Annotated in this window: 50 protein-coding genes and 1 tRNA gene; 25 read left to right on the top strand and 26 right to left on the bottom strand. The window is 66.4% G+C overall.

Annotation, left to right across the window (positions count from 1 at the left end):
• From IP69_RS08910 to IP69_RS08900, 3 genes are all read left to right on the top strand, one after another.
• The coding region (locus tag IP69_RS08910) for an SDR family oxidoreductase (RefSeq protein ID WP_156323360.1) at positions 1–324 on the top strand (324 nt) is incomplete at its 5' end.
• 60 nt (positions 325–384) lie between these two features.
• Positions 385–1,356, top strand: a complete 972-nt coding sequence (locus IP69_RS08905) for a tripartite tricarboxylate transporter substrate binding protein (protein WP_054142468.1) — start codon at positions 385–387, stop codon at positions 1,354–1,356.
• Positions 1,353–2,519, top strand: coding sequence for a CoA transferase (locus IP69_RS08900; RefSeq protein WP_054142467.1), 1,167 nt, complete (start codon positions 1,353–1,355; stop codon positions 2,517–2,519). Before IP69_RS08905 ends, IP69_RS08900 begins: the two co-directional genes overlap by 4 nt.
• Positions 2,520–2,719: 200 nt before the next feature.
• Here IP69_RS08900 and IP69_RS08895 read toward each other — a convergent pair whose 3' ends face one another.
• From IP69_RS08895 to IP69_RS08865, 7 genes are all read right to left on the bottom strand, one after another.
• Positions 2,720–3,883 (bottom strand): FAD-binding oxidoreductase, encoded by a 1,164-nt coding sequence (locus IP69_RS08895; protein ID WP_054142466.1) that lies wholly within the window; start codon positions 3,881–3,883, stop codon positions 2,720–2,722.
• Positions 3,884–3,903: 20 nt separating this feature from the next.
• Positions 3,904–5,535, bottom strand: coding sequence for an FAD-dependent oxidoreductase (locus IP69_RS08890; RefSeq protein ID WP_054142465.1), 1,632 nt, complete (start codon positions 5,533–5,535; stop codon positions 3,904–3,906).
• Between the two features lie 51 nt (positions 5,536–5,586).
• Positions 5,587–6,339, bottom strand: coding sequence for an amino acid ABC transporter ATP-binding protein (locus IP69_RS08885; RefSeq protein WP_054142464.1), 753 nt, complete (start codon positions 6,337–6,339; stop codon positions 5,587–5,589).
• A gap of 4 nt (positions 6,340–6,343) precedes the next feature.
• Positions 6,344–7,198: an amino acid ABC transporter permease gene (locus tag IP69_RS08880; protein WP_054142463.1), complete on the bottom strand. Its 855-nt coding sequence runs from the start codon at positions 7,196–7,198 to the stop codon at positions 6,344–6,346.
• Complete coding sequence (locus IP69_RS08875; protein ID WP_054142462.1) at positions 7,195–7,935, bottom strand: amino acid ABC transporter permease; 741 nt, start codon at positions 7,933–7,935, stop codon at positions 7,195–7,197. The genes IP69_RS08880 and IP69_RS08875 overlap by 4 nt, the downstream gene beginning before the upstream one ends.
• Before the next feature lie 151 nt (positions 7,936–8,086).
• Positions 8,087–8,908: a transporter substrate-binding domain-containing protein gene (locus IP69_RS08870; protein ID WP_054142461.1), complete on the bottom strand. Its 822-nt coding sequence runs from the start codon at positions 8,906–8,908 to the stop codon at positions 8,087–8,089.
• 88 nt (positions 8,909–8,996) lie between these two features.
• Entirely contained in the window at positions 8,997–9,971 is a 975-nt protein-coding gene (locus IP69_RS08865) for a GlxA family transcriptional regulator (protein ID WP_054142460.1), read from the bottom strand.
• Between the two features lie 135 nt (positions 9,972–10,106).
• On the opposite strand from IP69_RS08865, the gene IP69_RS08860 reads away from it, so the two are divergent.
• From IP69_RS08860 to IP69_RS08840, 5 genes are all read left to right on the top strand, one after another.
• A complete protein-coding gene (locus IP69_RS08860; RefSeq protein ID WP_054142459.1) occupies positions 10,107–11,357 on the top strand; it encodes a sarcosine oxidase subunit beta family protein in 1,251 nt (416 codons plus the stop codon).
• Between the two features lie 19 nt (positions 11,358–11,376).
• Positions 11,377–11,652: a sarcosine oxidase subunit delta gene (locus tag IP69_RS08855; RefSeq protein WP_054142458.1), complete on the top strand. Its 276-nt coding sequence runs from the start codon at positions 11,377–11,379 to the stop codon at positions 11,650–11,652.
• Entirely contained in the window at positions 11,649–14,636 is a 2,988-nt protein-coding gene (locus IP69_RS08850) for a sarcosine oxidase subunit alpha family protein (protein ID WP_054142457.1), read from the top strand. The genes IP69_RS08855 and IP69_RS08850 overlap by 4 nt, the downstream gene beginning before the upstream one ends.
• Positions 14,629–15,246: a sarcosine oxidase subunit gamma family protein gene (locus IP69_RS08845; protein WP_054142456.1), complete on the top strand. Its 618-nt coding sequence runs from the start codon at positions 14,629–14,631 to the stop codon at positions 15,244–15,246. Before IP69_RS08850 ends, IP69_RS08845 begins: the two co-directional genes overlap by 8 nt.
• Before the next feature lie 157 nt (positions 15,247–15,403).
• The gene (locus tag IP69_RS08840; protein WP_054142455.1) at positions 15,404–15,733 is read left to right on the top strand and encodes a hypothetical protein; all 330 of its coding nucleotides are present in this window, start codon (positions 15,404–15,406) and stop codon (positions 15,731–15,733) included.
• Between the two features lie 170 nt (positions 15,734–15,903).
• Here IP69_RS08840 and IP69_RS08835 read toward each other — a convergent pair whose 3' ends face one another.
• On the bottom strand, positions 15,904–17,256 hold the full coding sequence (locus IP69_RS08835) for an LLM class flavin-dependent oxidoreductase (protein WP_054142454.1): 1,353 nt from the start codon (positions 17,254–17,256) through the stop codon (positions 15,904–15,906).
• Positions 17,257–17,490: 234 nt separating this feature from the next.
• Between IP69_RS08835 and IP69_RS08830 the strand changes: the two genes are divergently transcribed.
• Together IP69_RS08830 and IP69_RS08825 are read left to right on the top strand one after the other, a co-directional pair.
• The gene (locus tag IP69_RS08830) at positions 17,491–18,012 is read left to right on the top strand and encodes a flavin reductase family protein (protein ID WP_054142453.1); all 522 of its coding nucleotides are present in this window, start codon (positions 17,491–17,493) and stop codon (positions 18,010–18,012) included.
• Positions 18,012–18,917 (top strand): arginase family protein, encoded by a 906-nt coding sequence (locus tag IP69_RS08825; protein WP_054142452.1) that lies wholly within the window; start codon positions 18,012–18,014, stop codon positions 18,915–18,917. Before IP69_RS08830 ends, IP69_RS08825 begins: the two co-directional genes overlap by 1 nt.
• Before the next feature lie 60 nt (positions 18,918–18,977).
• Here IP69_RS08825 and IP69_RS08820 read toward each other — a convergent pair whose 3' ends face one another.
• From IP69_RS08820 to speB, 8 genes are all read right to left on the bottom strand, one after another.
• Entirely contained in the window at positions 18,978–19,805 is an 828-nt protein-coding gene (locus IP69_RS08820) for a creatininase family protein (protein WP_054142451.1), read from the bottom strand.
• A 36-nt stretch (positions 19,806–19,841) separates the two neighbouring features.
• Positions 19,842–20,708 carry a polysaccharide deacetylase gene (locus IP69_RS08815; RefSeq protein WP_248306772.1) on the bottom strand — a complete coding sequence of 289 codons (867 nt, stop codon included), beginning with the start codon at positions 20,706–20,708 and terminating at the stop codon, positions 19,842–19,844.
• An 89-nt stretch (positions 20,709–20,797) separates the two neighbouring features.
• Entirely contained in the window at positions 20,798–21,913 is a 1,116-nt protein-coding gene (locus IP69_RS08810) for an ABC transporter substrate-binding protein (RefSeq protein ID WP_054142450.1), read from the bottom strand.
• A gap of 38 nt (positions 21,914–21,951) precedes the next feature.
• Positions 21,952–22,767: an ABC transporter permease gene (locus IP69_RS08805; RefSeq protein WP_054142449.1), complete on the bottom strand. Its 816-nt coding sequence runs from the start codon at positions 22,765–22,767 to the stop codon at positions 21,952–21,954.
• The gene (locus IP69_RS08800; protein WP_054142448.1) at positions 22,767–23,603 is read right to left on the bottom strand and encodes an ABC transporter permease; all 837 of its coding nucleotides are present in this window, start codon (positions 23,601–23,603) and stop codon (positions 22,767–22,769) included. The genes IP69_RS08805 and IP69_RS08800 overlap by 1 nt, the downstream gene beginning before the upstream one ends.
• A 1-nt stretch (position 23,604) precedes the next feature.
• Positions 23,605–24,690 (bottom strand): ABC transporter ATP-binding protein, encoded by a 1,086-nt coding sequence (locus IP69_RS08795; RefSeq protein ID WP_054142447.1) that lies wholly within the window; start codon positions 24,688–24,690, stop codon positions 23,605–23,607.
• A gap of 68 nt (positions 24,691–24,758) precedes the next feature.
• On the bottom strand, positions 24,759–25,544 hold the full coding sequence (locus IP69_RS08790; RefSeq protein WP_082359165.1) for an MBL fold metallo-hydrolase: 786 nt from the start codon (positions 25,542–25,544) through the stop codon (positions 24,759–24,761).
• A gap of 3 nt (positions 25,545–25,547) precedes the next feature.
• Positions 25,548–26,615 (bottom strand): agmatinase, encoded by a 1,068-nt coding sequence (gene speB / locus IP69_RS08785; protein WP_054142445.1) that lies wholly within the window; start codon positions 26,613–26,615, stop codon positions 25,548–25,550.
• A gap of 142 nt (positions 26,616–26,757) precedes the next feature.
• On the opposite strand from speB, the gene IP69_RS08780 reads away from it, so the two are divergent.
• Positions 26,758–27,729 carry a LysR family transcriptional regulator gene (locus IP69_RS08780; RefSeq protein WP_054142444.1) on the top strand — a complete coding sequence of 324 codons (972 nt, stop codon included), beginning with the start codon at positions 26,758–26,760 and terminating at the stop codon, positions 27,727–27,729.
• A gap of 71 nt (positions 27,730–27,800) precedes the next feature.
• On the opposite strand, the gene IP69_RS08775 is transcribed toward IP69_RS08780, so the two are convergent.
• The 3 genes from IP69_RS08775 to glpK form a co-directional block, all read right to left on the bottom strand.
• The gene (locus IP69_RS08775; protein WP_054142443.1) at positions 27,801–28,829 is read right to left on the bottom strand and encodes a Gfo/Idh/MocA family oxidoreductase; all 1,029 of its coding nucleotides are present in this window, start codon (positions 28,827–28,829) and stop codon (positions 27,801–27,803) included.
• A gap of 478 nt (positions 28,830–29,307) precedes the next feature.
• Positions 29,308–29,381, bottom strand: a tRNA-Gln gene (locus IP69_RS08770).
• Between the two features lie 275 nt (positions 29,382–29,656).
• Positions 29,657–31,225 (bottom strand): glycerol kinase GlpK, encoded by a 1,569-nt coding sequence (gene glpK, locus IP69_RS08765; protein ID WP_054142442.1) that lies wholly within the window; start codon positions 31,223–31,225, stop codon positions 29,657–29,659.
• Between the two features lie 430 nt (positions 31,226–31,655).
• Here glpK and IP69_RS08760 point away from each other — a divergent pair, with 430 nt between their 5' ends.
• Together IP69_RS08760 and IP69_RS08755 are read left to right on the top strand one after the other, a co-directional pair.
• Positions 31,656–32,678: a Ppx/GppA phosphatase family protein gene (locus IP69_RS08760; protein WP_248306773.1), complete on the top strand. Its 1,023-nt coding sequence runs from the start codon at positions 31,656–31,658 to the stop codon at positions 32,676–32,678.
• Positions 32,679–32,723: 45 nt separating this feature from the next.
• Complete coding sequence (locus IP69_RS08755) at positions 32,724–33,680, top strand: RlmE family RNA methyltransferase (protein ID WP_349236291.1); 957 nt, start codon at positions 32,724–32,726, stop codon at positions 33,678–33,680.
• On the opposite strand, the gene IP69_RS08750 is transcribed toward IP69_RS08755, so the two are convergent.
• From IP69_RS08750 to IP69_RS08740, 3 genes are all read right to left on the bottom strand, one after another.
• Entirely contained in the window at positions 33,675–34,070 is a 396-nt protein-coding gene (locus tag IP69_RS08750; protein WP_054142441.1) for a type II toxin-antitoxin system VapC family toxin, read from the bottom strand. The genes IP69_RS08755 and IP69_RS08750 overlap by 6 nt on opposite strands.
• Positions 34,067–34,318, bottom strand: a complete 252-nt coding sequence (locus IP69_RS08745; protein ID WP_054142440.1) for a transcriptional regulator — start codon at positions 34,316–34,318, stop codon at positions 34,067–34,069. Before IP69_RS08745 ends, IP69_RS08750 begins: the two co-directional genes overlap by 4 nt.
• Positions 34,319–34,397: 79 nt before the next feature.
• Positions 34,398–35,849 (bottom strand): MFS transporter, encoded by a 1,452-nt coding sequence (locus IP69_RS08740; RefSeq protein ID WP_054142439.1) that lies wholly within the window; start codon positions 35,847–35,849, stop codon positions 34,398–34,400.
• 438 nt (positions 35,850–36,287) lie between these two features.
• Between IP69_RS08740 and guaB the strand changes: the two genes are divergently transcribed.
• The 7 genes from guaB to IP69_RS08700 all read left to right on the top strand — a co-directional run bounded on the left by guaB (position 36,288) and on the right by IP69_RS08700 (position 45,766).
• Positions 36,288–37,781 carry an IMP dehydrogenase gene (gene guaB / locus IP69_RS08730; protein ID WP_054142437.1) on the top strand — a complete coding sequence of 498 codons (1,494 nt, stop codon included), beginning with the start codon at positions 36,288–36,290 and terminating at the stop codon, positions 37,779–37,781.
• Positions 37,782–37,928: 147 nt separating this feature from the next.
• Entirely contained in the window at positions 37,929–38,339 is a 411-nt protein-coding gene (locus tag IP69_RS08725; RefSeq protein WP_197279765.1) for an MAPEG family protein, read from the top strand.
• A gap of 281 nt (positions 38,340–38,620) precedes the next feature.
• On the top strand, positions 38,621–39,610 hold the full coding sequence (locus tag IP69_RS08720; protein ID WP_054142435.1) for a DUF2865 domain-containing protein: 990 nt from the start codon (positions 38,621–38,623) through the stop codon (positions 39,608–39,610).
• A 197-nt stretch (positions 39,611–39,807) separates the two neighbouring features.
• Complete coding sequence (locus IP69_RS08715; protein WP_054142434.1) at positions 39,808–40,821, top strand: extracellular solute-binding protein; 1,014 nt, start codon at positions 39,808–39,810, stop codon at positions 40,819–40,821.
• The gene (locus IP69_RS08710) at positions 40,818–42,497 is read left to right on the top strand and encodes an iron ABC transporter permease (protein ID WP_082359163.1); all 1,680 of its coding nucleotides are present in this window, start codon (positions 40,818–40,820) and stop codon (positions 42,495–42,497) included. The genes IP69_RS08715 and IP69_RS08710 overlap by 4 nt, the downstream gene beginning before the upstream one ends.
• A gap of 211 nt (positions 42,498–42,708) precedes the next feature.
• Positions 42,709–44,466 (top strand): AsmA-like C-terminal region-containing protein, encoded by a 1,758-nt coding sequence (locus tag IP69_RS08705; RefSeq protein ID WP_197279764.1) that lies wholly within the window; start codon positions 42,709–42,711, stop codon positions 44,464–44,466.
• A 103-nt stretch (positions 44,467–44,569) separates the two neighbouring features.
• On the top strand, positions 44,570–45,766 hold the full coding sequence (locus IP69_RS08700) for a homoserine O-acetyltransferase (RefSeq protein ID WP_248306771.1): 1,197 nt from the start codon (positions 44,570–44,572) through the stop codon (positions 45,764–45,766).
• A gap of 70 nt (positions 45,767–45,836) precedes the next feature.
• Here the strand turns inward: IP69_RS08700 and IP69_RS08695 are convergent, their stop codons facing one another.
• On the bottom strand, positions 45,837–46,547 hold the full coding sequence (locus tag IP69_RS08695) for a L,D-transpeptidase (protein WP_054142432.1): 711 nt from the start codon (positions 46,545–46,547) through the stop codon (positions 45,837–45,839).
• Positions 46,548–46,832: 285 nt separating this feature from the next.
• Here IP69_RS08695 and IP69_RS08690 point away from each other — a divergent pair, with 285 nt between their 5' ends.
• The 4 genes from IP69_RS08690 (at position 46,833) to IP69_RS08675 (ending at position 50,172) form a co-directional block, all read left to right on the top strand.
• On the top strand, positions 46,833–47,759 hold the full coding sequence (locus tag IP69_RS08690) for a LysR family transcriptional regulator (RefSeq protein WP_082359162.1): 927 nt from the start codon (positions 46,833–46,835) through the stop codon (positions 47,757–47,759).
• 107 nt (positions 47,760–47,866) lie between these two features.
• Complete coding sequence (locus tag IP69_RS08685; RefSeq protein WP_248306770.1) at positions 47,867–48,628, top strand: class II aldolase/adducin family protein; 762 nt, start codon at positions 47,867–47,869, stop codon at positions 48,626–48,628.
• 38 nt (positions 48,629–48,666) lie between these two features.
• Positions 48,667–49,653, top strand: coding sequence for a tripartite tricarboxylate transporter substrate binding protein (locus IP69_RS08680; RefSeq protein WP_197279762.1), 987 nt, complete (start codon positions 48,667–48,669; stop codon positions 49,651–49,653).
• Positions 49,654–49,872: 219 nt separating this feature from the next.
• Complete coding sequence (locus IP69_RS08675; protein ID WP_054142428.1) at positions 49,873–50,172, top strand: type II toxin-antitoxin system RelB/DinJ family antitoxin; 300 nt, start codon at positions 49,873–49,875, stop codon at positions 50,170–50,172.
• Positions 50,173–50,178: 6 nt separating this feature from the next.
• Here IP69_RS08675 and IP69_RS08670 read toward each other — a convergent pair whose 3' ends face one another.
• On the bottom strand, positions 50,179–50,727 hold the full coding sequence (locus tag IP69_RS08670) for a hypothetical protein (RefSeq protein ID WP_054142427.1): 549 nt from the start codon (positions 50,725–50,727) through the stop codon (positions 50,179–50,181).
• Positions 50,728–50,851: 124 nt separating this feature from the next.
• Entirely contained in the window at positions 50,852–51,484 is a 633-nt protein-coding gene (locus IP69_RS08665; protein WP_054142426.1) for a MarC family protein, read from the bottom strand.
• Between the two features lie 371 nt (positions 51,485–51,855).
• Between IP69_RS08665 and gyrA the strand changes: the two genes are divergently transcribed.
• Positions 51,856–54,642, top strand: coding sequence for a DNA gyrase subunit A (gene gyrA / locus IP69_RS08660; RefSeq protein ID WP_054142425.1), 2,787 nt, complete (start codon positions 51,856–51,858; stop codon positions 54,640–54,642).
• 155 nt (positions 54,643–54,797) lie between these two features.
• On the opposite strand, the gene IP69_RS08655 is transcribed toward gyrA, so the two are convergent.
• A complete protein-coding gene (locus IP69_RS08655) occupies positions 54,798–55,913 on the bottom strand; it encodes a M20 family metallopeptidase (protein ID WP_054142424.1) in 1,116 nt (371 codons plus the stop codon).
• Between the last annotated feature and the right edge of the window lie 204 nt (positions 55,914–56,117).

Genomic DNA, 56,117 nt, shown 5'->3' with positions numbered 1-56,117 from the left:
GGGCTTGCCCATTCGATCGCGGCGCGAGCCGGCGTCCTGGGGCTCACCCGCTCGCTCGCCCTCGAATGGGCCAAGGACGGTATCCGGCTCAATTGCATCGGGCCGGGAACGGTTGTCACGGGAGGCCTCGCCAGCGAGGCGGCGCGGCCCATGCTCGAGAAGCTGACCGCGGCGACGCCGATGGGCATCACCACCACGGTCGAGGAGGTCGCGGAACTCGTCGCCTTCCTCGCCTCCCCGGCAGGGCGGCTGATGACCGGCCAGCTCATCCAGATCGACGGCGCCGCCCATCTCGGCGAGGGGCTTCACATGATTGCGGCCTGACCGACCACAAAGCGGCGAAGACGCATCAAGCGCGCGCGCCCTTCAACGGAGGAAACACCCATGACTGCCGATCAACGCGTCCGCCGCCTGCTTCTCGCCCTCATGCTCGCGCTGCCGCTGGGACCGGCGCTGGCGAACTATCCCGAGCGCACCATCAACCTGATTGTGCCCTTTCCCGCCGGCGGCACCACCGACATCGTCGCGCGCATCGTCGCCGAGCAATTGGCCACCGAGTACGGTCGCTCGGTGGTGATCGAGAACCGCGGCGGGGCCAGCACGACGATCGGTGCCCAGGCGGTCGCCAATGCCGAGAAGGACGGCCACACGCTGCTCTTCACCGCGGCCACCACCTTCACGACCAATCCGCACCTGCTGCCGGCGATCAGGTACAAGCTCGAAGACTTCGCGCCGGTGGCGATGGTCGTGAAGGTGCCTTTCGCATTCGTGGTTCGAAAGGGATTTCCGGCTGACGACGTCAAGAGCCTGCGCGACTACGCGCGCGCTCATGCCGGGAAGATCAACAATGCCACCAACGGCGCCGGCAGCACGGTGCACCTGCTGGGCGAACTCGTCGCGCGCGAACTTGGGATCACGGTCGCCCATGTCCATTATCGCGGTGCGGCCCCCGCGATGAACGACATGCTGGCCGGCGTCATCGACACCAATGTCGAGGCGCTCGCCAACGCGACCCAGAACCATGTCGCCGGACAGTACAAGGCGCTCGCCGTGCTCTCGCCGAAGCGGCTTCCGCAATTGCCGGAGGTGCCGACCTTCTCCGAGCTTGGCTACCCGGGAATTGTCGGCGAGAGCTGGTTTGCGGTGTTCGCACCTGCGGGTACGGCGAAGCCGATCATCGAGCAGCTGAACGCCTCGATCTCGCGCATCGTCCGATCCGCGGATTTCCGCCAGCGGATGGAGGCGATCGGCAATGAACCCACTGCGATGACCCCCGACGAACTCGACAGCTATGTCCGGGCCGAGAGCCAAAGGCTCGGCAAGCTCATCAAAGACGCCGGCATCACGATCCAATGACGGACCCAGGCATCATCCATCCGCTCGACGGCATCAAGGTTCTCGACCTCTCCCGCATCCTGGCGGGCCCCTGGTGCACGCAGACCCTGGCCGACCTCGGCGCCGAGGTCTGGAAGATCGAGGAGGCCACGGCCGGCGACGATACCCGCGGCTGGATGCCACCTGAGATCGGCGGGGAGTCGACCTATTTTCAGTGCTGCAACCGCTCGAAGCTCTCGGTGGCGGTAGACCTTCGCGACGCCGCAGGCCGCGAGCAGATCGCACGGCTCGCCGAGGAAGCGGACGTGCTGGTGGAGAACTTCAGGACGGGCGGGCTCGACCGCTTCGGCCTCGGCTACGAACAGCTGAAGGAGCGGAACAGCCGGCTGATCTACTGCTCGATCTCCGGCTATGGGCGCACCGGCCCGCGTGCGGACGAAGCCGGGTACGACTTTGCTATCCAGGCCGAAAGCGGGCTCATGTCGATCACTGGTGAGCCGGAGGGCGCGCCGATGAAGCACGGTGTCGCCATCACCGATCTCGTCACCGGCATGAACGCGACGCAAGCCATCCTCGCCGCGCTGATCGCGCGCGGGAGAACCGGGCGCGGCCAGCACCTCGACATCGCCCTCTTCGATTCCGCCGTGGCTTTGCTCGCCAACGTCGCCTCCGGGCACTTGGCAACGGGCCGTTCGCCCGGCCGGTTCGGCAATGCGCATGCCACCGTCGTCCCCTATCAGCTCTTCGACACGGAAGACGGCGTGCTCGCACTGGCCTGCGGCAACGACCAGCAATTTCGGGCGCTCTGCGGCAAGGTTCTCGCCCGGCCGGAATTGGCAGAGGACGACCGCTACCGCAGCAACCGCAGCCGTGTGCTCAACCGTGGCACGCTGATTCCGACTCTGGCGGCCCTGTTCCGCGCAACGAAAACGGGCGATTGGATCGAGCGCCTGCGAGCAGCGGGCGTTCCTGCCGGTCAAGTCCGGTCGGTTCCGGAGGTTTTTGCAGCGGCGGACACACTCGGACGCGGGCTCGTTCATCAGGTGCCGGATCGGATCCACGGGAGCCTGCGTATGGTGGCTTCGCCGCTGCGCCTGTCCGATACGCCTGTGCGTCTACCCACGGCCCCACCGAGGCTTGGCGAACATACCGCTGAGGTACTCGCCCGCAAAAGCGGTGCCTAACTCGGACTCTGAGACATTTCTCACGGACCCACGCTTCAGCGCGTCGATGTCGAGCCTTGGCACGATCCAAGAGCTTGATGGGCAGATGATCGGGAGTGATATGTCCAGACTGAATCAACACAAAAAACTGCGGTGCAAATGCCGGCGGGACGCGGACATAATCTTGTTCGGGGATTGCCAGCAGGAGACATCCCCGACGTTCAGGCTGCCGCCGCCTCGGCTGCCGCCACCTGCCAGCCCTGCAACGCCCGCCAGTTCGGCTCGAGTTCGGCGAAGCGGCCTAGCCTGAACGTGGAGATGTCGGCAAAGCCGCAGGTGCCGTCGACGACCAGATCGCGAATGGCGCGGCCGCTCGCGGGCGAGAGGCCGAAACCGACGCTCGACAGCGTCGCCACGACGACATTGGGGTGCGTGTCGAGCCTATCGATCACCGGTCGTCCATCGGGCGTGTTCTCGATGACACCGGCCCAGGAGCGGATGATGCGCGCATGGGCTGCCTTGGGCAGCAGCTCGGCAAGCCGCCGGGCCATGGGGCCCATGAGCGGGCTCGTCGGCTTGGCGGGGGCGGCATGGCCCGCGATCTCCAGCCACTCATGCGGCCCGCCGCCATAGGCGAGGTTGCCGCGCAGCGTCTGGCGGCCATAGAGACCGTTTCCATCGACGCCGCCATAGGGCATCAGCGGCAGCGGCTCCGTGACGATCATCTCGCAGCGGGCGGACGCAAGCGGCACCTCCTGCCCGAGCAAGGCCGAGAGCAGGCCCGTCTGAGGCCCGGCGGCGAGCACGACATGGTCGCAGGCGATCAACCCGCGCCCCGTTTCGACGCCGGTGACGCGACCGCCCTGCGTCTTGAAGCCCGAAACCGCGCAATGCTGCATCAGGCGTCCGCCATGATCCTGCAGCGCCCAGGCATAGGCCTGGAGCGTCCGGTGCGGATTGGCGTGTCCGCCGAATCTGTAGAAATAGCCGCCGACCATGGTGTCGCCGGCCAGCGGCACCAGTTCCCTGATCTGCTCGACGTCGAGGACATCCGATGCGAAGCCCTGCCGCGCGGCATTGCGCAGCGCCCGGCCATAGAGCGCCATCTGGGCCTCGCTGGCGGCCAGTCGGATCCGGCCTGGGCTGAACTCGGTGGGATAGCCCAGCAGTTCGTCCATCTGCGGCCAGAGTCGCTGCTCCTCGAGAAAGAGCGGCGAATGATGATGCGAGCAGCCGCCGCCATTGCGGCCCGACGCTTCCCAGCCGATCATGCCCTTCTCGACGACGACGACATCGACGCCCTCGCGCGCCAGCCACCAGCCGGCCGAGAGGCCGGTGACGCCGCCGCCGACGATGACGACAGAGGCTCCCTTGGGTTGTTCCATCGCGTGTTCCACGACCTGCCTCACTCGCTCGCGACGGGACCGGCGGCGTCGTTGCCCGCCACGGTATAGAGCGCCGGAACCTCCCAGAACGGGCGCCATTGCGCGTGCATGCCGAACCAGGTGTCCCAATGCTCGGACTGCTCGGCCGCCTCGGGGATCTGGCCGGCGACCGCGAGCGGCAGAGGTCGAACCGGCGCGCGGTAACTCGCCAGCGGGATCGAGGAGAGCGGCGTGGCCGTGCCCAGCGCCAGCAGGGCCGCAACCTGCTCGCGGCAGCGGCGCCCTTGGCACGGGCCCATCCCGGCCCGCGTCAAACGCTTGACCTGATCGGGATGGGGCGGCGCATCGCCGAGCAGGGCGGAAAGCGACCGGTCGTTGCGGCGTTCGTCCTCCCAGCCGAGATAGCGCGGCGGCCGGATTTCGAGGATCTCGCGCGCCGTGACCTCCTCGCATTGGCAGACATGAAACTCCGCCCGCGCCTCGACCACGCTGGCGCGCACCCAGGCGAGCCGGTAGGCGGAGATATCGCATTCGGGCGTTCTCGGAGGCGCCACTGCAGCTACGACGCGGCCATCATCGACACCACAATCGCGGGCGATGGCCGCGGCCGCGCGACGGCCTTCGGCTTCTGCGATGGCGCGGTCGCGTGTCTTGTCGGGCCAGAGGCCGGCCGCGTCGCCGACCGCGAAGACGTTGCGCAGGCTCGTGCGCTGATCGCCGTCGACGAGCGGTGCATAGCCGCCACGCTCGGGCTGGAAGGCGATCCGGCAGCCCATCGCATCGAGAAGATCGACGACCGGCGTCGCCCCGACCGCCAGCACGATGCCGTCGCAGGCAAGGCTGCGTTCCGGGCCAAGCGCCCTGCCCTGCGCATCGATCGCGCAGACGAAGGCCGCCTCGACATGATCGCGCCCGGTGGCCTCGCGCACAACATGCCGGGTCAGGATGTCCGTGCCGCCCTCCCTCAGGGCCGCGGCGAGATCGGCTGCGCCGACGACCTCCTCGGCCTGCTCGACGATCGCCGCGATGACGTGTCCGGCCTCCCGCAATGCCAACGCCGCCGCGAGCGCCTCTGTCGAGGAGCCGAGCATGATGAGGCGGCGCGGCTCCAGCGCGCCGTAGCGTCGGGCGAGCGCCAGGGCCGCCGTCGCGCCGAGCACGCCAGGCTTCTCCCAGCCGGGGAAGCCGAGGCCCATGTCGCGGCGGCCGGCCGCGACCACGACATGCTGCGCGGCCAGCATCCAGCAGCGTTCGTCGTCGTTGAGACCCGCGACCGTCCCCGGCAGCCAGCCCAGGCTGGGGCCATTGGTGTAGAGGCCCCAGCAGGCGGTGCCGAGCCTGAGATCGACCCCGGCCTCGAAGGCAGCCTCGATCAGCGGCTCGGAAGCAATGAAGGCTTCCATCATGGCATTGCGGTTAAGCGCCTGCCCCGACATGGCCTGCCCGAAATGCAGGGGCACCTCATCGCCCATCGTCTTGAACGAGACGGGATTTTCATCGACGAGAACGACGGACAGGCCGAGTTCGGCCGCCTCGATCGCCGCAGCCAGGCCCGCCGGCCCCGCCCCGATCACCAGGAGCTGGGTGCGCTCGGCGACAGCGAGTTCCCTGCCCGAGACGGATTTCGGATCATGGGGCGGATGCGATGCCATGGCGTGTTTCGCTGCTCCAGGGTGTCGGGCTTCGTCCGCAGGGCGGTGTCTTCAGAGGACCTTGTCGAGGAACGCCCGGGTGCGCTCTTCGCGGGCCGCGCCGAACAGGTCGCCGGGCGGGCCATGCTCGACGATCACGCCGCCATCGGTGAAGTAGACATGATCGGCGACCTCACGGGCGAAGCCCATCTCATGGGTCACCAGGATGCAGGTCATGCCTTCGGCGGCGAGATCCTGGATCGTCACGAGAACCTCCTTCTTGGTCTCGGGATCGAGCGCGGCGGTGACCTCGTCGAAGAGCATGACCTTCGGGTTCATCGCCAGCGAGCGGGCAATCGCGACCCGCTGCTGCTGTCCGCCGGACAATTCGCCCGGATAGGTCGCCAGCTTGTCCGAAAGCCCGACCTTGGCGAGCAGCATGCGCGCCCGCGCCTCGACCTCGGCCTTGTCCTGCTTGAGCACGTGCAGCGGCGCCATCATGACGTTCTGCAGCGCGTTCTTGTGCGGAAAGAGATTGTATTGCTGGAAAACGATGCCGACGTCGCGCCGCAGCGCGAGCTTGTCGAGGGCGGGGTCGTTGACCTCCCGGCCGGCCACCGTGATCGAGCCGCGGCTGATCGGCACCAGCGCATTGATGCAGCGCAGCAGCGTCGACTTGCCCGAGCCCGACGGTCCGATAATGCAGACGGTCTCGCCGCGGCGCACCGTCAAGGCGACGTCCTTCAGCACCCTCAGCGCGCCAAAGGCCTTCTCGACACCCGCGACGACGACGACGGGCTCGCCCAGTTGATGCCGGCTTGCCATGGTCTCAGGCCTTCACGTTGAAGCGGCGCTCGAGGGACAGCGTCGCCCTCGCGATGGGATAGCAATAGGCGAAGAACATCAGCAGCAGCAGGAGGTACATCGGGATCATCAGCTCCGGCCGGCTTTCGGCGACGAGCGCGGCGCGCGTGATTGTCAGCCCGTCCTGGATGCCGACGACCGAGATCAGCGTCGTGGCCATGGTCAGGATCGCGTAGAGGTTCATCCAGGGCGGGATCATGCGCTTGAACGCCTGCGGCAGGATGATCATCCACATCGTTTGTCGACGGTTGAACGCCAGTGATTCCGCCGATTCCCACTGGCCAGACGGAATTGAACGGATGCCGCCGCGCACGATCTCGGAGACATTGGCGGCGACCGGCAGCGCCAGGCCGATGATCGCCTTGATCCAAGCGGGAAAAGCGATGGTCAGGCCCAGGACGTTGAACTCGAAGGGCAGCAGGAACATCGCGTAGAATAGCAGCACCAGCCAGGGCGCGTTGCGGAAGAACTGCGTCAGGCCCCAGGCGGTCCGGCGGACAGGCGCGACGACCGAGACCTGCGCGATGCCGACGAGGACGCCGACCACCGTGCCCAGCGCCATCGACAGGAAGCTGATCAGGATGTTGAACAGGAAGCCCTGGAAGATCAGCGGCGCCCAGCGCAGCAGCACGGTCGCCGCGCTTTCACCGGCGGGCCGCGCCGTCACCTGCGCCAGCGCAAGCGAAGCCCCAAACAGAATGGCAAAACACGCCAGTGTGCCCCCGCCGAGCAGCATTGGTGCCGCGAGCCCCGATGGGGCGATCGCAGCCGGCGCCCGGTAGGGCAGCAACACCGGCAGGTCGGTGGCTGACACCCTCATGTGGAGTAGCCCGGGATGCGCATCGTCTTCTCCCAGCGACCCATCACGAAGACCAGCACCGCCACCAGAAGCACATAAGTCACGAGCAGCACATTCATCATCTCGCGGACATTGAAGCTCTCGGACCAGATCTGCGAGGCGGCGTAGAGCAGTTCGGGCACGCCGATGGCGTAGGCGAGCGTCGTCGTCTTCACCAGATTGATTAGGTTGTTGTTGAGCGCCGGCAGGCAGATGCGAAATGCCAGCGGCAAAACGACGTGAATGTAGAGCTGCAGCCGCGTGTAGCCGAGCGACTCGCCCGCCTCGACCGTCGTCGACGGCACGGCTTCGATGCCGGCGCGAAAGATCTCGACATTGAACGCCCCGGCGAAGAGCGAGAAGGCGATGATCGCCCAGCCGGTGCCCGACACCAGCGGCGAACGCCCGCCAAACCCGTCGGAAACGGTCGGCAACAGCGTCGCCACGGCGAAATAGAAGAAGGACAGCTGCACCAGCGGCGGCGTGTTGCGGAAGAACTGGACGTAGCCGCGCACCAGGATCCGGGCGAGACGGGAGTTGCTCCCTGCCAGCCAGACCCCGAGCAGCCCCAGCGCCAGCGAGGCGATGATCGCGACGACGCAGATATAGCTCGTGGTCCACAGTCCGGTCAGGAAGCGACCCTGGTCGAACGCATCGTAGAACACCGAGAAGTTGAGGCCCTGCGTCTCGTTCAGGCGCTCGAAATAGGCTGCGATCATCGCGGCTCGCCTGTCATGGCCATCGCCCCTTCATCGCGGGCGCGGCGTTGTGGAGTCGCGGACCCACCGCCGAAGCGGCGCGCGAGCGATGGATCCCGGGGCGAGCCCGGGATCACACGGACGTATGGCTGCGGCGCAGCGCGACGATCGCTCAGGACGCGGCTTTCAGCTTCTTGTTGGTCTCGATCAGATAGGGGCTCTGCTTGATGCCCCATTTAGCCTCGAGTTCCAGCAGCTTGCCGCTCTTGTGCCAATCGGTCGACATCTCCTTGAGGAGCTTTCCGAACGGACCGTCCATGTCCTCCAGCCGGATACCGATGGCCCAGAGCTGCGGATCCTCAGACACCAGCGGCATCTCGTAATTGGCCCATTTCGGGTCGCCGCCCGAAAGCGTCGAGACGATCAGCGTGTCGTCGAACAGGAAGGCGACGCAGTTGTTGCCCGCCAGCGCGTTCAGCGCGTCGGGAACGGACGGGAACACGACCAGTTCGGGCGCATACATCTGTGTGACCCGACGGTTGTAATAGGCACCCTGGACGCCGCAGACCTTGCGGCCCTTGAGGTCGTTCCAGGACTTCAAGCCGGCGCTCTTGGGCGCCAGCACATTGGTCGCACCCGCGTAGTAATTCGGCTCGACCATGCCGACAATCTTGCGGCGCTCCGCCGTATCGCCCATCGTCGCCAGCACCATGTCGATGCGGCCCTGCTTGAGGAATTCCATGCGGTTGGCGGCAATAACGGGCAGCATTTCGAGCTTGACGCCGAGCTTGTCCGCGACGGCCTGCGCCAGGTCGATCTCCAGCCCGAGGATCTTTCCCGACGGCTCGAGAAAGCCCCAGGGCTTGTAGTCGTTCTTGACGCCGACGGTCAGGACACCCTTCTCCTTGACCTTCGCGATGGTGTCCTGGGCCAAAGCGGGCAAAGCGGCGAGGCCGGCAGCGCAGGCCAGTGCTACAGCAAGCAAACGTTTCATGGCTGTTCGTTCCCCGTTTTTTGATCGTCCCCTAGAGTTCGCGCGCAGGCCGAAGACGATTTGTCGCATAGCGACGGTTTTTTGACGCTCAACGCCAAACCGGGTCGGCAGACGGCGTGCGTTCCGCGCGCGGTGCGTGGCCGAAGCGGATGCGGTAGGCTCGGGAGAAATGGCTGGCGCTGGCAAAACCGCAGGCGAGCGCGATCTCGAGAACGGACAGCGTGGTCTGGCGCAGCAAATGGCGTGCGCGGTCGAGCCTCAGCCCGAGATAGTGCTCGCCAAGCGAGCGGCCCAGATGCAGACGAAACAACCGTTCGAGCTGGCGCAGCGACACGCCGGCCGTGCGCGCCAACTCGTCCCGGCCGACCGGGTTTTCCAGGCTCTGCTCCATGCGGCCGACGACGCGCAGCAGCGGCGCATGACTGATGCCGAGCCGTTCGCGCAACGGCATGCGCTGCGGCCCGGCACCCTCGCGGACATGCGTCTGGAGGAACCATTCGCTCACGGCGAGCGCGAGTTCGCTGCCATGATCGCGGGCGATGACGGCGTGCATCATGTCGAGCGGGGCCGTGCCGCCGCTGCAGGTCAGGCGGTCGCGATCGATCTCGTAGAGCGAGCGGCGCAGGTCCGAGTCCGGATAGTCTTCCAGGAATGCCGGCGCATGCTCCCAGTGGATAGTGAAGCGGTAGCCGGCCAGCACATTGGCGCGCGCAAGGACGTAAGGCCCGCCAGAGACACCGCCGAGCCTGACGCCGCGCCGCGCGAGTTGCCGCAGCCAGGCGAAGGTCGGTCCATGCTGGAATGCCGCCGGATTGCCGCCAGCGCAGACGACCACATAGTCGAACGGGCCCCCGTCGGCGACGCTGCAGTCGGCCTGGATGCAGACGCCGTTGGACGCCGGGGCGGCCTGCCCGTCGATCGAGACATGGCTCCAGCGATAGAGATCGCGGCCCGAGAGACGGTTGGCGGCGCGCAGCGGCTCGATCGCAGAGGCGTAGGCCAGCAGCGCAAAGTCCGGGATCAGCAGGAAACCGACATGGGTCGGGCCCGTGCTGTCGCTCATGGTCAATCGGGTGTCGCTGGACGTCATGTTGACGAGTCTATGTCCGGCAATCTGCACGGCACAAGGTCGATGTCGCAGCGGGTGTTTCGGAGTCGCGACAGGATGCCTGGGCCCTTGGACCGGAACCGGATCCCGATGCGCTATTCCATCTTTTCCCTGGCGGCGCAGACGCTGAAGGGCCATCGCGGCTGGAAGCCGGCCTGGCGCGACGCCGCACCCAAGCCTGCCTATGACGTTCTGGTGATCGGCGGCGGTGGCCATGGCCTGGCCACGGCCTATTACCTAGCCAGCCAGCACGGCATCACGAATGTCGCGGTGATCGAGAAGGGCTATATCGGCTCGGGCAATGTCGGGCGCAACACCACGATCATCCGCTCGAACTACCTGCTGCCGGGCAACACGCCCTTCTACGAATTGTCGCTCAAGCTTTGGGAGGGGCTGGAGCAGGACATCAACTACAACGCGATGGTCAGCCAGCGCGGCGTGCTGAACCTCTTCCATTCGGACGCGCAACGTGACGCCTTCGCCCGCCGCGGCAATGCGATGCGGCTGGCCGGCGTCGATGCCGACCTGCTGGATCGCGAGCAGGTCCGGGCGATGGTCCCCTTCCTGAACTACGCAGATGGCCGCTTCCCGATTCAGGGTGGGCTTTTGCAGAAGCGCGGCGGCTCGGTGCGCCATGACGCCGTCGCCTGGGGCTATGCCCGCGCGGCCGACCGGCGCGGCGTTGATATCATCCAGAACTGCGAGGTCACGGGGCTCTCGATCGACAACGGTCGGATCACCGGCGTCGAGACGACGCGCGGCCCGATCCGCGCCGGGAAGGTCGCGCTCGCGGTTGCCGGCAACTCCTCGCGGCTCGCCGCCATGGCGGGGATGCGTCTGCCGATCGAGAGCCATGTCCTGCAGGCCTTCGTTTCGGAAGGTCTCAAGCCGCTGATCGACACCGTCGTCACCTATGGCGCCGGGCATTTCTACATCAGCCAGTCCGACAAGGGCGGGCTCGTCTTCGGCGGCGACATCGACGGCTACAACTCCTACGCCCAGCGCGGCAACCTGCCGGTGATCGAGGATGTGATGGAATCGGCCATGGCGCTCTGGCCGGGCCTCGGACGGGTGCGGATGCTGCGGCACTGGGGCGGCATCATGGACATGTCGATGGACGGCTCACCCATCATCGACCACACGCCCGTCGAGGGGCTCTATCTCAACGCCGGGTGGTGCTATGGCGGCTTCAAGGCGACCCCGGCTTCAGGCTTCTGCTTTGCGCATCTGATCGCACGCGACGCGCCCCACGAGGTCGCGACCGCCTACCGGCTCGATCGCTTCGCGACAGGGTATGTCATCGACGAAAAGGGCGCCGGCGCCCAGCCCAACCTGCATTGATCGGGCACAGGATTCATCCATGCGCATCGCCTGCCCCCATTGCGGCCCCCGGGACGTCCAGGAATTTTCCTATCTCGGCGATGCCAAGCCGCAGCGTCCCGACGGAATGGACGCAACCGAGGCCGCCATGGCCGACTATGTTCACCAGCGCGACAACCCTGCCGGCTCTCATCGCGAGCTCTGGTATCACGGCGCCGGCTGCCATGCCTGGCTGGTGGTAACACGCGACACACGCACGCATGCCATCGCCGCCGTCGAGACGATGGCGCAAGCCAGAGCGGGAGCCCCGGCATGAGCGCGTCGACGCAACCCTTCCGCCGGGACGATGGCGGGCTGATCGACCGGAATCGTCCGCTTTCGTTCCGCTTCGACGACCGTGCCTATCAGGGCTTCGACGGCGATACGCTGGCCTCCGCGCTGCTCGCCAATGGCATACGGCTGGTCGGCCGGTCGTTCAAATATCACCGCCCGCGCGGCATCCTCTCGGCCGGAGCGGAGGAGCCCAACGCGCTGGTCGAACTGAGGTCGGGCGCGCGGCGCGAACCCAACACCCGCGCCACCGTCACCGAGCTGTTCGAGGGCCTCGAAGCCCTCAGCCAGAACCGCTGGCCCTCGCTCGCCTTCGACCTGCTCTCGGTGAATTCGCTTTTAGGTCCGGCACTTCAGGCGGGTTTCTACTACAAGACCTTCATGTGGCCGGCCTCCTTTTGGGAGAAACTCTACGAGCCGCTGATCCGCCGCGCCGCCGGGCTCGGCCGGGCCGCCGGGCTGGAGGATCCCGACCATTACGAGAAGGCCTTCGCCTTCTGCGATGTGCTGGTCATCGGCGGCGGGCCGGCCGGAATCGCGGCGGCACTGGCGGCCGGCCGCAGCGGCGCCCGCGTCATCCTCTGCGACGAGGATGGCCGGTTCGGCGGCCGGCTGCTGGCGGAGAGGCGCGAGATCGACGGCCAACCGGCGGCAGTCTGGCTGAGCGCCGCGCTGGCGGAGCTTGCGAGCCTGCCCGACGTCACGATCATGCCGCGCAGCACGGTCTTCGGCGTCTACGACCATGGCGTCTATGGCGTGGTCGAGCGGGTCTCGGACCATCTGGCGGTGCCTCCGCCGCATCAACCAAGGCAGCGGAGCTGGCGCATCACGGCGCGGCGCGCGGTGCTGGCGGCGGGCGCGATCGAGCGGCCGATCGTGTTTGCCGGCAACGACACGCCAGGCGTCATGCTGGCCGGGGCCGTGAGGAGCTATCTCAACCGCTTCGGCGTGCTGCCGGGGCGCGAGGCGGTCGTCTTCACCGCGGGCGACGATGGCTGGACGACGGCCCGCGACCTCGCTGCGGCCGGCGTGCGCGTGGCGGCGGTCGTCGATCCGCGCTCGGGCATCGATCCCGCGCTGACCGGGCTCGCCGGCCGGATCGGGGCGCGGATCATCACCGGCGCCGTCGCGGCCGCCGCAGGCGGCCGGGCGCTCAGGGCTGTTACGGTGCGCGAGGCCTCCGGCCGTGAAGAGAGCATCGCCTGCGACCTGCTCGCCGTCTCGAACGGCTGGAATCCGACGCTGCACCTGACCTCCCACCAGAACACACGGCCGGTCTGGGACGAGGCGATCCACGCTTTCGTGCCAGGCACGATGCCCGTCGGACTGAGCGTCGCCGGCAGCGCGGCCGGGCGGTTCTCGCTGGCCGAGGCCTTGGCGGACGGTGCGAGGTTGGGCCGCGAGGCCGCTGCCGACATTGGCTTCGACAGCGCTGCGGAACCGGCGACGCCCATAACCGATCCCGAGGGTGTCGCGTTGTCGCCGGTCTGGCGGGTCAAGGGTGGGAAGGGCAAGGCCTTCGTCGATTTCCAGAACGACGTCACCGATGCCGATATCGAACTCGCCGCCCGTGAAGGCTTCAAGCCCGTCGAGCATCTCAAGCGCTACACCACGCTCGGCATGGCGACGGACCAGGGCAAGACGTCGAACATCGCCGGCCTCGCGATCATGGCCGAGCAGACCGGCCAGACGATCCCCCAGACCGGCACCACCATTTTCCGCCCGCCCTATACCCCGGTCGCGATCGGAGCCCTTGCCGGCCATCATCGCGGCCGCGACTTCCGGCCGACCCGGATGAGTCCGACCCATTCCTGGTCGCAGAGGCAGGGAGCGGTCTTTATCGAAGCCGGCGCCTGGATGCGGGCGCAGTACTATCCCCGCCCCGGCGAAACGGACTGGCTGACCAGCGTCAACCGCGAGGTGCTCGCGGTTCGCAACGGGGTGGGCCTTTGCGACGTTTCGACGCTCGGCAAGATCGACATCCAGGGTGCGGATGCCGCCGACTTCCTCGAGCGCGTCTACTGCAATGGCTTCAAGGCGCTGCAGGTCGGCAAGGCCCGCTACGGGCTGATGCTGCGCGAAGACGGCTTCGTCATGGATGACGGCACCACCTCGCGGCTGGGCGAAACCCATTTCCTGATGACCACCACGACGGCCAATGCCGGCAAGGTGATGCAGCATCTCGAATTCTGCCATCAGGTCCTGTGGCCGCGTCTCGATGTTCGCATGGTCTCGGTCTCCGAACACTGGGCACAGGCCGCGATCGCGGGGCCCAAGGCAAGGGCGGTCCTGCAGGGCGTCGTCGACGCCGAGCACGACATCTCCAACGAGGCCTTTCCCTATCTGGCGGCGCGGGCGGTGACGGTTGGCGGCGGCATTCCGGCCCGGCTCTTCCGGATCTCGTTCTCCGGAGAACTCGCCTATGAGCTCGCCGTCCCGGCCGGTTATGGCGAGGCAATGATGGACGCCGTGATGGCTGCGGGCTCGGCCCATGGCATCACGCCCTATGGCACCGAGGCGCTCGGGGTGATGCGGATTGAGAAAGGTCACGTCGCCGGCAACGAACTGAGCGGCCAGACCACGGCGCGCGACCTCGGGCTCGGCAAGATGATGTCCTCGAAGAAGGATTATCTGGGCCGGCTGATGGCGAGGCGCGAGGCGCTGGTCGAGGCCGAACGCCCTTGCTTGATCGGCTTCAGGCCGGTCGATCCCGCCCAGCGCCTGCGAGCGGGCGCCCATTTCATCGGAATCGGCAAGCCGGCGACGATGCAACATGACGAGGGCTACATGACCTCCGTCGCCTATTCGCCGGTGCTGGGCCACTGGATCGGGCTCGGGCTCCTGAAGAACGGGCCGCAGCGGATCGGCGAGCGCATCCGCGCGGTCGATCCGGTCCGCGAGGGCGATGTCGAGATCGAAATCTGCTCGCCCGTCTTCGTCGACCCGGAAGGAACGCGTCTCCATGGGTGAGATCGGCACGACATGGACAGCGCGCGGCGCCTGGAGCGGGATCGTCGCGCCGGGTGTGTTCAGCGCGAGCGGCGCGGGCGTCAATGTCCAGCTGCGCGAGGGGTTAGGCATCGCCAGCCTGATCGCCAGCCGAGAGCAGGAGCCGATGCTCGGACGCGCGCTCGAGAGCCGCCTCGGCCTCAGCCTGCCCACCGGGCCCTCGGCCGTCTCGTCGGCAAGCCACACGCTGGTCTGGGCAGGCGCCGGGCAGTGGCTTCTGGTGGCAGCATCCCGAGCGGGCGTTGCCGAGGACTGCGCCGGCTTGGCGGGATTGGCCGCCGTGGCGCTGCAGAGCGACGGACGCGCCGTCTTGACGCTCTCGGGCACGATGGCCCGCAAGACGCTAGCCAAGGGCTGCATGGTCGATCTGCACCCGCGGGCATTCCCGGTCGGGATGACGGCGCTGACGAGCATCGCCTATATCGGTGTCCAACTCTGGCGTTCGGAGGACGGCCCGGACGGCGCGGTCTACCAGATCATGGTTCCGCGCAGCATGGCCGGCAGCTTCTGGTCGTGGCTTTGCGCCTCTGGCATGGAGTTCGGATTGGTGGTCGCGACCGGGCAAGACTGACCTGACGAGGCGCGCAGCCAGCCACCCCAGCACGCCTGGGCTCGGTTGAAGCGCTGTGAGAGCCCGCAAAGCAGACGTCGAACGACATGTTGACCGGCAGGTCCTTCCGAACTGTCCCGCAACCTGCGGCAGTCCGGAGGAATGTCGTCCCAGAGCAATGAGGAACAGTCCAGGCCGCGATCGCGCAGACAGCTCAGCGTTTCGTCATCGATCTCGTCCGAGGGCTCGCTATTACCTGGCGGAACGAAACAGAGCACCCGATTGTCGGTGGAGAACGCTCACCGGGATCGTCTTCCTGCAATTCTACAACATCCTGGCGGATTCACTCGGGCTTGATCTCGTCGGACGGTTCTGGGGCCTGATCCTGGCGCATATCTTCTTCTGCACCCCCTATGCGATCGGCGCGGTCGGCTCGGTCATCACCACCGATCTCGATCGCAATGAGAACGCGGCCAGGATCGCCGGCACGACGGAATGGCGCGTGTGACCGGATGGCGTTATCAGCGGGACGGTCTGATCCGCTCTCCCCTTTGCTGCCGCCAACGACCGCAATTGGCCATGGCCGCCGCCCGCTGCAATTTTGCCATGACCGGATCCGGCGCGTTCGCGCTCCGGTACTCCGGGTGCCAGCCGACGACACAGTGACCATAATCAAATTCAGTCCCTCGAGGGGCAGCGGCTTATCTTTGGGCGTGCCAAACCGAGATGGTCGCGCAAGGTGGAGCCTGTGTACTCCTCGCGGAACAGACCGCGCCGCTGAAGCTCAGGGACGACCATCGAAACGAAGTTGTCCAGCCCCTCGGGAAGATGCGAGATGCGGATCATGAAGCCGTCTGTGGCGCCGGCACTGAACCACTCCTCCATGCGGTCCGCAATCGTCTTGGCCGAGCCGACGACTGCATTCATCCCGCCTCGCGAGGCGGCACAGGCCTCGTAGAGCTGGCGAACGGTGAGTTTCTGCTCGCCCATCGCCTGCTTCATCATCTCGAAATAGGATTTGGTGGCGTTGGTACTGGCCGGTAGCATCTCGTCGGGGATCGGTTCGTCGATGGGCAAGCCTCTCAAATCGACGTCGAGATCAACCGACAACATGGCGCGGCCGACATCAGGGTGGATCCTGGCCTGCAACGCGGCGAAGGCGTCCTGCGCCTGAGCGTCCGTCTCCCCCACGAACGGGTTCAGGGCGGTCAGCACGGCCAGTTCTTCCGGCGCGCGCCCATGCTTGGCCATGCGGCCCTTCAGATCCTTGTAATAGGCCAGCGCACTGGGAAGATCGCGGTCGACGCTGAAGACGACTTCCGAGGTTCGCGCCGCCAGCTCCTTGCCCGGCTCGGAGCCTCCCGCGCTGATGGCGACCGGGCGCCCCTGGGGCGCCCGGGGCGCGTTGAGCGGCCCCTTGACGCGGTAAAACTCGCCCTCGTGGTTGAGCGGGTGGCGCCGCTCGGGCAGAAAATGGATGCCGCTGGCGCGGTCGCGAATGAAGGCATCGTCGTCCCAGCTGTCCCAGAGCCCGTTGACGACGTCGACGAACTCATTGGCCCGGCGGTAGCGCAGCGCGTGATCCTCATGGGTGTCACGGCCGAAATTTGCAGCCGCGGGCGCATAGGCAGTCGTCACCACGTTCCAGCCGGTGCGGCCGCCGCTGATATGGTCGAGCGAGGCAAACATCCGCGCCGCGTTGTAGGGCTCGGAATAGGTCGACGAAATCGTAGCTGCCAACCCTATTCGGCTCGTCCCCGCGGCCAGCGCAGCCATCAGTGTCAGGGGCTCGAAGTGTGCGGTATAGGCGCATTGGCGCATGACCCCGGCCATGTCTCCGGTGCGCGAGGCCAGGGTGTCGGCCACGAAGAAGAAGTCGAGCTTGCCCTCTTCCGCCCGCCGGGCCAGCTCCAGGTAGAACGGAAAGCTGATCTCGCCACCCAGCGGAGTACCGGGATCGAGCCAGGCGGCGGGGTGAACCCCGACATCGCTGATCAGGACCCCGAGCTTCATCATCTTGTCGTCGCTCATGGATGGCGCTCCCCTGAAGCGGATCTTGGTCCGGTGAAAGGAAGTATATCGAGCCCCCCACGCGCGAGGTTGTCCAAGAGCGCAACCTCGGTTGAGGAAACTCGGAAGCTCTCGTCCGTGCGTGTCTGGTAGCTTCCCTCGAGCGGTCGTGGCGGATGACGACGGGGCTGCTTTGACATCCGGCGCCGCAAAAAGGCGACGTGTGAATCAGCCCGATCTGGAAGAGCTCCTGGCGTGACGCGCGCATCGACGATCGAACCACTGGACTTTCGCAATAGGATGGGCCGCTACGCCTCCGGCATCACGGTGATCGGCGGCCTCGTTGCCAACGAGCCGGTCGGCTTCACCTGCCAATCCTTCTACAGCGTCTCCAGTGCCCCTGCCCTGGTTTCGATTTGCGTCATGAACTCGTCCACCAGCTGGCCGCGGATCCGCTCTGTCGGGCGATTTTCCGTGAATGTCCTGGCCGAAGGCCAGGAGCATGTCTCGCACGGCTTCGCACGCTCCGGTGGGTGCAAATGGGGGGCCGTCGACTGGACGCTGTCGCCTGCTGGTAACCCATTGGTAGCGGGGTCCCTGATGTGGCTCGACTGCGACGTCTTTGCCGAGCACGAGGCCGGCGACCACCACATCATTATCGGAAAGGTCACGACCATGAGCCCCGCAGACTGGCACGAGAGCGGGACGCCCCTGCTCTATTTCAAAGGCACCTATCGTCATCTCCGGCATGATCCAACCAATGGAGCGGGACGCTGATGTCGACCGGGTTTGTACCGCCTCAAACTTTTCTCAGCGCGCCCTTCGGCCGTCCCACCCGGAACTCCCGTGCGGCGATCGTCGGCATCCCCTTCGACTGCGGCACCCATCCCGATCGGATCGGCTCGCGCATGGGTCCCGCCTCGATCCGCCAGATGTCGACGCATCTGCGCAGGTACGATCCACGCAACAACGTTGACGTCCTGGAGCGGCTGGGCCTCGTCGATTGCGGCGATGTCCCGGTGACACCGAGCCTGATTGAGGAATCGTTTGCGTCCATCGAAACCGGGATCGGTCAGATCGTCGCCGAGAATGTCGTCGCCGTGACCATGGGCGGCGATGGCGCGGTCACGCTGCCGCAGGTCCGCGCGCTGGCGCGCCATCATCGCGACCTCTGCATCGTCCATATCGACGCGCATACCGACGCCTATCCGATCCAGGGCTACAACACCGCGACCTCGTTTCGCCACATGGTGCAGGAGGGGCTGGTCGATGCGACGCGCTCGTTCCAAATCGGCATGCGGGGCCCAACCATGGTGCCCGGGGTCTATGAATTCTGCCACGAGCTCGGCTTCGGCATGATCACCATGCGGGAGCTGCGGGAGATCGGCTATCAGGCCGTGGCGCAGCGGGTCCTCGAGACCATTGGCAACCGGTCGGTCTATCTGTGCTTCGATATGGATTTTTTCGACCCATCCGTCGCGCCCGGCGTCTGCACACCCACCTGGGGCGGCTGTCAGGCCCATGAAGGCCTTGCGTTTTTGGAGATGCTCGCGCCGCTCGACAGCCGCATCCTGGACGTCAATACGGTCAGCCCACCGCATGACCAGGGCGGGATGACCGCTTTTCTGGCAGGCACAGTCATGTGGACATTCCTGGCCGGGTTGGCCGCCAAGACAGAATAAAGACAGCCTGGAAAAGACCGAATCTGATCGCGGCGCGAGCGCGCCGCGGTCAGGTCGGATTCAGGGCCTCTGGTCGAACCGGATCGCGCTGGCGACCCAATCCGCAACGAGCGCGTAGCTCTTCTCGCCGGTTTCGACCGTGGCGAGCTGCGGATCGCCGGTGATGCCGTCGACCATCCCCCGGAACTCGCCGCGGTCGAAGCGATAGCGCCCGATCGCCCCCCCGAGATAGGGCAGGAAGTCGCCATAGACCTCTGGCTCGACCGGAAGATTGGGATGGTAGGGCCGCGCCTCCTCCATGCGCACCAGATGCGGCGCCGTGGCGAGCATCCGGGCGGTTTCGCCCTCGCCGCCATGGCCTTGCGGCTTGTCCGACACCATCATTCCCTTGTAGCGCGGGCGGATGCCGATCAGCCAGTTGAGCGTGACAATGTTGGCCTGCGTCGTCTCGGTCAGCTCCTTGGCGACGATGTGCATGGCATATTCGCTCTCGACATTGGCCAGCAGCAGATAGATCCGGCGAAAGCCGTGGCCGATCAGCGAGCTGCAGACATCGTGCAGCAGCGCGCGCAGCGTATCGTTGGAGATGTTGATCGTGCCTGGCAGCGCCTGGGGCGACTCGCTGAGGAAGGGCGGCGGCCCGAACGGAATGGCGGGACCGACGATCAAGGGAATCCCCTCTTTGGCGAGCAGCGCCGCAGCGCGGCGGCACATGTCGAGCCCCTGATAGGTGTCGGTCGAGAGCGGCAGATGCGCGCCGTGCTGCTCCATCGCGCCCAGCGGCACGATCACCGGCATATTGGCCGCGACCGCCGCCGCGATGTCGGGTGACGTCATCTCGTCGAAAATGGGGACCTTGCGATGGTCGGTTTCAAGGCGCAGTGACATGGTCGATCTCCGGAATTCTGGCGGTCGGTAACGGGCTCAGGACTGTTCCTGCGCGGCGAACGCTTCCGCGATTTCCTGGCCCGTCGCGTACCAGACGTCGTCGAACTGGCGGGTGAAGGCGATGAAGCGGCGCAGAATTTCCATGCGCATCGGGCGGCCCGTGACCTGCGGATGCATGACGAGGACATAGACGCCGCCCCACTCGCGGATCACGCGGAACTCGTCCTGCCAGATGCCCAGGACGTGATCCGTGCCGAAGATCGGCCGGGGGAAGCGCAGATGGCTTGTCCCATAGCTCCAGTCGTCGAGCGAGGGATGCTCGGGCAGCTCGATGAGCCCCGGCGAGCCGTCCCTCAGCACATGGCGGTAGGGGTGGATATCGTCCTTGAAGCAGCTGTTGTAGAGGAAACCGCGCTGCGTCAGCAGTTCCAGAAGATAATGCGTCGACTCGCTGCCGGGCGGGCGATAGCCGACCGGCTTGACGCCGAAACGGCGCTGCATCGCCTCGAGGCCGCGATCGACCTCATCCAGCATCTGCCCCTCCTGGGCGGGGTCGGGCCAATAATGGACATAGCCGTGATGGCCGAGCTCATGGCCGTCGCGCACGATCGCCTCGACCTTGTCGGGGTGATTGTCTACTGTCCAACCCGGCGTGAAGAAGGTGCCCTTGAGGCCATCCGCGCGCAGCAGTTCGAGGATCTTGGGGATGCCGACCTTGGCGCCATAGCGACCCTGACTCAGCGTCGCGAGCTTGCCGGCATTCTCCGGCTCACGCGCCAGCCACAGCGATTCCGCGTCGAAATCGAAGGTCAGGCATACCGCACAGCGCTTGCCGCCGGGAAAGGTCATCGGCTTGCTGTCGGAGCCGCTCGTCTGGAGCACCATGCTGTTCCCCTGCTTCATCGTCATCGGATCCGGATCGCCATAGCGCGGCGACCCGGCTGGTCATCATGAGATCCGGGCCGCCGCGACACGGCGGCCGGGATCGGGGCTCAGGAAATCGCCTCGAGATACTGGTTCAGAACCGTCGCGCTGTTGGCGGCATACCATTCCGGATCGGCGGGGATCTGCATGGCGTAATTCTCCGGGCTGCCGGGATCCAGCGTCTTCATATCGGCCGGGACCATCGCTGCGGCGGCGGGATTGACCGGCCCGTTCCCAAGCAGTTTGAACAGCTCGACCTGGGAGGCGGGATCCTGCGTCGCGGCCATGAATTTGAAGACCTCCTTGCCGGCGGGGTTGCCGCGCGGGGTCAGCCACGCGCCGACCCAGGCGCTGGCCTGATTGTAGTGGAAATCGACCTTGCCGTTGGATTCGCGCTTGGCCACGAGGGCGCGGGTGTTGAAGACGCTGCCCATCACCACCTCGCGGTCGCGGAAGACCTGCTGGCTCTCCGCGCCGGTCGCCCAGAAGATCACGTCCTTCTTGATCGATTTGATCTTGTCGAGCGCGCGCTTGACGTCGAGCGGATAGAGCTTGTCGGGCGCCACGCCGTCGGCCAGCAATGCGGTCTCGAGCTGGCCGTCGATATGCTTGCGCATGGTGCGCTTGCCCGGGAAATCCTTGGTATTGTAGAAATCAGCCCAGGTCTTCGGGGTGCGGCCGCCGAAGGCATCGGTCTGATAGGCCAGGACGTTCGAGTAGATATAAGAGCCCAGGCCCCACTCGCCGGCATGTTCGGGGCGAACCTTGCTTTTGTCGACGATGCTGTAGTCGATCTTCTCGAGCAGGTTCTGGCGGCCGAGTTCCAGGGCCGCGATCAGGTTACGGTCCACGACATCCCAGGTCACCTTGCCGCTGTCGACCATCGCCTTGATCTTCGCCGAGCTCGGCCCGCTGCCGTCGATCACCGCCTTGAAGCCCGCGTTCTTGTTGAAGGGTACAGCCCAGGCCGCGGTCATCGCCGTCACCGCATCACCGCCCCAGTTGACGACGACGATCTCCTTGGCCTGCGCATGAGCAGGCGTCAGGCGAAACAGCGCGGGCGAGACGCCCAGCGCCGCAAGCGTCGACAAGAAGGCGCGTCGGTTCACCCGGCGTCCCTCGGTCTGCTGCCGCAGGAGCTCCAGGCAATCATCCTGGAAGGTTTGCGTGGCTCGGTTATCCATGTGCCATTCCCCTGTGTTGTTGGTTGTTGGTCAGACGTTCACGGCTCCACCGAAGCCGTTGCGAGGCGCGCCTGTCGGCGCGCGAGCAGGATCCGCGCCACCATCACGACGGCGGTCAGCACGATCAGGATGGCTGCGACCGCAGCGATGGCGGGATTGATGTTGTCCTGGATGCCGTCCCAGATCTTTCGGGGCAGCGTGTAGACGTTGCGGCTCGTCAGGAAGAGCGTCACGACGAGTTCGTCCCAGGACAGGGCAAAGGCGAAGACCGACCCCGCCAGCATCCCGGGCCGCGCGGCGGGAATGATGACCTTCCACAATGCCTGAAGCGCCGTTGCCCCGAGATTGCGGGCCGCCTGTTCCAGCCGCAGATCGACATTGGCCAGCGCCGCCGAGACGCTGATCACGACATAGGGCGTGCCTTTCATCGCATGCGCGATGATCAGGCCGGCATAGGTGTCGAGCAGGCCGAGTTGGGCCCAGACCTGATAGAAGCCGAGCGCGTGAACGATCGACGGCACGATCATTGGCGCCAGCATCGCCATGCGCACCAGTTCCGAGGCGCGCGTCGAGATCCGCCAGCAGGCGAGTGCCGTCATCGTTCCCAGAAGGATCGCCAGGAGGGTCGAGCCGGTGGCGACGATGAGGCTGTCCCCGATGCTCGAAATCCAGGTCAGGTCGTCGATCAGCGTCTGGTAGTGGCGCGACGACCAGGTCCCGTCCGGCAACGACAGATAGCGATGTGGCGTCACCGACACCGGAAACACCACCGCGAAGGGCAGCGTCAGGAACAGGATGGCCAGCCATGCCCCGAAGACGGTGAGACGGAAGGGCTTCGAGGGCGCGAGTTCCATCACTTCACCCCGAAGACTTTGCGCAGGTCGACGAAGATGCTCATCACCGCCAAGAGCGCGAAGATCGACAGCAGCAGCGTCGTCGCCAGCATCGAGCCAAGACCCCAGTTCAGCGTGTCGTTGATCTGCACGGCGATGTATTCGGAGATCATGAGGGTCTTGCCGCCGCCCAGCAGAGCCGGCGTCACGTAAAAACCGAGGGAGAAGATGAAAGTCAGGATGCCGGCGCTGATCAGCCCCGGCAGGCTCATCGGCAAATAGACCTTGAGAAAGGACTGGACCGGCCCGGCGCCGAGGCCTCGTGCCGCCGGCACGAGCCGCGGATCGATGCCCCGCATATTGGCGAAGAGCGGCAGGGCGGCATAGGGGATCATGTAGTGGACCATGCCGAGCACCACGCCGAACTCATTGCGGATGAGCGCCAGCGGTGCGTCGATGAGCCCGAAATCCATCAGCCAAGTGTTGATCACCCCACGGCTCTGCAGCAGCGTCAACCAGGCGAAAGCGCGGATCAGCACCGAGAGCCAGAACGACAGCAGCACGAAGAAGAGCAGGAGTTCGCCCCGCCAGCCGCGCAGATGGACCGCCGCATAGGCGATGGCGTAGCCGATGACGAGGGCCAGCATCGTGGTGAGGACGCAGATCCGAACGGTTGTCCAGATCACCCCTTGGATCGCGCTGCTGGTCAGCAGGCGCTCATAGTTCCCAAAGCCCGGCGTCGGAACGGTCACCGACAGCCAAAGCACGCGCGACAGGGGGTAGAGATACACGAAGGCGAGCACGACCAGCGGCGCCAGCAGCAACACCAGATAGACGCGGCGCGTCTGTGCGTCCATGTCAGCGGTCATCGGCAAGCACCACCGCTGCATCTTCGTTCCAGGACAGCCAGACATTGTCGCCTGGCGCCGGCTCGGCCGCACCCATGCCCGACGGCACGATCGCCTGCATCGGCCCCAGCGGGGTGGTGGCGCGGATATGGTAGTCCGCGCCCTCATAGGTCACGCGGATGATCTCGGCGGGCACCGCATTGGCGGCAGGCACCGGTTCCCCCAGCACCTGCAGCTTCTCGGGCCGTAACGCCAGCGACACAGTCCCGCCCAGCCCCGGTGCCGGAGCACCCGTCGGCAACGCCTGTCGCAACGACTGGCCGCCAGCGGCATAGGAGAAGTCCTGCCCGGACACCGACGAGACCGTGCCTTCGATGAAATTCGCCCGACCCAGGAAATCGGCCACGAACCGGGTTCTTGGCCCATTATAAAGCGCCTTGGGTGCGCCGCTCTGGACGATCCGACCGTGATTGATGATCACGATCTCGTCCGACATCGACAGCGCCTCCTCCTGATCATGCGTCACGAAAACGAAGGTTGTGCCCAGGCGCGCGTGGAGGTCGCGCAGCTCTTCCTGCAGGCCGGCGCGCAGCTTCTTGTCGAGCGCGCTCAGCGACTCGTCGAGCAGCAGCACCTTCGGATTGAAGATCAGCGCACGCGCCAGCGCGACGCGCTGCTGCTGGCCGCCGGACAGTTCGCGCGGATATCTCCCACCAAGGCTTTGCAGATGCACGAGTTCGAGCATCCGCTTGACCTCCTGCGCCACGGTCTCGCGCGCCACGCCCCTGATCTTCAGCGGGAAGGCGAGGTTTTCCGCCACCGTCATGTTCGGAAAGAGCGCGTAGCCCTGGAAGACCATGCCGAATTCACGCCGCTCGGGCGGTTCGTTCGTGATGTCGCGCCCGCCCGCGAGGATGCGTCCGGCGGTCGCCCGGGCAAAGCCGGCGATCATCATCAGCAACGTCGTCTTGCCGGAGCCCGAGGGGCCCAGAAGCGTGACGAAGCGTCCCGCTGGAATGTCGAGCGACACGTCATCGACGGCCAGGTGGCGGCCGTAGCTCTTGGTCACGTGCTCGAGGGTGATGGACGCGGACATGCGAGATGGTCAGCCTGGGGACGAGGAATCGGAAACGGGACGGGCAGCGGCTGGCAGGGCGTACAAGATCATCGCCCCCTCCCCGAGCGCGACGCCATGTAGCGTTCGATCACCGTGATCATGCGGCCGCGCGTCATCGGGTCGTTGTGGCCACCAAAGACTTCGACCACGGGGAGCCGCTTGAGGCGCTCCATCGTCGGGAGATAGGCCGAGATGCTGGCGCCGGGGCCGGTATCGACGATGACGCCATCGTAAAGCGCATCCCCCGTGAAGAGCCAGCCGGTGGCCGCCTCCCACAGGCCGATGCTCCCGGGCGAATGACCGGGAAGGTGCAGAACCTCGAAGTGCCTGTCGCCGAGATCGACGATGTCACCATCGTCGACGAGACGCGTCGGCGCGACCGCATCCCGCCCGTAGCCGTCGACGTCAAAATCAGCATAGGGCAGTGCATCGACCATGTACTCCGGCAGTTCGATGCCCGAACGCCGGAGCGCCTCGATCTGTTCGGGCGCCCGCTTGGGAAAACGCAGGCCCTTCACCCCCGGCTGCCGCAATTCTTCGGCTTCGAGCGGGTGGATGAGGATGTCGAGATCGGCGAATTCGGGGTGAGCACCGACATGGTCGCTGTGGGCATGCGTCGTGAACACGGTCAAAGGGCGCGACGACAGCGTGGCGATGAGAGGCCGCAGCGGCGCGATGCCCATGCCCGTATCGATTAGAAGATCGCGCTCGGTCCCCAGCACGAGGAAGCAGTTGGCGCGCACCATGCGATGGCAACAGGGCTCGGTGATCCGAAACAGATCGGACCGCAGCCGGGTAACCGAATACCATGATGATTGGACGGGCCATTCCATGGCTTAGCCCCTCACGGGCGCGGCATCGCGCCTTGCCAATGCCGCGAGCGCGAGCAGGCTGAAGATCGTGAACAGCATCTGCGCGCCCGCCTGCGCCGTGTTGGTCGTGGCATCGTATTGCGGCGCCACCTCGACCACGTCGCCACCGACGAAGTCGATGCCGCCCAGCCCGCGCAGCAGCATCAGCGCCTGCAGCGAGGTCAGTCCACCAATCTCGGGCGTGCCGGTGCCCGGCGCGAAGGCGGGATCCAGGCTGTCGATATCGAAGCTGAGATAGGTCGGCCCGTCCCCGACGATGCGACGCGCTTGGGCCACGATCGCATCCACGCCCTGGCGCGCGAACTCGTCGGCGTGGATCACCGTCATCCCGGAGTCGTGGGAAAACTCCCACAGATACTCCGCGCCGCCGCGAATGCCGATCTGCACGGTCCTGCGCGGGTCGAGCACCCCGTCGAGCACCGCCTGCCGGAACGGTCCACCATGGTGGAAGCGCGATCCTTCATAGGGCCCGCTGGTGTCGCAATGCGCGTCGATATGAACCATGCCGACCGGCCGATCGCGCCCGACGGCGCGTAGGATCGACTGCGTGATCGAGTGATCGCCGCCCACTGATAGCGGAACCACGCCGGCCGCGACGATGGACTGCAGATGCGCCTCGATGTCGGCATGGCAACTCTCGAGGTCGAACCGACTGCGAAAGGGCACATCGCCGATATCGGCGGCGTTGACCAGGGTCGTCGGCGCAATGCCCAGCCCATGCTCGAAGGGCCCGATCCGCTCGACCTGGCGGACGGCGCGGGGGCCGAGGCGGCAGCCCGCGCGGTTGGTCACCCCCAAATCCATCGGGATACCGAGAACGGCGATGTCGAGCTCGGCGAAGCCTGCCGCTGCCAGACCGTCGGCCAGATAGGGGAGCCCCATGAAGGTCGCGATGTCCGAATACGGCAGTTTGCGCCGCTCGCCCTGGAATTGCCCCTCGGCAACCCGACGGAATGTGGCATCATGAATGTCACCACCACCAGACGCCGCATATTTCGCGCGCAGCCGGTCCAGTTCGCTCGAATCACTCACAAGAGACCTCTCGTCCAGTCGTCCGTGTCCAGGCGAACCGCCACATGGCACATCGATTGCTTCGGTGCCGTGGCTAGGTTCGCCGCAGGGGCCGCCGCTGGCGAGTGCCTTCGTAGAAACCAAACTTTCGGGAGGGACTAACTTGACCACACCCACCGGAATTACTCCCGTCGCCGATTTCGATCTGCGCCTGCTGCGGGTCTTCAAAACCATTGTCGAGGAGGGCGGCCTCAAGGCCGCCCAGGCGGCGCTTGATGTGAGCCTGCCGACGATCAGCAAGCAGCTCTCCGATCTCGAGGCGCGCTTCGGCGCGCGGCTTTGCCAACGCGGCTCGCGGCAGTTCGAGCTGACGCCGCAAGGCGAGCTGATCTACAAGGCCGCGGTCGAGATGTTCGCCGGGATCGAACAGTTCCAGCGCGAAGCCGACCAGATCCGGGGCGGCCAGCGCGGCGAATTGCGCATCGGCATCATCGACAACACGATCTCGGATCCCAACTGCCCGCTGGTCGGAGCGCTGCAGAGCCTGCAGGGCGTCGATCTGCATCTGAGACTGGCGGTGCTTGACCCCGACAGCGTGCAGCAACGTGTCGCCGACGGGCGGCTCGATGTCGGGCTGGTACCGCTCTACAAGAAATGGCCCGGGCTGGAATACCGGACGCTCTACGCCGAGCGCATGTATCTCTATTGCGGCCGCGGTCATGTGCTGTTCGACTGCGACAACGAGCCCGACGAACGCGAACTGGCGACCTACCCCTTCGTCGAACATGGCTATGTCGACGGCCGAGACCTTGAAGGCTTCACCGCACCCGCCAAGACAGGCGCGACGGCCTGGCAGGTCGAGGCCGTCGCGATCCTGCTGATGACCGGCCGGTTCCTGGGCTATCTGCCGCGCCATTACGCCGCCTCGCTGGAGCAGCAGGGCAAGCTGCGGCGGTTGCTGAGCGCCAACAGCGGCTATCAGTCGAGCGTCGCCGTCGTGTTCAAGGCCGGAACGCAGCAATCGCGCCCGCTCAAGCGGCTGCTCTCCGCGTTGCAGGAGGCCTGCCTGGGTCATAACGCTTCACGGCCGGAGCCGCTTCACGAAAGCCTCGCCACGGCTGGCACGACGCGCTGACATCCCCTTAGCGGGGCGCGCGCGTGGCCCGACCTCTGGAAACACACCCGTCGGTGGTCGGGCTCCTAGCCTTACTGATGCAGCGGGCCGTAATCCACCCGCTGGGTCCGGCCCTTATTTCCGGCGGATTGGACGATGGCGTCCAGCACGGCAACGTTGCGCGCGCCCTGCACGCCGCAAACGGCCGGTGCCCCGGCGCCCCGAATGGCCTTGGCGAAGCGTTCCAACTGAAGCGCCAGAGTGTCGATGAAGGGGATCGGGCGATCCTCGACCTCGCCCAGGCGGTTTGTGAGGGAAAAACGCGGGCGATCGGATGGGCTGTCGGGCTTGGTGCCGACCACCGCAACGGTCGCCTGCGTGCCGTGCACGACGAAACGGTTCGTATAGGGCGCGCTGTAGAGGCAAATAAGACTGGCCGAGAGACCGCTGGCGAATGTCAGCTGCGCCGTGGCGACGTCGTCCATGGGCACCGCTGTGCCGCGATGCGCAAACTGCGCTGAGACCGTATCGACCGTCCCGAACAGATGATGAAACCAGTCGATGACGTGCACGCCCAGCACTGTCATCGCGCCTCCCGGGCATTGGTCGGCGGATGTACGCCAATGCCCCGGCGGCAGAGCCGAGGCTTCCGCCGTCGAAAAATGGGCCTCGACATGGAGCAAGCGTCCCAGCGCGTCACTATCGACGATCTGTTTCAGCATCGCGACCTGCGCCAGGAGCCTGCGGTTGTGGCCGACTGCCAAAACGATCGAGCCGGCGCTCGCAGCCTCAACGGCCACCAGCGCATCAAGCAGGGTCGTGCTGAGCGGCTTTTCGACCAGGACATGCTTGCCGGCGGCCGCAGCCGCGACGATCTGGCCGACATGCATCAGATGCGGCGTCGCCAGCACGATGGCCTCCACTGCCGGATCAGAGAGGATTTCGGTGAAGTCGGCGGTGACCGCGCAGCCAAAGCGGTTGTTAAACGCAACCCGTTCTGGCTCATCCAGGCCGCAGCCCCGCACCACCGTGATCTGCCCGCCGGTACGGCTGGCCGCTTCGGCGAGTTCGGTGCCCCACCAGCCCGTGCCTACGAAAGCCGTTTTGATGGATTCTGACATTTGACAGACCAAAAGCCCCAAGCGAGGTGAGCCCGCCGAAACTCAGACGCTTTGTAATTGGGATCGCACACGCGGTTGTTCGCGGATTACCCTAAGCCGCTGATGGATGCAAAGATGGTGAGAAAAAAGGACATTGTTGAAGCACATCGGATTCGGAGGGCGGCCGGTAGGCGCTGTCCAGCGTATGGTGCGCCCGCCGGATCACATCCTGATGGATTCAAAAACGACCTCGTGAAAAGAGCCTGGAGCTGCTCTCCAGAAACCCAGGCGTCGGGGCTGCTCACGTCATTTGTTCAAAGACCGCATCGAGTTGCGCTGCGATATACCGCGCAGAGATATGATGGGATGCAACCGACACGTGCCAGCCCCTGTGCCAGACAGATGTGTCATACCTCTGTGCCATATTGGCCGGAGCTAACGCCCAACCAGAGACAGTTCGGTAGCAATTTCAGGGACTTAAGTACCGTAGCCACCAAAGTGGCTGGGGGACTAGGATTCGAACCTAGACAACCAGAGTCAGAGTCTGGGGTCCTACCGTTAGACGATCCCCCAACAGCGAGGGGCGCGGTGGCTGCGCTCGCCTTGGTGTCGCGGGGTCTACTCAAAGCTTTGCCGAATGGCAAGCCCGGAATGCAGCGAAGATGCGAGGCGTCTCCGCGGCGGGCTGACATCGCCACGCGGGACTTTCGGGGCCACCTGCACCACCTATACGGTCAGGTGCCTGGCCGGGCCCGGGTCCGCCCCGCTCGAAGTCCTACCCCCACCCGCGCAGTTCGGCCGCGCCAGAGCCCAATGCCGCCTCGGTCGCCGGTCCGGGCTCCGATCCCTTACACCGGGCTCAGCGTCCGTCGCACGGCGTCGCGCCAGCCCGCGATCTTGCGCTGGCGCTCGCTTGCCGCCATGCCGGGCGTGAAGCGTCGCTCCAGCCGCCAGAGATCGGCAAAGCGCTCGGGTTCGGGCAGAAGCCCCGCGTCGAGCCCAGCGAGATAGGCCGCGCCCAGCGCCGTGGTCTCGCGCAGGCTCGGCCGGTCGACGGCCAAGTCGAGCAGATCGGCCAGACGCTGCATCGTCCAGTCGGAGGCCGCCATGCCGCCATCGACGCGTAAGACGGAGCGGGCCTGCCCGTGTCTCGCTGCATGCCCCGCTTGATGCCCGTCGCCTTGCCCGGCCCCCTGCCCTGCGGCCGCGCCGGACTGCGCCCAGTCGGCATGCATCGCCTCGATCAGGTCGAGCGTCTGGTAGCAGACGCTTTCCAGCGTGGCCTTGGCGAATTCGCGCGGGCCGCTGTTGCGGGTCAGCCCGAAGATCGCGCCGCGCGCTTGCGCGTCCCAATGTGGCGCGCCGAGCCCCACAAAAGCCGGCACCAGATAGACCTCCTGCGTCGGGTCGGCGGCTCGCGCCAGCGGGCCGGTTTCGGCCGCGTCCTGGATGATGCCCAGCCCGTCGCGCAGCCATTGCACGGCCGCGCCCGCGATGAAGATCGAGCCCTCCAGCGCATAGGTCCGCTGGCCGCCGAGCTGGTAGGCGATGGTGCCGAGCAGCCGGTGCTGCGAGGCCACCGGCGTCGCGCCTGTGTTCAGCAGGGCAAAGCAGCCGGTACCATAGGTCGATTTCACCATGCCGGGCGAAAAGCAGGCCTGGCCGATCATGGCCGCCTGCTGGTCGCCGGCGATGCCGCGCACCGGAATGGCGCCACCAAACAGCTCGGGATCCGTCTGCCCGAACAGCCCGGCGCAGTCCTTGACCTCCGGCAGCAGGGCTGCGGGAATGTCGAACAGGGCGAGCAGTTCCTCGTCCCAGACCCCGTTGTGGATGTTGAAGATGAGGCTGCGCGAGGCGTTGGTGGCGTCGGTGGCATGGACCGCCCCGCCGGTCAGCCGCCAGAGCAGGAAGCTGTCGATCGTGCCGAAGGCGAGTTCGCCGGCTTCAGCGCGGCGCCTGGCCCCGGGCACATTGTCGAGCAGCCAGGCGATCTTGGTCGCCGAAAAATAGGGATCGATCCGCAAGCCGGTGCGCGCGGCGATCAAGGCCTCGTGGCCGGCCGCAATGAGCCCGGCGCAGGCCGGCGCCGTGCGCCGATCCTGCCAGACGATGGCGCGGTGAATGGCCCGGCCGGTCTTGCGGTCCCAGATCAGCGTGGTCTCGCGCTGGTTGGTGATGCCGATCGCGGCGATCGCTTCAGACGCCAGACCCGCCTTGGCGATGGCGTCGCGGCAGGTGGCCAGCACGCTCTCCCAGATGTCCTCCGGCTCATGCTCGACCCAGCCCGACGCCGGGAAATGCTGCGGGAATTCGCGCTGGGCACTGGCCACCGGGTTGAGACCCGAATCGAAGACCAGGGCCCGCGACGAGGTCGTGCCCTGGTCGATCGCGAGGATATGGCGGGCTTGAGGCATGGCGGCGCTCCATCACTGTGGCTGGCGAGGCCGCTCGGACGGGCTCGGACGGGCTCGGACGGGAGACTGGCCGCAACCGGCGCCGCAGGGCAAGAGGCAGCAGGCAAGAGGCAGTAGGGCAAGAGGCCGCTCGTGGCTCGGCCGCTCGTCCGCTCGTGGCCTCCACCGCTGATCGCGGCCAGACGGAAGGTTCCGCTTGGCACCGCCATCCCGCTCTTGTTACGCTCTGCGAAAGGCAACCGGGCGTTTCCGCCCGGCATCGCCGCGTCACCCGGGGCCGCTGCCCTGTCTGGGGACGCGGCAGGCCAGGGGAACAGGCAAAGTGACGGTCGAGGACCGGCAGGAGCGGGATGCCACGACAGTGGTGCAGCCGCAATATCATGGCATTGACCCTGAGCCGGGCGGTGCAGCGCCCGTCACTGCGCCGGAGGTGATCGCATCGGTGTTCGAGCCGCGCTCCAACGCGTCGAGGCCTCTACCGACAACCTACGCCGCGCTCGATCTCGGTACCAACAATTGCCGCCTGCTGATTGCGCGCCCGGCGCAGCACGGCTTCAGAGTCGTCGATGCCTTCTCGCGAATCGTCCGGCTGGGCGAGGGATTGGCCGCGAGCAGCCGGCTCTGCGACGCGGCGATGGACCGCGCGGTCGAGGCCCTGAAGATATGCCGCGGCAAGATGGCTCACCGCAACGTCACGCGCGCCAGGTTGGTGACGACCGAAGCCTGCCGCGCCGCGATCAACGGCTCAGACTTCGTCCGCCGCGTCGCTGCGGAGGCGGAGCTGGAGCTGGAGATCATCGACCAGCGCACCGAGGCGGCGCTCGCGGTCTCGGGCTGCGCCGCGCTGGCCGACCCGGCGGCGGACGCTGTCATCGTCTTCGACATCGGCGGCGGCTCGACCGAGATCGTCTGGCTCGGCGGACGCAGCGAGGCGCGCGATCCGGCAGCCCGCATCCGCGAATGGGCCTCGCTGCCGATCGGCGTGGTCACGGTGGCCGAGCGCTATGGCGGCATCGACGTCAGCCGCGCCCTGTTTGAAACGATGGTCGAGGATTGCGCGCGGGAACTCGCACCCTTTGCCAGGAAGGCGGCGGCCGCGCGGGACGCCCGCAATTTCCACCTGCTCGGCACCTCGGGCACGGTCACGACGGTGGCGGGCATCCATCTCGGCCTGGCCCGTTACGACCGCCGCGAGGTCGATGGCTTGTGGATGCGGCAGGACGATATTCTCGCGGTCATCGACCGGCTCGTCGAAATGGACTATGCAGCCCGAGCGGCCAATGCCTGCATCGGCCGCGAACGCGCCGATCTCGTCCTGGCCGGCTGCGCCATCTTCGAGGCGATCCGCCGTGCCTTTCCCAGCGAACGGGTCCGGATCGCCGATCGTGGCCTGCGCGAGGGCATTCTGCTCCGGATGATGCATGAGGACCGCGCCTGGTGGCGCCGGAGATGACATGACGCCTGCGATACAGCCCGCACCTGCCCGGTGGATCCAGGCATGAGCACCGTCAAAACGGGCGGCCGTTCAGCCGGCCGGAACGCTGGCAAGGCCGGCGGCAAAACCAGAGTCAAACCGGTCTCGCGGGTCCCTGGCAAGCCCGCTCCCCGGACCGCGGTCAAGACGGCAGCGCCGTCGGCCGCCACGACGGCCGGCGTCAGCGTCGGGGCGGTCGTGAAGGCCGCTGCCAGCACCGGCGCCAAGACGGCAGGCAAGGTGGTCGGCGTCGCCGGCAAGTCGGGCGGCGCGCGCGACATGCGCGTCAAGGTCAAGAAGGCCGGCAAGCTCAAGCATTCGTCCCAGCTCTGGCTCGAGCGCCAGCTCAACGACCCTTATGTCAAGCGGGCCCGCGAGATGGGCTATCGCTCGCGCGCCGCCTTCAAGATCGAGGAGATGGACGACCGCTTCAAATTCCTGAAATCGGGACAGAAGTTGATCGATCTCGGCTGCGCACCCGGCGGCTGGTGCCAGATCGCGGCCATGCGCGTCGGTCTGGAGAAGGGCAAGGGCCGCATCGTCGGGATCGATCTGCTCCCTGTCGATCCGATTCCTGGCGTCGATCTGATCGAGATGGATTTCATGGCCGACGAGGCCCCTGCCCTGCTGACGCGGCGGCTCGGCGGGCGCGCCGACGGCGTGATGTCGGACATGGCCGCCAACACCACCGGCCACAAGAAGACAGACCATCTCAAGATCATCGCGCTGGCCGAGGCCGCGCTGGAGTTCACCCACACCATTCTCGCGCCCGGCGGCTTCTTCCTCGCCAAGTTGTTCCAGGGCGGCGAGAGCGCCGAACTGCTGGCCCAACTCAAGCGCGACTTCACCACGGTGCGCAACCTCAAGCCTGGCGCGAGCCGGTCGGATTCCTCGGAGCTCTACGTGCTGGCGACGGGGTTTCGGCGGAAGGCGGAAGAGGCGTCCGAGGCTGGCGTATCGGCCGACGACGATGGCTCATAGCAATTGCGCCGCCCTGCCCTGGGCTTTCAACAGCGTGACGGCCTTCCGATCGAACGACACGAACATTTCGCCGCCGAGCCATTCGCCCTCATGGTAGATGGCCCCGTCGGCAAAATCTCCGCCGGCATCGAGCAGGCTCAACCCGGCTTCAACGGCGGGACGGTTCATCTCGACATTGCCCGCCGCGTGGAGCGCGCGGATCGCAGCGGAAATATCTGAACGCGCGAAACCATACGTCTTCCGCAGAACCCAGGCGAACTCGCACAGGCACGCAACCGTCACCACGATCAGCGACGCATCTCTCAGGGTTGCGTCGGCGACGAGGGCCTGATCGGCATCGTCACGCACGACCGAGCGGACGAGGACATTCGTGTCTGCAATGATCCTCATTCCTCGCCGGCCCAGCCGCGCGCCGACGCCTCCTCGATATCCTCGATCGTGGCGACGATAGCCGTCTTGCCCGCGAGAAGGCCAATGAAGGCGTCGATCGTCCCCGACGGCTTCGCCGCCTTCAGCGAGGCTCGACCATCCGGCAGAAGATCGATTTCGATTTTTTCGCCCGGCTTGATCCCGAGATGCTGCAGGACTTCCCGGCGAAAGGTCACTTGGCCCCGCGCGGTGACTGTCAAGACGGTCATGGCCAACCTCTTTTGCTCGCCCCCTCAAAGGTAATGCAATTTCGCATTATCAACAATGGCTATGGCGAGCTGGTTCCGCTCACTCCAGCGGCTTCTGGTCCGCAATCGCCTGCGCAGTCGCCTTGGGGGCACTTGTCGGGGCGCCGCGCAGCAGGTGCCCCGAAACCTCAGCCCCGGCATCGGGCGCCAGCCGCGCCATCAGGAAGACTGAGGAGGCCGAGATCAGCCCGACCAGAACGAAAGCCGGCCAGAAATCGCCGGCTGCGAGCGTCGTGCCGCCGTTCAGCGCCCCGGCCGTCTCAAGCGCGAAGGCGCCGATCGTCACCCCCATGCTGAGCGACAATTGCTGCGCCACGCTCGACAGGCTGGTGGCGCCCGACATCTCCTTGCTGGAGACGTCGGCGTAGCTCAGCGCGTTGATGCCGGTGAACTGCAGCGAGCGGAAGCAGCCGCCGATCAGCAGCATGGCAAGCATCAGCCAATGCGGCGTCAGCGGCGTGAACAGCCCCGAGGCCGCCAGAAAGGCAGCGCCGATCACCGCGTTGAACGTCAGCACCCGCCTGAACCCGAAGCGCGCCAGGATGGTCTTGGCGGCCGTCTTCATCAACAGCGCGCCGGCCGCCGAGGCGAAGGTGATCAGCCCCGATTGCAGTGCGTCGAGTCCAAAGCCGAGTTGCAGCATCAGCGGCAGCAGAAACGGGATCGCGCCGATCCCGGTGCGGAAGAGCGAGCCGCCGATCACGCCGATGCGAAAGGTCGGGATTTTGAGCAGGGACAGGTTCAGCACCGGATGTGCGACGCGCCGCGAGTGAAACCAGTAGGCGCTAAGCGCAGCGATACCAGCGGCGACACCTGCATAGGACACCGCCGCCGGCACGAGATGGCGCCCCCCGGTCGCCAGCCCCAGCATCAGGCTGGCGAAGCCGAAGGACGACAGCAGGAAGCCGCGGATGTCGAGCGGTGCGACGTCCTCCTCCCTGATGTCCTCGAAGAACAGGCTCGCCAGCACGATGCCGACGATCCCGATCGGAATGTTGATGAAGAAGATCCAGCGCCAGTCGAAATAGGTGGTGATGAAGCCGCCGAGCGGCGGCCCGACAACGGGTCCCACCAGCGCCGGCACCGTCAGATAGGCCAGCGCCGAGACGAGCTGCGATTTCTCGACGCTGCGCAGGATCACCAGCCGGCCGACCGGCACCATCATCGCCCCGCCCATGCCCTGGACGAAGCGCGCGCCGACGAAGGCCCCCAGGGAATTCGAGAAGGCGCAGAGGACCGAGCCGAGCATGAACACAGCCAGCGCTGCCCGGAAGATCGTGCGCGCGCCATAGCGGTCGGCCATCCAGCCGGAGATCGGGATGAACACCGCGAGGCTGACGAGATAGGAGGTCAACGCCAGCTTCAGCGCGATCGGATCCTCGCCAAGCGACTGCGCGATCACCGGCAGCGCGGTCGCGATCACCGTCGAATCGGTGTTCTCCATGAACAGCGCGCAGGCGACGATGAGGGGCAGGAGTTTGGCGCGCTGCACGACGGTCGGCCCTCGCGGTGATCGGTGGCGCGAAGCCTTAGCGGCGGCGGCCGGCCCTGACGAGGGCGTGGTCGCGCCAGGCAGAGCCTGGCCGACGCAAGACAGCCCTGCGCTCGACGCAGCACCGGCACGGTTGGTCGCGCATGCTGAGCTGCGCCGTCGCAAACCCGCCTCGGCTGCTGCAGCGCCAGGAGGACTGTTTTCATCGCGCGGCGGAGGTCTCGCGGGCGACCGACCGCGTCGCCGGGGCGCGCACCGACCAGCCCGTCGAGAGCCAAAAACGCGCACAGCCGGCAGCCCCCATGCTGCAATGCGAGATATCCGCTGCCGCGCTCTAGCCGTGGCGGCGGACGCGTGCTAACGGGCCTCGTCAACCCGGTCGCGGGCGGCTTCCGCGAAACCGCAACAGAGCCGGCCTAGCCGGTGACGGAGTTGACGATGACGCTTGCTCTTGACGGTCTTATTCGCGACGGTTTCACCTTCGACGACGTGCTCCTGGAGCCCGGCCCGTCCGAGGTCATGCCGGCCGACGTCGACATCTGCACCCAGCTCACCAAGACGATCGCGCTGAACCTGCCGATCATTGCCTCGGCGATGGACACGGTGACGGAAGCCAAGATGGCGATCGCGATGGCGCAGGCCGGCGGGCTTGGCGTCATCCATCGCAATCTCGAGGCCGACCAGCAGGCGGCTCAGGTGCGTCTCGTCAAGAAGTTCGAATCGGGCATGGTCGCCAACCCGATCACGATCTTCCCCGATGAGACGCTGGGCGATGCGCTGGCGATCATGAAGCACAATTCGATCTCCGGCATTCCGGTGGTCGAACGCGGCCCGCAAGGCCACAAGGGCAAGCTCGTCGGCATCCTGACCAACCGCGATGTCCGCTTCGCCGCCAATCCCGAGCAGCCCGTCTCCGAGATCATGACCAAGGACCGGCTGATCACGGTGCGCGAGGGCGTGACGCAGGACGAGGCCCGCCGGCTGCTGCATCAGTTCCGCATCGAGAAGCTGCTCGTCGTCGACGACCATTACCGTTGCATCGGCCTGATCACCGTGAAGGACATGGAAAAGCAGGTCGCCCATCCCAGCGCCGCTAAGGACGCCAAGGGACGCCTGCTCGTCGCGGCGGCCACCACCACCGGCGATCTCGGCTTCGAACGCTCGGAGATGCTGATCGATGCCGGCGTCGATCTGATCGTCGTCGACACCGCCCACGGGCATTCGGCCAAGGTTCTGGAGGCGGTGACGCGGGTCAAGCGGCTTTCCAACGCGGTGCAGGTCATCGCCGGCAACATCGCCACCGCCGGCGGCGCACAGGCGCTGATCGATGCCGGCGCGGATGCCATCAAGGTCGGCATTGGGCCGGGCTCGATCTGCACGACGCGCATCGTCGCGGGCGTCGGCGTGCCGCAGCTCACCGCCGTGATGGACGCCGCCAACGCCGCCAGCCGGCACGGCATCCCGGTCATCGCCGATGGCGGCATCAAATATTCGGGCGACCTCGCCAAGGCGCTTGCGGCGGGCGCCTCCTGCGCCATGGTCGGCTCGCTCCTGGCCGGCACCGACGAGACGCCCGGCGAGACCTTCCTCTACCAGGGCCGCTCCTACAAATCCTATCGCGGCATGGGGTCGGTCGGCGCAATGGCGCGCGGTTCCGCCGACCGCTATTTCCAGCAGGACATCAAGGACGCGCTGAAGCTGGTGCCGGAGGGCATCGAGGGCCAGGTCGCCTATAAGGGCCCGGTCTCCAGCGTGCTGCACCAGCTTGCCGGAGGCTTGCGCGCCGCGATGGGCTATGTCGGCGGCAAGGATCTCAAGGACTACCAGGCCAAGGCGCGCTTCATCCGCATCACCAGCGCGGGCCTGCGCGAAAGCCATGTCCATGACGTGACCATCGTCCGCGAGAGCCCCAACTACCCCCCCCGCTCCTGATCGCGGCCGCGTCCGTCTATCCACCGGCATCTGCAGCGCGGCGGGTCCCTGGGGCTCGCCGCGCTTGCATTTGGTGGCGTTCTTGGCTTGGCTCCCACCACCCCGCGCCGGGCGACGCCGCGCTCACGGGACGATCCGGAGACGATGATGACGCTCAAGCTGGTATACCCCACGCTCGCCATGATCCTGTGGATCTTCGTCGTCCTGTTCATCGTCTTCCTGCGGCGCAAGGCGGCCTTCGACAGCAAGCAGGTCAGCATGGCCGATGTCGCGGTGTCGACGACGGCCTATCCCGAGCCGGCCCGGCTGGCAGCTGCGAACTTCACCAACCAGTTCGAAACGCCGGTGATCTTCTTCGCCTTGATCATGCTGGCCATGGAGGTCGGTGCGACAAGCTACATCATGGCGGGCCTGGCCTGGGCCTATGTCGCGACCCGCGTCGCTCATACGCTGGTCCATGTCGGCTCCAACAATCTCAAGCTGCGCGCACCGCTCTTCGCCGTCGGTGTCCTGGTCCTGCTGTGCATGGGGGTCGGTGTCCTTCTCGCGATCCTGTAAGTCCGCGGCGTCGGACTGGACAAACTCAAGTCCTGTGCAAGCAGAACCCCGTTAAGCATCGCGGCGCGTTTTCACGCTCCCGGTCGGCGCCAGCGTTGAACCTTAACAGAAAGTAAACTAGACCCTGCTGGCGGCGGACGGGTGAACGAGCGCAGTGTGGAGTCGATGCGATGTTGCGTGTCCGTGATGAAGTGACGCAAGGTTCGTCCTGCGACGCAAAGCCTTTTGCCTCAAGCTCTCCCTCACAGGCTCTCGCGAACAAGCCGGCTCGACTAGCCGCTATGGCAGTTCTTGGCCTGACGCTCGGCGCAGCTGGCGCGGTCTTGACGGTCTCGATGGTCCAGGCCGAGGATGATGCCGGCATTCGTGCCTTCCACCGCCAGGAAGCCGCCAACCGGCAGGCCCTGCGCCAAAGCAGCCATGCCACGAGCCCATTGCCCCAGGCACAGCCCCGCGCCGTGGCTTATGCTCCGGCTCGCTCCGGCTGGCAGATTCCGCTGCTGCGGATGGAGGCGGATGGTCGGATCATGCATCCCCCTGTCGATCTGAACCCCTTCCGGCAGCGCGCGCAAGCGCCAGTGCGTCAGCCCCGGCGTCCCGCGCAGGCCCGGCTCGACACCGTCTCCGGCGCGGCCGATGTCGCGCGCACCATCTGCGTGCGGCTCTGCGACGGCTTCCACGCACCGATCGGCTTCCTGCGCGCAGCGTCCGACATCAAGGCGCATGAGGCGCTGTGTCAGGCGATGAACCCCGGCATCCCGGTCAAGGTCTTCCGGGTCGCGGCCGGCGCATCCGAGATCGGCAACGCCCAGGCCGCCGACGGCCAGCGCTACCGCGCTCTGCCCATGGCCTACAGCCATGAAACCACGCGCGATGCCGCTGCCTGCCGCCCCGCCATCGTCCAGGCCGGCGAGCGGCGCGTGTCGCTGCTGCGGGACTTCACCTTGCGCCCGGGCGACAGCGTCGTGCTCGACGGCAAGGTCCGGACCTTCGCCGGCGGCTCGCGCTGGCCCTACAGCCCCCGCGATTTCCGCGACTTCCGCAGCGCTGCAGAACTCAGCAAGAACCAGCGCCAGCAGATCGACGACCGCGTCGGCATCTCCCGCCAGGAAGCGCAGGCGCGTGGTCTGCGCCGGCAGATGCGGCTGCGCGAGGCCAGCTTCCAGGATGACAGCATTCTGAGCGATGCCGGCGACCGGTTTATCCTGCGCGGCTCGCTCGATCCTGTCAGGCGCGGACCGGTTCGGGTGATCTCGCTGCTGGCAGACTAAAAGCCAACGCGGCGGGACCGCCCTTTCGGCGGCCACGCCATGACGCTGAAGTTTAGAACAAGACAAAACAGACCGCTCTTTAGAACATCTTTAACTGACTGATCTCAAAGAGTTTTTCGGTTGACGCGCCGGTCACCTCGGACTACCGCTCCCCCTGCAACGCGCAGAAACGGGCCTTGAACCCGAAGGACCACCTCATGATCCACGCGACACGCCTCTCCGCCCTCGCCCTGGCGTCCTGCCTGATGGCGGCACCGGCCCTGGCCCAGAGCGTCAATCTCTACACCACGCGCGAGCCGGCCCTGCTCAACCCGGTGCTCGAATCCTTCACCAAGGACACCGGCATCAAGGTCAATGCGGTCTTCCTCAAGGACGGTCTGCAGGAGCGCGTCGCAGCCGAGGGCGCCAACAGCCCTGCCGACGTGATGCTGATGGTCGATGTCGGCCAGATCAATGCGCTGGCTGACGCCGGCGTGACCCAGCCGATCAAATCGGCGATGGTCGAGAAGACGATCCCCGCCGCGCTGCGCGGCCCCGGCGACAGCTGGGTGACGCTGACCCAGCGCGCCCGCATCGTCATCGTCTCGAAGGAGCGCGTGAAGCAGGACGCGATCACCTATGAAGATCTCGCCGACCCGAAATGGAAGGGCCGCTTCTGCATCCGTGCCGGCCAGCACCCCTACAACAACGCCTTCTTCGCCGCCTATCTCGCCCGCAACGGCGCCGAGAAGACGGAGACCTATCTCAAGGCGCTGAAGGCCAATGTCGCCCGCAAGCCAGGCGGGGGCGATCGCGAGGTGGCGCGCGACATCCTCTCGGGCCAGTGCGACATCGCCCTCATCAACACCTATTACATCGGCCTGATGAGCCAGGCGAAAAACGAACAGAAGGGTTGGTTCGACGCAATCAAGCCGCTCAAGACCACCTTCGCCAATGGCGGCACGCATGTGAACGTCTCGGCAGCGGCCATCGCCAAGAACGCGCCCAACCGCGACAGCGCCGTCAAGCTGATCGAGTACATGCTGGGCGAGAAGGCGCAGACCCTTTATGCCGACGGCAATTTCGAGTTCCCGGTCAATCCAGACGTCAAGGAAAGCGCCGCGGTGAAGTTGCTCGGCACCTTGACGCCCGACACCACGCCGCTCGGCGACGTCGCCAAGAACCGCAAGGCCGCGGCCGATCTCGTCGACAAGGTCGGCTTCGACAATTGAGCCTGACGACGTCCCTCTCCGACATTCGACGGTCGCCACACCTGTGGCGGCCGTCGAGCCGATTCGTCTGGGCCTCGCTGCTCGGGGCGGGGCTGGTGGCGCTGCCGGTGCTGGCGCTGGCCTTCACCGCCCTGTCCTTCCAGGCGGCTGCGATCTGGCCCCATCTCGCCGCCCATGTCATCCCCGCCGCACTGGCCGATACGAGCCTGCTCCTGCTCGGCGTCGGCCTGCTCTGCGCGGTGATCGGCGTCGGCACCGCCTGGCTCGTCACGCAGTTCGAATTTCCAGGCCGCCGCAGCCTGGAATGGCTCCTGGTCCTGCCGCTGGCGCTGCCGACCTACATCACGGCTTATGTCTATGTCGAAATCCTCGGCTTCCAGGGTCCGCTCCAGACAGGCTTGCGGGCCGTGACCGGCTGGCAGTCGCTGCGCGACTACTGGTTTCCCGACCCGCGCAGCCTGCCGGGTGCGGTCTGCATCATGGCGATCGTGCTTTACCCTTACGTCTATCTCAGCGTACGGGCGCTGTTTGGTCTGCAGGCGGCGACCATCGTCGAATCCGCCCGCACGCTCGGCGCTTCGGGCAACCGGCTGTTCTGGCGCATTGGCCTGCCGATGGCGCGTCCCGCGCTCGCAGCTGGCCTGACACTGGCGCTGCTGGAGACGCTGAACGACATCGGCGCCACCGAATATCTCGGCGTGCGTTCGCTGACGCTGTCGATCTATACCACCTGGATCAACCGCAACTCGCTCGCCGGCGCCGCCCAGATCGCCTGCGTCATGCTGCTGCTGGTCGTGGTGCTGATCCTGGTCGAGGCGCGGCTGCGCGGCCAGCGGCGCTTCAACCTGCCAGTGCGCCAGCCGCGCGCCGTCGGCCGCGTGCCGCTGACTGGGCGTGTTGCCCTGGCGGCGGGTCTCGCCTGCGGCCTGCCCGTGCTGCTGGGCGCCCTGCTGCCGATCGGCTTTCTCGCGCAGGAGGTGATGCGCCGCGACCTCTGGCAGCAGATCGACACCACCCTGCTTCGCAGCCTCGGCCACGCCCTCCTGTTTGCCGTGCTGGCCGCCGCTCTCGTCGTCGCGCTCGGCATCGGCATCGTCGCGGCCGGCCGGCAGGGCCGCGAGCCCTGGCTGCCGACCCTGTCGCGCCTTGCCTCGCTGGGCTACGCCGTGCCCGGCACGGTGCTGGCACTGGGTCTGCTGGTACCGCTGGCCGCCTTCGACAACCTGCTCGCGAATGGCGCGGTGCGCTGGCTCGGTGTCAATCCGGGCCTGATTTTGCTCGGCTCGGGCGCGGCATTGGTGCTGGCCTATGTCGTGCGCTTCCTGGCCATCGCGGTGTCCGGCATCGAAAGCGGGATGGCGCGGATCTCGCCGCGCATCGACGACGCCGCCCGCACGCTCGGCGCCAGCGCGCCGGAGGTGATGCGCAAGATGCACTGGCCCCTCGCCCGGCCCGCCATCGCAGCCGCCGCCCTGCTGGTTTTCGTCGATTGCCTGAAGGAACTCCCGGCCACCCTGCTGCTGCGCCCGCTCAACGTCGAGACGCTCGCCACCACCGTCTATGGCCATGCCTCGCGCGGTGCTTTCGAGGATGGTGCGCTGGCCGGGCTGCTGATCGTGCTGGCGGGGCTCTATCCGGCTTTCTGGCTCGCACGCTCCAGCGGCCGGCGCGGGTGAGCCGGCTCGACAAGCCCCGGCCATCGGCCTAAACCGGTTCGACATGCGGGATATGATTCAGCAAGGATGCCGCCGCATTGCAGGCTGATTCACCGGTCATTCCGGCTTTATGGGCGGCCCGTCGATGCGGCTGGCGAAGCTGCCCAAAGGCGTTCCATCGCCGCGGAGCAGCGCAGGCCGCCTCGTCGGTCCAAACCGTTTTCGAAGGACCATGACGCGGCGCACCTCGATCCTCGCCTACAGTCTCGTTCTGGTGCTCGGACTGCTTGGCCTGCAGTCCTGGGGCATTGCGGTCGCGCGGGTCGAGAAGCACGTCATCGCCGCGATTGAGGCCCGCACGGGTCTTGTGGTGAGCGGGCTTGAACGTGCCGAGATCGCGCTGCTGCCACTGCCGCGCATCAGCCTGTCGCAGGTGGCCTTTGCCCAGCGCGAGGGGCCGGTCGCAGGCCGTGCCTTGCGTATCAGGGCCCAGGCGCAGCTCTTGCCGTTGCTGGCCGGACGCCTCGATTTCAGCCGGATCGAACTCGTCGCACCGCAGATCGACGTCGCCGTGTCGGCGGACAGCGAAAGCCTCGCCGAGTGGTTGGCCGCTCCGCTCGACTACCTGGAGGGCCTTCGCGGCCAGAGCCGGATCGTCATCACCGCCGGCGCGATCTTCCTGCGCGCTCCGGACACGATCCGGACGATCCTGCGCGACGTCAACCTCGTGCTCGCCGAACGCGAGCCGCAGGACGCGCTGACGGTCTCGGGCTCCCTGACCTGGCGCGGCGTGCCGGCCGAGATCGGCTTGCTCTGGCCCGTCGCGATGGGTCGCGGCAAGACGACGCTCTCCGTCAACGCGCCCTTGCTGAAGCTGCAATTCGATGGGATCCGCAGCAGCGCACCCGAGCCGATCACCACCGGGCAACTGACTCTGAGCACGCGCTCCCTGCCCGAACTCCTCGGCTGGTTCGGCGAGACGCCGCGGCTGGCGACCGCCATCGGTGCCTTCAGCCTCACCAGCGAAGCGCGGATCCGTCCTCATGACACGGCGCTGACCAATGTCGTCGCAAGGCTTGACGGGGACCGTCTCGACGGGGCGCTCAATCTCAATTTCTCGGGCGGGCGGCCCTCGCTCTCGGGGACGCTGGCGGGGGCCCAGCTCGATCTCGGACGGGCGATCTCCCGTCTCGACATCGCCGCGCCCGATCACAGCCCCGCCGCCGCGGCCCTGCCCTTCGAGGCCTGGACCACGCAGGACATCGACCTGCGCGTCTCGGTCGAGGCCGCGCGCCTCAACGGCGGCAGGCTTACCGATGTCGCGACCTATCTCCTGGTCAAGAAGGGCCGCTTCGAGGCGGGCATCCTGCGCGCCGGTGCCTATGGCGGCAGTGCCAAGGGCCGCCTGCTCGCCACGACGACGACGGGCGGCATCGACATCAAGACGAGTGGTGCGCTCGACAGAATCAATCTCGGCCAGGCCGGCGGCGACCTGCCGCAATTGGCCCGCCTGACCGGCACGGGCGCGCTGCAGTTCAGCCTCGATGGGCTCGGCCGCGCTCTGCCCGAGATTCTGGCCTCGCTGAGCGGCAAGGCCGTGGTCAGCTTGCGTCAGGGCGATGTTGCCGGTTTTGCCTTCGGCGACCTGCTGCGCCGGGCGGAGCGCAATCCGGCCCTGGCGTTGCGCGACTGGCGCCAAGGCAAGACCACGTTCGAGACCGCAGGCGCCAGCGCCATCATCACCAACGGCGTCCTGACGCTGAACGACGCGCAGATGCTCGGCCCGGGCTATCGGCTGACGCTGATCGGCACCGCCGCGCTGGCCGACCGGACACTCGACATGGCCGCGCTGCTGCAGCCCCTGACCGGACCTCTCCGGCTGCCCTTTAGTCTCAGCGGCCCGTTCGACGCCCCGGCTTTCGAGCTCGAAGCGGAATCGATGCTGCGTCCCATCGGGGCAACCGGCGTCTCTCCGCTGCTTCTGCGCTGACATCCACCTGATCCCGCTTCCGTCGCGCTTTGAAATCCGCTTGGATGAGCATCGGGGCCGCAGCGCGGCCGTTCGGGCCAGGATCTTCACGAGGAGAGCGGCGGTGAAACACTGGATCGCGGCCACGGCCGGCATCGTGGGATGGGTGGCGATGGATTTGATGACGATGGGACAGCCGGCGGGCGCGCAGGAGGTCATGGTCGAAAAGAAGGTCTTCGCCCTTCCGCAGTTCACCACGCAAAGCGGGCGCACCCTCAAGGATGTCAGGGTCGGCTGGGAGAGCTACGGCACGCTCAACGCCGACAGATCCAACGCGGTGCTGATCTGCCATTTCTTCTCGGGCAATTCGCACGCGGCCGGCAGATACGCAGCCACGGACGCCGCTCCCGGCTATTGGGACGCGATCATCGGCCCCGGCAAGGCGATCGACACGGACAAATATTTCGTCCTGTCCTCCGACACGCTGGTCAATCTCAACACCGGCGATCCCAGGACCACGACGACAGGCCCGGCCTCCATCGACCCCGACACCGGCAAACCCTACGCGCTCGACTTTCCCGTCGTGACCATCGGCGACTTTGTCGAGGTCCAGAAGGCACTGGTCGAAAGCCTCGGGATCAAGCGGCTGGCACTGGTCGCCGGCCCCTCGATGGGTTCTCTCCAGACGTTTGAATGGGCGACGCGTTATCCCGAGATGGTGGCGAAGGCGATGCCGGTGATCGGGGCCGGCGAGGCCGATGCGCAGCTGATCGCTTGGCTCGATGTCTGGGCGGCGCCTATCCTGGTCGATCCCAACTGGAACAAGGGCAACTATTACGGCAGGACACCGCCCCATGCCGGGCTCGCCAAGGCGCTCGCCGTGGTCACGCTACAGGCCAACCATGCCGACTGGGCCAATGCCACCTTCGGCCGCCGCGCCGCCAAGGAGGGCGAGGACCCGGCCAAGGCGCTCGGCAACCTGTTTCAGATCCAAAGCATCCTCGACCATGCCGGCGAGGCCCGCGCCAAGGTCTCCGACGCCAACCACTTCCTTTATCTGGTCAAGGCCAACCAGCTCTTCGCGGCAGGCGGAACTTCGCTCGCCGATGCGGCCACCAGGATCAAGGCGCCGGTGCTGCTGATCACCCAGCCCAAGGATCTAGTCTTCACCGCCGACGCGGTCGACCGCACCGCCGAAACGCTGAAGGCGGGCGGGGTCGCCCTCACCCATGTCCATATCCAGGGCGCGCGCGGCCATCTCGACGGCGTCATCTCAATGAAGCAGGCCGAGGGCGCGATCCGGGTGTTTCTGGAGAAATAGGACCGGCGCGCGGCCGCCGCTCCGTCGCCAACGCGCCCGAGTCGTCCCGGGCGAGCCGCGCCGATCGGCGCTAGGCTGGCAGCACGACGACTTTCGTCTTCACCGGCGTCTGATCGTAGAGATGCATCATATCCTGCGTGAGCAGGCCGACGCAGCCGCTCGTGATGCCCGAGCCGATCGATTCCTCATCGAGCGAGGCATAGATCGTGTAGAGCGTGTAGGACCCGTTCTGGTAGAGATAGAGCGTGCGGGCGCCCAGCGGATTGTCGAGGCCGCCGGGCATGCCGCGCGCGTATTTGGCGGCCTCCGGCTGGCGCTTGATCATCTCCTTGGGTGGTGTCCAGGTCGCCCATTCGGCCTTGCGTCCGATATAGGCGTCGCCATTCCACAGGAAGCCCTCGCGCCCGACATTGGCGCCATAACGGGTGGCCTGCCCGTCCCCTTCGATCCGATAAACATAGTAATTGCCGGGATCCACGATGATCGTTCCGGGCGCTTCCTTGGTCGGGTAGGCCACCCTGCGACGGAAATATTTCGGATCCACCTTGCTGACATCGGCGGCGGGAATCGGGAATTTCTCCTCGGGCACAGGCCCGTAGAGCTTCTGCGCCTCGGCGAGGCTCATGCCGTCGGAGGTGGCGCAACCGCCGAGCGCCAGTGCGCCGAGACCGGCGCCCGAACCGACCAGAAACGAACGGCGGTCGAGACGTCCCGTCCGACGTCCGAGCCCGGCCGTCTCGCCGTGCGTGCCGAAACCGGCCTTTTCACCGTCGTTGATCATGATCGGAGGCTTTCCATGTCTGATGCAACGCGCCATGCTGTCCGCCTGACCGTCCTCACCGCTTCAGCGGCTGAGAATGCCGTCAGGCGTCCATTCTGGCAAGTCCGGGCTGTCTACTGGGCTCGTCGGGCAAAACCGCCGGCCACGTCAAGCGGCTCGCACTCTGCTGCCCGCAGCAGCTTAAGGAGCGCAGCCGGGAAGGCAAAGTGAGATGTCCGGGCACGGCGCTGAGCTGCTCACGAGCCTGACACGCATCTCGGATGCGCCCGCTCGAACGGAGCCCACGTGAACCTGCGTCAACTGAAGTACTTCACCCGCGTGGCCGAGACCGGCAATCTCACACGGGCGGCGGACGAGCTTCGGATCGCGCAGCCGGCGCTGGGCATGCAGATCAAACAGCTCGAGGAAGAGCTTGGCGTCTCGTTGCTGACGCGCCATTCGCGTGGCGTCTCGCTGACCGCCGCCGGTCAGACGCTGCTTGCGCGCGCCATCCAGATTTTGGAACTCGTCGACCTTACGCGCCGGGAGGTTAGCGGTGATGCGCAGGAGGCGGTCAGGTTCGGGCTGACGCCCAGCCTCATGCAGATCATCGGCCCCGAACTTCTGCTGCGCATATCGCACGATGCGCCAAGCCTCGCCTTCAGTCTCACCGAAGAAATGAGCCATCTGCTGGTCGATAGCCTGCATCGGGGCGATCTCGATCTGATCCTTGCCTATGAAGTGGCCGATGCGCCTGGGCTGTGGAAGCGGGCGCTCTATCAGGAAGACCTCGTCTTCGTCACGGCCGCCGTCGGCGGTGGCACCGGTCCCATCAGTTTTGGCGAGGCCTTGGCCAAACCGCTCATCCTGCCCGAGCCACGGGACGGCGTGCGTTCGCTGGTCGACAGAATGGCGGCCGAGCACGAGCTTGTGATCCGCCTGGAGCACGAAATCCGCTCGATCTCCGGCATCAAGGCCCTGATCGCGCGCGGCCCCGCCGCCGGCATCCTGCCTTTCGGTACGGTCCTGGCAGAGGTCGCAGCGGGAACCCTGCGCGCCCGGCCGATCGTCGCGCCCGTACTCCGGCGCACGCTCCATCTCGCCGGTCTGCGAAAGGCCAGCCGCCTCGCCGCGTTGCCGATCATCCGGGAAGCTGTGGTCGCGGCGATGATCCCCTTGTCGGAGGCCATGGCCGGGCTGGGTCAACCGCTGTCGGTCTCCGCGTCTGCATGAAACGCTTAGGACTGACCTAAGCCGATCGCATTGGATTTCGTCCTGCCGGCGGCGCCATCCTCCATCCATGGGCTGCGACGGCCCTGCGTCGATCGAGGGACGGCCCGATGGTGTCAAACCTGCTGACTATGCCCGCGCCCGATCATGACCCGGGCAAGGCGGCCGGGCTGAGCGACTGCGTGACCGAGATCGCACTCGCCAGCCGGATCCTGGCGCGCGAGGGCATCCTCGACAGTTTCGGGCATGTCTCGGCCCGCCATCCCGATGTCGGCTCGCGCTACCTGATGCCGCGTGTCCGGGCGGCCGAACTGGTGACGATTGAGGATGTCCTGGAGTTCGATCTCGACGATGAGCTCGTCTCGCCAGGCGAGGCGCGCATCTTCGCCGAACGGAGCATCCACGGCGCGATCTACCGGGCGCGGCCCGATGTCATGGCGGTGTGCCACCACCACGCCCCCTCGTTCATGCCGTTCTGCACCAGCGATGCCCGCCTCGTCCCCGTCTTCCATCTCGGCGCGACCATGGGCCAGACGGTCCCCCTCTGGGACAGCCAGGACGAGTTCGGCGACACCAACCTGATCGTCTCGACGCGCGAACAGGGCAATTCGCTCGCGCGGACCCTGGCGACAAACTGGACCGTCCTGATGCGTGGGCACGGCGCGACGGTCGCGGGCCGCTCGGTCAGGGAGTTGGTCTTCCGCGCGATTTACGGCGCGCGCAATGCCGAGGTGCAATGGCGGGCGGCCCAGATCGGCGCCGTTCGTTCGCTGACGGCCAACGAGGCCGCATCGGCCGCAGAATTCAACCTGACACCTTTTGCGATGGATCGCGCCTGGGAGCAGTGGTCGCGTGGCGCGACGATCGAATGACGTCAAGCAGACAACAATCAACACGGGAGGTACAGTCCATGGATCAATCCCTGTCTCGCCGCACAATGCTCGTCGCCCTTGGCGCGGGATGCTTCGCCAGGCCATCCTTGGCGCAGGGCCCCGCCGCCTTTCCCAGCAAGCCCGTCCAACTCATCGTGCCCTATCCCGCCGGAGGCGCGGTCGATCTCGCGGCGCGGCTCGTCGCCGAGAAGCTGCGGAGCGAATTCGGCCAAGCCGTCGTCGTCGAGAACCGGCCTGGCGCCAACGGAATGGTCGGAGCCGCCGCCGTCGCGCGCGGCGAGCCCGATGGCCACACGCTGCTGATGGCGCCGCGTGAGGTCTTCGGGATCAACCCGATCCTGATGCCCCAGCAGGCGATCGATGCCAAACGCGACTTCGCCTATGTCGGCGTCGTCGCCACGGGGGCTTATGTCCTCGTCGTCAACCCGGCGCTCGGCGTGAACAGTTTCGCCGAATTGGTCGCGCTCGCAAAGACCCGCGAGCTGACCTATGCCAGCTTCGGCAAGGGCAGCATGGCGCATTTCAACATCGAGGCGCTTGCGCGGCGTCTCGGCGTCAAGCTGGTCCATGTCCCCTATCGCGGAGCACCGCCAGCCGTGACGGCCGTGGCGACGGGCGAGGTCGCGCTGACGATCGCCACACCGCCGGCCGCGCTGGCCCTGATGCAGAGCGGCAAGGTCAAGGCACTCGCCTTGGGAGACAAGCGCCGGTTGCCGCAGATGAGCGCCGTGCCGACCATGGCCGAATTGGGCTTCACGGATGACCCGCTTCTGCCGAATTTCTTTGGCCTGGCGCTGCCGGCCGGGACACCTATCCACATCGTCGAAAAGCTGAGCACGGCGTCGGCTCGGGCCATCGCCGCACCCGACATCGCCGCCAAGCTGGAAGCGAGCGGCTTGGTTCCATCGCCCGGTTCACCGTCCGAGATGGCGCGGCTTGTGGCCGATGATCTGGAGAGGTTCGGCCGGCTGACGCGCGAACTCGATATCAAGCCTGGCGAATAGCGAATTGGCCGCGAGAACTTAACGGATTCTGGCACGGAATCGGCATGTCAAGGGATTGCCCCGGCAGCCGTCCCTACCCCGATCACGCCCGACGGCCGTCTCAGCACGAAAGTTCAGCGATGTTGCGGTGGATAGTATTCCGACGAGGCCGTGACGATCAGCTTGCCTGTCTCTCAATTGAGAGACATACGTCATCAACCAACAACGGAGTACCTCACATTGGCCGCACGCACCTCTATGCTGCATGTTCGGATTGACGATGATCTCAAGATGGAAGCGGCAGAAACGCTCGCCGGCTGCGGCTTGTCCGTGTCGGACGCCGTGCGCATCCTGTTGACACGCGTCGTCAAGGAAGGCGGCCTCCCCGCTGGCCTTGCTGTCGATCCCGAAGCCCATGATGCATGGTTTAAAGCCAAGGTGCGCGAAGCCCTGGCTGACCCGAGGCCCCGCCTGCGGCAGGAGCAGGTGATGGACGAGGTGCAGGCCCTGATCGACCGTAAGCGCCTTGCGGAAGCTTGAATGGCTTTAATCGTCTTCGAGATCGTTTTCCGCCAGCATCTCTTTGTATGCCCTATCCAGACGCTCTTCCGTCATGCCCCAACGGCGGCGAATAGGCGAAAGAAACGCGCTCAAATCGCGGTCGGCCGCGTGAAATAGGTCGTGATCGTGCTCAAGCTCCTCAATCATTTTATCTCTACCCGCCCTGCTCGCGAAATCGATGGCACGCTCGCGAAAGAAATGGTGGGCGAGAAAGTCGCGACGTGCTTTTACGCGCGATATTCGCGCTTTGAGATCATCGGGCATCGCCGCCAATGATTGGGCTCGCTTGATCAAATTCCCCAGAGATTGCGCAAACTGTTGCGCGAAAAATGTGTCGAACTCGGCTTCGTAAAGCTCTCGGCTAAAATTCTGCCTGCCCTCCTTTCGGATCTTGGCTTCTTGTTCAGCGAAGAACTCGAGCAACATGATCGCGATCTGCAAACCGGACTCGAAGACGTTTGCGGCATAGAATGCTCGGCCAAAGTACGCGAAGGCTGTTTTCGTATGTTCGCCCACATCATAGGGAGTTGTCATTCGACTCTCATCAGCTACGCATCAAAATGATCAGTCAGACTGACTTGTTCTAGAAAGAGCAGTGACTCGATATCTCGCAGATCGCGTTCTTGAAGCTGCTGGGAAAGCCATGAGCCGCAGGCGCTCACCCCGCCCGCACCACCGCCCGCACCCCGTCGATCACGAACTGGACCGCCAGCGCCGCCAGGATCACCCCGAGCAGCCGCGTCAGCACGATGTTGCCGGTGATGCCGAGCAGGCGGGCGAGCGGCGTGGCCAGGAGGAACACGGCGAGGCAGGACAGGATGACCAGCCCGCAGATCAGCGCCAGTGCGGCCAGCCGTAGCGGGTCGCCCTCGGCGCGGCCCGCCAGCAGGATGATCGCGGTGAGCGCGCCCGGCCCCGCCATCAGCGGGATCGCCAGCGGAAAGGCCGCGACGTTACGGATGTGATCCTGGGTGATCGCGGTCGTCGCGGTCTGCTGCTTGCGCTCGCTGCGGCGCTCGAACACCATCTCGAAGGCGATCCAGAACAGCAGAAGGCCGCCGGCGATGCGGAAGGCGGGCAGCGAGACGCCGAGCGCCTTCAGGACGATGTCGCCCGCCACCCCGAAGAAGGCCAGGATGCAGAAGGCGATGATGCAGGCGCGGATCGCGACCTGCCGGCGCTCGCCCGCCGACATGCCCTGCGTCAGCGACAGGAAGATCGGCGCCAGCCCCGGCGGATCGAGCGTGACCAGCAGGGTGACGAGCGCGGAGGTGAGGAAGTCGAGATGCATGGCGACAGCATTGGCATGACGGCGCCGAGGCGTCACGTCACGTGCAAGGCTATCACGATGGTCGAGACCGTGCCGTCATTCCGGGCAAGCGCAGCGCAGACCCGGAATCCATCATAGAGGGCTGTCAGTGCCCGATCATGGATTCCGGATCGGCGCCGCTTCGCGGCTTGTCCGGAATGACGGCCGAGGCAATTGCGGCGGCCGTGGGGCACGCCACGACCACTCGTCGGCGGCGCGTCTCGAAAACCCGGCCAAGCCATTGACATCGCGAGGGTTTAATTTCGTGGGAGAAATGAGCCTTTCGCTGGCCTAAACCGGCGGAATCGGTTAGCCAGAAGGCTGAAAAATAACCGGAATCGGGACCCAATCCCTTGAGCGACGACAAAGACGACAAGCGCCCGGACGAGCCGCATTTCGGCGGCGACATCAAGCCGATCGCCATCACCGACGAGATGAAGAAGAGCTATCTCGACTACGCCATGAGCGTGATCGTGAGCCGCGCTCTGCCCGATGTCCGCGACGGCCTCAAGCCCGTGCACCGGCGCATCCTGTTCTCGATGCATGAGAACAAGAACCTGCCCGACCGGCCCTACACCAAATGCGCCCGCATCGTCGGCGACACGATGGGTAAATACCATCCGCACGGCAATCTCGCGGTCTATGACGCGCTGGTGCGCATGGCGCAGGATTTCTCGTTGCGGCTGCCGCTGATCGACGGCCAGGGCAATTTCGGCTCGATGGACGGCGATTCGCCCGCCGCCGATCGTTACACCGAGGCCCGGCTCGACAAGGCGGCGATGCCGCTGCTGGAAGATCTCGACCTCGACACCGTCGAGTTCCAGCCCAACTATGACGGCAAGGAGCGCGAGCCCAAGGTCCTGCCGGCGCGCTACCCCAACCTGCTCGTCAACGGGGCCGGCGGCATCGCCGTCGGCATGGCGACCAACATTCCCCCGCATAATCTCGGCGAGGTCATCGACGCCTGCGTCGCGCTGATCGACAATCCCGAGATCACGATCGACGAGTTGATCGAGATCGTGCCCGGCCCGGACTTCCCGACCGGCGCCTCGATCATGGGCCGCAGCGGCATCCACGCCGCCTATCACACCGGCCGCGGCTCGATCGTGATGCGCTCCAAGACCCATATCGAGGAACTGCGCAAGGAGCGCGAGGCGATCATCGTCACCGAGGTTCCCTATCAGGTGAACAAGGCCTCGATGGTCGAGAAGATCGCCGACATGGTGCGCGAGAAGCGCATCGAGGGCATCTCGGATCTCCGGGACGAATCCAGCCGCGAGGGCGTGCGCGTCGTCATCGAGATCAAGCGCGACGCGCTCTCCGATGTGGTGCTGAACCAGCTCTACCGCTTCACCCAGTTGCAGACCTCCTTCGGCTGCAATTTCGTCGCGCTGACCGGCGGCCGGCCGGAAGTCCTCAATCTGCGCGACTTCATCGTCGCCTTCATCGAGTTCCGCGAAGAGGTCGTCTCGCGGCGCACGCGCTTCCTGCTCAACAAGGCCCGCGAGCGCGCCCATGTGTTGTGCGGCCTGGCCACCGCGGTCGCCAATATCGACGAGGTCATCCGCCTGATCCGCACCGCGCCGACGCCCGCGGCTGCGCACGCCTCGCTGATGGACCGCGACTGGCCGGCCGAGGACATCGCCCCGCTGATCGCGCTGGTCGACGATCCGCGCCACCCGATCAATGCCGACGGCACCTATCGCCTGTCGGATGCGCAGGCCCGCGCCATCCTCGAGCTGCGCCTCGCCCGCCTGACCGCTCTCGGCCGTGACGAAATCGGCGACGAGTTGCAGAAGCTCGCCACCGAGATCGCCGATTATCTCGACATCCTGCGCTCGCGAATCCGCATCCAGGATATCATCAAGGCGGAGCTCGCCGAGGTGAAGGCGGCGTTCGCCACGCCGCGCCGCACCGTGATCCAGGATTGGGGCTCCGACCTCGACGACGAGGATCTGATCGCCCGCGAGGACATGGTCGTGACCGTGTCCCATGCCGGCTATATCAAGCGCGTGCCGCTCTCGACCTATCGGGCCCAGAAGCGCGGCGGCAAGGGCCGCTCCGGCATGGCCACCCGTGACGAGGATTTCGTCGCCCGCCTCTTTGTCGCCAACACCCATACGCCGGTGCTGTTCTTCTCCTCGCTAGGTCAGGTCTACAAGGAAAAGGTCTGGCGCCTGCCGCTGGCGGCGCCCAATGCCAAGGGCAAGGCGCTGGTCAACATGCTGCCGCTTGATAAAAACGAGCGCATCACCACGATCATGCCGCTGCCGGAGGACGAGGAGAGCTGGGAGACGCTCGACGTGATGTTCGCCACGGCGTCCGGCGGCGTGCGCCGCAACAAGCTGTCGGACTTCGTCAACGTCAACCGCGCCGGCAAGATCGCGATGAAGCTCGACGAGGGCGACCATATCGTCGACGTGCAGATCTGCACCGAAAACGACGATGTGCTGCTGACCACCTCGGCCGGCCAATGCATCCGCTTCGAGGTCACCGATGTGCGCGTCTTCAAGGGCCGCGATTCCACCGGCGTGCGCGGCATCAATCTCGGCAGGGGCAACGAGGTGATCTCGCTCGCCATTCTGAAGCATCTCGATGCCACGCCCGAGGAGCGCGCGACCTATCTCAAGGATGCCGCCGCCCAGCGCCGCGCCCTCACCGGCGAAGGCGAGGAGACGGTCGAGGCCGCCGCCGATGGCGAGGAGACGTCCGGCGAGGTCGAACTCGGCGCCAAGCGCGTCGAGATGCAGCTTGCCGAGCAGTTCATCCTGACCCTGTCGGAAAAGGGCTATGGCAAGCGCACCTCGTCCTTCGAGTACCGGGTCACCGGGCGCGGCGGCAAGGGCATCGTCGCCATGGTCGTGAACGACCGCAACGGCAAGCTGATCGCCTCCTTCCCGGTCGACGAGCGCGACCAGATCATGCTCGTCACCGATGGCGGGCAGGTCATCCGCGTGCCGGTCGATGCCGGCCCGGGCAACCGCATCCGCATCGCCGGCCGCTCGACGCAAGGCGTGACGGTGTTCAACACCGACGCCAGCGAAAAGGTCGTTTCGGTCGAGCGCATCGGCGACGAGGGCGACAGCGAAGAGGGCGAGGCGGAAGCCGGCCCGACGCCGGAGGGGAATGGCGAGGCGTGAGGCGCTTCGCTCTGAGGGCTGGGAAAACGCTGACGTCATGCTCGGGCTTGACCCGAGCATCTCAGGCCAGAAAGGCGCGCCAACAGCGCCTCTTGCGGCAGGAGATTCTCGGGTCTGCGCTTCGCTTCGCCCGAGAATGACGGCCCGGGCAGCCTTCAAACCGTCTCCAGCAACCCCTTGATCAGCGCCTGGCGCGGAGCGATCGACGAGATCAGCCCGTATTCCGACAGCGTATGGGCGCCCTCGCCGTCGATGCCGAGCCCGTCCAGGGTGGGCACGCCGAGCGCGGCGGTGAAGTTGCCGTCGGAGCCGCCGCCGGTCATGGCGCAATCCTGCAGGTCGAAGCCGATCCCGGCCGCGATCGCGCGCGCCGTCTCGAACAAGGCCGCGCCCTCAGGCGACTTCTCGTAAGGCGGCCGGTTCATGCCGCCGGTCACGCTGATGCGGACATCCGGGTCCCTGGGCGAGAGCGCGAGGATCTGGCTCTCCAGGGCCACGCCATCGGCGGCGCTGGCGACGCGCAGATCGACGCTGAACCAGGCATGCTGGGGGATGACATTGGCCGCCGTGCCGCCGCCCATCAGCGCGACCGTGGTGGTGACGCCGCGCGCATAATCGGTCATCGCCTCGATCGCCAGGATCTGGTGCGCCGCCTCGCGGATCGCGCTGCGACCATCGGCATGGCGCGCGCCCGAATGCGCCGGCCGGCCCTCGAGCCTGACCTCGAAGCGCCCGACGCCCTTCCGCGCCGTGACGATCTTGCCGCCCTCGCGCGCCGGCTCGGTGACGAGCACGGCAGCGGACGTCCGACCGATATCCTCGATCAACCCGCGCGTCGTCGGCGAGCCGATCTCCTCATCGGGTGTGAACAGAAAGACCAGCGGCCGCTTCGCGCTGCCCGCGAGCGCCACCTGCTTGAAGGCCTGGAGCGCCAGCCAGGCGCCGCCCTTCATGTCGTAGACGCCGGGCCCATAGAGCCGGTCGCCCTCGACCCGCACCGGCAGATCATGCGCGCTGGTGCCGACGGGGTGGACCGTGTCCAGATGCGACATCACCGCGATCGCCGGCTCGCCGGTGGCCAGCCCCGCCCGCAGGATCAGGCTGTCGCCGAGCCCATTACGCCCCGGAATGCGCTCGACCGCGATCGGCAGGCCTTCGACCTCGCCGGCGACGAGGTCCATCATGCCGTTGACGCCGGGCGTGTGGTGGGTGGGACTCTCCAGGGCGAGCCAGACGGAGAGGGCGGAGACGGAGGGATCGAGGCTGTTCATAGGCCCGACTGTGACCGGGACGCGCAGCCCGGACAAGACGGCCCGCATCGCAGGCGCCCTGCTGTGACGGCATGAAGAAGGCCGGAGCGATGCCCCGGCCTTGCTGTCGCATGCAATCTGGAACGGCGAATCCGGCCTAGAACGGGATATCGTCGTCGAGATGGCTCGAGGACGAGCGCCCGCCCCCGCCACTCCCCCCCCCCC

The sequence above is a fragment of the Allobosea sp. AAP35 genome, assembly GCF_001295925.1.
Lineage (GTDB): Bacteria > Pseudomonadota > Alphaproteobacteria > Rhizobiales > Beijerinckiaceae > Allobosea.
Note: the sequence above shows the minus strand (reverse complement) of the source record. Positions and strands in the feature narration are given on the sequence as shown.

Coding starts and splice junctions, on each gene's coding strand:
- IP69_RS08835 (WP_054142454.1), bottom strand. CDS start 17,256: ATGAGCGACGACAAGATGATGAAGCTCGGGGTCCTGATCAGCGATGTC.
- guaB (WP_054142437.1), top strand. CDS start 36,288: ATGACGCTTGCTCTTGACGGTCTTATTCGCGACGGTTTCACCTTCGAC.
- IP69_RS08745 (WP_054142440.1), bottom strand. CDS start 34,318: ATGACCGTCTTGACAGTCACCGCGCGGGGCCAAGTGACCTTTCGCCGG.
- IP69_RS08905 (WP_054142468.1), top strand. CDS start 385: ATGACTGCCGATCAACGCGTCCGCCGCCTGCTTCTCGCCCTCATGCTC.
- IP69_RS08725 (WP_197279765.1), top strand. CDS start 37,929: ATGACGCTCAAGCTGGTATACCCCACGCTCGCCATGATCCTGTGGATC.
- IP69_RS08870 (WP_054142461.1), bottom strand. CDS start 8,908: ATGAAACGTTTGCTTGCTGTAGCACTGGCCTGCGCTGCCGGCCTCGCC.
- IP69_RS08775 (WP_054142443.1), bottom strand. CDS start 28,829: ATGTCAGAATCCATCAAAACGGCTTTCGTAGGCACGGGCTGGTGGGGC.
- IP69_RS08800 (WP_054142448.1), bottom strand. CDS start 23,603: ATGGACGCACAGACGCGCCGCGTCTATCTGGTGTTGCTGCTGGCGCCG.
- IP69_RS08845 (WP_054142456.1), top strand. CDS start 14,629: ATGGGTGAGATCGGCACGACATGGACAGCGCGCGGCGCCTGGAGCGGG.
- IP69_RS08825 (WP_054142452.1), top strand. CDS start 18,012: ATGTCGACCGGGTTTGTACCGCCTCAAACTTTTCTCAGCGCGCCCTTC.
- IP69_RS08865 (WP_054142460.1), bottom strand. CDS start 9,971: ATGAGCGACAGCACGGGCCCGACCCATGTCGGTTTCCTGCTGATCCCG.
- IP69_RS08795 (WP_054142447.1), bottom strand. CDS start 24,690: ATGTCCGCGTCCATCACCCTCGAGCACGTGACCAAGAGCTACGGCCGC.
- IP69_RS08890 (WP_054142465.1), bottom strand. CDS start 5,535: ATGGCATCGCATCCGCCCCATGATCCGAAATCCGTCTCGGGCAGGGAA.
- IP69_RS08880 (WP_054142463.1), bottom strand. CDS start 7,198: ATGAGGGTGTCAGCCACCGACCTGCCGGTGTTGCTGCCCTACCGGGCG.
- IP69_RS08665 (WP_054142426.1), bottom strand. CDS start 51,484: ATGCATCTCGACTTCCTCACCTCCGCGCTCGTCACCCTGCTGGTCACG.
- IP69_RS08655 (WP_054142424.1), bottom strand. CDS start 55,913: ATGAACAGCCTCGATCCCTCCGTCTCCGCCCTCTCCGTCTGGCTCGCC.
- glpK (WP_054142442.1), bottom strand. CDS start 31,225: ATGCCTCAAGCCCGCCATATCCTCGCGATCGACCAGGGCACGACCTCG.
- IP69_RS08680 (WP_197279762.1), top strand. CDS start 48,667: ATGGATCAATCCCTGTCTCGCCGCACAATGCTCGTCGCCCTTGGCGCG.
- IP69_RS08820 (WP_054142451.1), bottom strand. CDS start 19,805: ATGTCACTGCGCCTTGAAACCGACCATCGCAAGGTCCCCATTTTCGAC.
- IP69_RS08790 (WP_082359165.1), bottom strand. CDS start 25,544: ATGGAATGGCCCGTCCAATCATCATGGTATTCGGTTACCCGGCTGCGG.
- IP69_RS08850 (WP_054142457.1), top strand. CDS start 11,649: ATGAGCGCGTCGACGCAACCCTTCCGCCGGGACGATGGCGGGCTGATC.
- IP69_RS08855 (WP_054142458.1), top strand. CDS start 11,377: ATGCGCATCGCCTGCCCCCATTGCGGCCCCCGGGACGTCCAGGAATTT.
- IP69_RS08695 (WP_054142432.1), bottom strand. CDS start 46,547: ATGATCAACGACGGTGAAAAGGCCGGTTTCGGCACGCACGGCGAGACG.
- IP69_RS08720 (WP_054142435.1), top strand. CDS start 38,621: ATGGCAGTTCTTGGCCTGACGCTCGGCGCAGCTGGCGCGGTCTTGACG.
- IP69_RS08750 (WP_054142441.1), bottom strand. CDS start 34,070: ATGAGGATCATTGCAGACACGAATGTCCTCGTCCGCTCGGTCGTGCGT.
- IP69_RS08685 (WP_248306770.1), top strand. CDS start 47,867: ATGGTGTCAAACCTGCTGACTATGCCCGCGCCCGATCATGACCCGGGC.
- IP69_RS08805 (WP_054142449.1), bottom strand. CDS start 22,767: ATGGAACTCGCGCCCTCGAAGCCCTTCCGTCTCACCGTCTTCGGGGCA.
- IP69_RS08885 (WP_054142464.1), bottom strand. CDS start 6,339: ATGGCAAGCCGGCATCAACTGGGCGAGCCCGTCGTCGTCGTCGCGGGT.
- IP69_RS08810 (WP_054142450.1), bottom strand. CDS start 21,913: ATGGATAACCGAGCCACGCAAACCTTCCAGGATGATTGCCTGGAGCTC.
- IP69_RS08840 (WP_054142455.1), top strand. CDS start 15,404: ATGAGGAACAGTCCAGGCCGCGATCGCGCAGACAGCTCAGCGTTTCGT.
- IP69_RS08895 (WP_054142466.1), bottom strand. CDS start 3,883: ATGGAACAACCCAAGGGAGCCTCTGTCGTCATCGTCGGCGGCGGCGTC.
- IP69_RS08815 (WP_248306772.1), bottom strand. CDS start 20,708: ATGAAGCAGGGGAACAGCATGGTGCTCCAGACGAGCGGCTCCGACAGC.
- IP69_RS08705 (WP_197279764.1), top strand. CDS start 42,709: ATGACGCGGCGCACCTCGATCCTCGCCTACAGTCTCGTTCTGGTGCTC.
- IP69_RS08860 (WP_054142459.1), top strand. CDS start 10,107: ATGCGCTATTCCATCTTTTCCCTGGCGGCGCAGACGCTGAAGGGCCAT.
- IP69_RS08670 (WP_054142427.1), bottom strand. CDS start 50,727: ATGACAACTCCCTATGATGTGGGCGAACATACGAAAACAGCCTTCGCG.
- IP69_RS08755 (WP_349236291.1), top strand. CDS start 32,724: ATGAGCACCGTCAAAACGGGCGGCCGTTCAGCCGGCCGGAACGCTGGC.
- IP69_RS08875 (WP_054142462.1), bottom strand. CDS start 7,935: ATGATCGCAGCCTATTTCGAGCGCCTGAACGAGACGCAGGGCCTCAAC.
- IP69_RS08900 (WP_054142467.1), top strand. CDS start 1,353: ATGACGGACCCAGGCATCATCCATCCGCTCGACGGCATCAAGGTTCTC.
- IP69_RS08715 (WP_054142434.1), top strand. CDS start 39,808: ATGATCCACGCGACACGCCTCTCCGCCCTCGCCCTGGCGTCCTGCCTG.